Origin of the sequence: Streptomyces sp. NPDC057428, assembly GCF_042803195.1 — a bacterium.
GTDB lineage: Bacteria > Actinomycetota > Actinomycetes > Streptomycetales > Streptomycetaceae > Streptomyces.
This window is the reverse complement of sequence record NZ_JBHVCT010000050.1, coordinates 1-49,722: the sequence shown is the minus strand read 5'-3', so window position 1 is coordinate 49,722 and position 49,722 is coordinate 1. Positions and strand designations below refer to the sequence as shown.

Below are 49,722 nucleotides of genomic sequence, written 5' to 3'. Positions count from 1 at the left end.
TCTCACCCTCGACCACCGCTTGCCGGGGGTGCGAGAGGCGGTACGACGACGCGATATCTTCTTCACTCGGCAGGTGCACTTTCATGGGCGAGTCGATTAGGCGTAGGAACCTCGATCTTCTCACCGGCAAAGTGCACCTGTCGCCATATCAGCTGCCACACACCCCGCACTACCTGCGGATTCGGGACTGACCAGACGGCCCCACTCTGGCCGGGGGCCCGGCGGGTGTCCCGTAGGTCACAGTGACCGCAGGGGCCCGCCCCGGTCACGGTCGGTATGCTCGCCGCCATGTCCGCCTCCCCCCTTACGCCCCGTTCGCCGGGCGACGCATGTGCCCGGAGCAGCGGTGACGCCTGCCCCGGGGCCCTGCGCCTGCACCGGGCGGACGACGGTGCGCTGGCGCGGATCCGGATACCCGGCGGGGTTCTGACGCCTCGTCAGGCAAGGGAGCTGGGGAACGCCGCCGAACGCTTCGGCGACGGCGAGCTGCATCTCACCTCGCGCGGGAACGTCCAACTGCGCGGGCTCGCCCCCGACTGCGGGGCGGACCTGGCCGGGCTCCTGGAGGGGGCCGGGCTGCTGCCTTCGCAGCGCCACGAACGCGTACGCAACGTGGTCGCATCCCCGCTCTCCGGGCTGGACGGCGCCGGTATCACCGACGTCGGACCGTGGCTGGCCGAGCTGGACCGGCTCCTCTGCGCGAGCGACCGCGCCACGGAACTCTCCGGACGCTTCCTGTTCGCCCTCGACGACGGCCGGGGCGACGTGGACGCGCTGGGCGCCGACCTGACCCTCATCGGCCACGACGCCGGCGCCGCGCTGCGCGTCGGATCCACGGACCCGGTGTTCCGGCTCCCCTGTGCCGAAGGCCCCCGTGCCCTGCTCGTCGCCGCCGGGTCCTTCCTGGACGCGGCCGGTGAAACCGGCGCCTGGCGGGTCGAGGACCTGCCGGGCGACGCGGGGACCGCGCTGGCCGACGAGGTCGTACGACGTCTTCGGCAGGCCGGGGTCACCACCTCACCCGCACATCGCCCCCGGCCCCTCGAAGCCCGCACCCCCGTGCCGGGCCCGGTACGGGGCGGGGGGCGTGAAGCGGCACTGTCCGTCGGCGTACCGCTCGGGCGGCTGGACCTCGCACAGTGGCAACTGCTCTCGAGCGCCGGGGAGATGAGACTCACCCCGTGGCGCGGGGTGGTCGTCACCGGGGTCGCGCTCCATGCGGCGGAAGCCCTCACGAGCGCCCTCGCCGAGGCCGGTCTGATCACCGGATCCGGCTCCGCGTGGGCCGGGGTGGGTGCCTGCGTCGGACGGCCCGGCTGCGCGAAGTCGCTGGCCGACGTGCGGGCCCAGGCCGGGGCCGCCGTCGGACCGCGAGGGCGGCTCCCCGTGTACTGGTCCGGTTGCGAACGCCGGTGCGGCCACCCTCACGGGGAGTGGATCGACGTGGTCGCCACCCCGGACGGGCACCGGATCTCCCACGTGCGGGGGGACCGGGCCGGCGGTCCGGTGACGGTCCGGGACGACCCGGCCGCGCTGGCGGCCGCCGTGGCCGCGGCCCGGGGCACCGGCAGCTAAGACGTACCACCCCCTGTCCCCCTGTCCGACGCAGAAGAAGAGAGCGACAGCACTGTGCACCAGTACGAGAAGGACGGACCGGCGATCTACCGCCAGTCCTTCGCCACCATCCGCGCGGAGGCGGATCTGGCAGGGCTGCCGGCCGACGTGAGCCAGGTCGCCGTCCGCATGATCCACGCCTGCGGCATGGTCGACCTCGTACGCGATCTCGCCTTCTCGCCGAACGCCGTGGCCGACGCTCGCGCCGCTCTCAGGTCCGGCGCACCCATCCTGTGCGACGTCGCCATGGTCGCCAGCGGCGTCACCCGCAAGCGGCTCCCCGCGGACAACGAGGTGATCTGCACCCTGTCCGACCCGGCCGTCCCCGCGCTGGCCGCGAAGCTCGGCACCACCCGCAGCGCCGCCGCCCTGGAGCTCTGGCGGGACCGGATGGGAGGGGCGGTCGTCGCCGTCGGCAACGCCCCCACCGCGCTCTTCCGCTTGCTGGAGATGATCGAGGAGGGCGCCCCGCGTCCCGCCGCCGTCATCGGTGTGCCCGTCGGCTTCATCGGCGCGGCGGAGTCGAAGGAGGCCCTGGCCGCCCACCCGTCCGGGCTCGAGCACCTCGTCGTACGGGGCAGGCGCGGCGGCAGCGCCATCGCGGCCGCCGCCGTCAACGCCATCGCCAGCGAGGAGGAGTGAGCGTGCCCGAGCAGCAGCGGACGGGAGGCGCCGGACGGCTGTACGGGGTCGGGCTCGGCCCCGGCGACCCGGCGCTGATGACCGTGCGCGCCGTGCAGATCATCGGTGAGGCCGACGTCGTGGCCTACCACTCGGCCCGGCACGGCCGCTCCATCGCCCGCTCGATCGCGGCGCAGTACATCCGCGCCGACCACATCGAGGAGGCGCTGGTCTACCCCGTCACGACGGAGACCACGGACCACCCGGGCGGCTACCGGGGCGCGCTGGACGAGTTCTACGAGCAGGCCGCCGCCAGGCTCGCGGTGCACCTCGACGCCGGACGCACCGTCGCAGTGCTCGCGGAGGGCGACCCGCTCTTCTACGGCTCCTACCAGCACATGCACAAGCGTCTCGCGGACCGTTACGACACCGAGGTCATCCCCGGCGTCACCTCGGTCAGCGCCGCCGCGGCCCGGCTCGGCACCCCCCTCGTCGAGGCCGAGGAGGTGCTGACGATCCTGCCCGGCACCCTGCCGGAGGAGGAACTGACGGCGCGTCTGGCGGCCACGGACTCGGCCGTCGTGATGAAGCTGGGCCGGACGTTCCCGGCGGTGCGGCGCGCGTTCGAGGCGTCCGGGCGGCTGGCCGAGGCGCGGTACGTCGAGCGCGCCACGATGGCAGGCGAGCGGACCGGCGCCCTGGCGGACACCGACGCTGACTCCGTGCCGTACTTCGCGGTCGCGGTGCTGCCCAGTCGGATCGACGCACCACGCCCCGAACGGGCCCCGGGGTCCGGCGAGGTCCTCGTGGTCGGCACCGGACCGGCCGGCCCGCTGTGGCTGACGCCCGAGACCCGCGGGGCGCTGGCCGCCGCCGACGACGTGGTCGGCTACACCACGTATCTGGACAGGGTGCCGGTCCGGGCCGGCCAGCAGAGGCACGGCTCCGACAACAAGGTGGAGTCCGAGCGCGCGGAGTTCGCCCTCGACCTGGCACGCAGGGGACACCGGGTCGCCGTGGTGTCCGGCGGCGACCCCGGGGTCTTCGCGATGGCCACGGCGGTCCTGGAAGTGGCTTCGCAGGACGCCTACGCGGACATCCCCGTGCGGGTGCTGCCCGGGGTGACCGCGGCCAACGCCGCCGCCGCCCGGGCGGGGGCGCCGCTCGGCCACGACTACGCCACCATCTCGCTCTCGGACCGGCTGAAGCCGTGGGAGGTCGTCGCCGGACGGCTGCGCTCGGCGGCCGCGGCCGACCTCGTCATGGCGCTGTACAACCCCGGTTCCCGCAGCCGCACATGGCAGGTCGGCAAGGCCCGCGACCTGCTCCTCGAACACCGCTCCCCCGACACCCCCGTGGTGCTCGGCCGCGATGTCGGCGGTCCGTCGGAGAGCGTGCGCACGGTGCGGCTGGCCGATCTGGACCCGCTGGAGGTGGACATGCGGACCATCCTGATCGTGGGCTCCTCGCAGACCCGCTGGGTGCACCGCGGTGACGGCCGGCAGATCGTCTGGACGCCGCGGCGCTACCCGGAGGACGCGGCGGGGCAGGGTCCGGCGGACTGACGGGATCCGCGCCCCGGCCGATCGGTGAACGGCGGATCAGGAACCCGCGAGGACGGCCCGCAGCAGGCCCAGTGCCTCCTCCGGGGTGGCGGCCACCGGCACCCCGGCAGGGACCGGCGGGCGCTGGACCACGACCACCGGGATCCCCGCCTCGCGGGCGGCCGTGAGCTTGGGAGCCGTCGCATCGCCGCCACTGTCCTTCGTGACGAGGACGTCGATGCGGTGACGCCGGATCAGCTCGCGCTCGTCCTCCAGGGAGAACGGCCCCCGGTCCAGCAGAATCTCCATCCGTGGGGGACAGGGTGCCTCGGGGGCGTCCACGGAGCGCATCAGGAACCACAGCGAGTCCAGCTCCGCGAACGCGGCGAGCCCCATGCGTCCCGTGGTGAGGAACACGCGCCGTCCCAGCCCCGGCAGCAGCCGGGCGGCTCCCGCGAGTGAGTCGGTGAGGTACCAGCGGTCGCCCCCCACGGGCACCCAGCCGGGCCGGCGCACGGCCAGGAGGGGAACATGGACAGCAGCGGCGGCCGAGGCCGCGTTGAAACTGATCGTTCCGGCGAAGGGATGGGTGGCGTCGATGACCGCATCCACACGGTGTGCGCGGAGCCATGCGGCCATGCCCTCGGCGCCACCGAAGCCCCCGACACGGACCTCGCCGGGCGGCAGGTTCGGCCGGGCCACCCGGCCGGCCAGTGAGCTGGTGATCCTCGTCCCGTCCGTGGCCGACAGGGACTCGGCGATCCGGCGGGCCTCCGTCGTGCCGCCGAGGACGAGTACGTGCAAGGGCATCGGATCGGTCCATCCATGAGCGGTGAGGCGCGGGGCGGGCGCGCCGCCCAACTCAAGCACACCGGTCTGCGGCCGGGATGGACGACCGGTGCCTGCGCGACGGCGGCGACCACGGCCGCGTACACGGCACTGCTGACCAGAGAGTTCCCCGATCCGGTGACCATCACCCTGCCCAGGGGCCAGACCCCCGCCTTCGCCCTCGCGGTCGAGGAGCTCGCGGACGGACAGGCCACGGCGGGTGTGGTCAAGGACGCGGGCGACGACCCGGACGTCACGCACGGTGCCCTGGTGCGGTCGACCGTACGGCTGCTTCCGGCCGGTTCCGGAGTGGTGTTCCGGGCCGGACCCGGCGTGGGGACCGTTACGCTTCCCGGGCTGCCCCTCGACGTCGGGGAGCCGGCGATCAACCCCGTACCCCGCCAGATGATGCGGGACCACGTCGCGCGGGTGGCTCAGGCGCACGGCGGCACAGGCGACGTCGAGATCACCGTCTCGGTGGACGACGGCGAGGAGATCGCACGTTTCACGTGGAACATCCGCCTGGGCATCCTGGGCGGCATCTCCATCCTGGGGACCACGGGCGTGGTGGTGCCCTACTCCTGCTCGGCCTGGATCGACTCGATCAGGCGCGGGGTGGACGTGGCACGGGCCGCCGGACACCGGCACGTCGCGGGGTGCACGGGCTCGACCTCGGAGAAGACGGTGGTGGCGGAGTACGGCCTGCCGGAGATCGCCCTGCTGGACATGGGTGACTTCGCGGGCGCGGTGCTGAAGTACGTGCGCCGGCACCCCGTGGAGCGGCTGACCATCTGCGGCGGGTTCGCCAAGCTGTCCAAGCTCGCCGCCGGTCACCTGGACCTGCACTCGGCCCGCTCCCAGGTCGACAAGCCCTTCCTCGCACGGCTGGCCCGGCAGGGCGGCGCGAGCGAGGCGCTGGCGGCGGAGATCGAGGTGGCCAACACCGGGCTCGCCGCGCTTCAGCTGTGCGCCACGGCCGGGGTGCCGCTCGGTGACCTCGTGGCGGTGGAGGCCCGGGACCAGGCACTTTCGGTGCTGCGCGGGGCCCCGGTGGCGGTGGACGTGATCTGCGTCGACCGGGCGGGAACGGTCGTGGGGCGCAGCGCAGTCCGCTGATCCACCGGCGGAGGCGCCGGCGGACGGGGAGACCCCTGCGCGGCGGCCCTCAGCAGGTGTGGCGGTCCCGGTGCGGGGAGTAGAGGTGGCTGTCCCGGAACTGTTCGGCGCCCAGCGTCCGTCCGACCATGATGACCGCGGTCCGGATCACTCCCGCCGACTTCACCTGTTCCGCGATGGAGTCCAGCGTGCCGCGCAGGACGATCTCGTCCGGACGCGAGGCCATGGCGACGACGGCGGCAGGACAGTCGGCGCCGTAGTGCGGCAGGAGCTCGTCGACGAGCCGGTCCACGTAGCGCGCCGCCAGGTGCAGCACGATCAGTGCCCCGCTGCGGCCCAGGGTGTCCAGGTCCTCGCCCTCGGGCATCGCCGTGGCGCGCTGCGCGATCCGCGTGAGGATCACGGTCTGCCCGACCGTGGGCACCGTCAGCTCACGCTTGAGTGCCGCGGCGGCGGCGGCGAACGCGGGTACGCCGGGCACGACCTCGTACGGCACACCGGCCTCGTCGAGCCGGTGCATCTGCTCGTTCACGGCGCTGAACACCGAGGGGTCCCCGGAGTGCAGCCGCGCCACGTCGTGGCCACCTTCGTGCGCCCGGACCAGCTCGGCGGTGATCTGGTCGATGTCGAGCAGGGCCGTGTCCACGAGCCGGGCGTCCGGCGGGCATTCGGCGAGCAGCTCGCGGGGCACGAGACTGCCGGCGTACAGGCAGACCGGGCTCGCGGCGAGGACGCGGGCGCCGCGCACCGTGATCAGGTCGGCGGCACCAGGGCCCGCACCGATGAAGTACACGGTCATCTGTCGTCTCCTGGAGCGTGCGAGGGGTCTGGGGCGGGCTGGAGATCCTGAGCGGACACGACCGCGGGCTTCCTTACGGACCACTGGGTGACCGGCATGGCCTGACGCCATCCGGTGAAGCCGCCGACGGGCACCGCGTGGGCCACCGCGAGACGGACCAGGTCGCCACCGTGGAGCCGGTACCACTGGGTGAGCAGCGCCTCGGACTCCAGCGTGACGGTGTTGGCGACCAGCCGGCCACCCGGGGGCAGCGCGTCCCAGCAGGCGTCCAGCAGACCGGGCGCGGTGAGCCCGCCACCGACGAACACGGCGTCCGGCGTGGGCAGCCCGGCCAAGGCCTCCGGGGCCCGTCCGGTGACCACGCGCAGCCCGGGCACACCGAGCCGGCCGGCGTTACGGGTGATGCGCCCGGCCCGCACGGGGTCCCGTTCCACGGTGACGGCGCGGCAGGAGGGATGGGTCCGCATCCACTCCGCCGCGATCGACCCCGAGCCGCCGCCGACGTCCCACAGGAGTTCACCGGGCGCCGGCGCGAGCACGCCGAGCGTGGCGGCCCGCACGTGGCGCTTGGTGAGCTGTCCGTCGTGCTCGTACGCCTCGTCGGGCAGCCCGGGTACGGCTCCGAGGCGCAGGGCCCCGGGCGCGCGTACGCAGTCGACCGCGACAACGTTGAGCGGGTCCCCCGGCGGGTGTGCCCAGGTGCCGGCGGTGCCGTCCAGGCAGTCCTCCTCCGTGCCGCCGAGCTGTTCCAGCACCCGCATCCGGCTGGGCCCGAAACCCCGGTCCCGCAGCAGGGAGGCCACGACGGCGGGCGTGGCCGCGTCGGCGGACAGGACGAGCAGCCGGCGCCCGTCGTGCAGCGCGGCGGCCAGCCGGTCGGCCGGTCTGCCGACCAGGGTGACGGTCGCGGTGTCCTCCACCGGCCAGCCGAGCCGGGCGCAGGCATACGACACCGAGGACGGGTGCGGCAGCACGTGCAGTGCCCCGTGGCCCAGTTCCTCGGTGAGCGCTCGGCCGATGCCGTAGAACATGGGGTCGCCGCTGGCGAGGACGGCGGTCCTGCTGCCCGTGTGCTCCGCGAGCAGACCGCGCACCGCGGGGCGCAGCGGTGACGGCCAGGGCACACGCAGGCCCGCGCACTCCGGCGGGAGCAGGCGCAGCTGGCGCTCGCCGCCGATCAGGACGTCGGCGGCCGTGAGCACGGCGCGGGCCGGATCCGTGAGCCCCGTCCAGCCGTCGGCGCCGATGCCCACGACACACACGGCGGAGGCGGGCGCAGGGGCGCGGTGCGGAGGGGATGCGGGGGACACGGCCGGCACCTCGGGGTTCGTCGGACAACGCAGCCGAACTCTACGGGGGCGCCTTCCGGCCGCGCGCGGCGGAGTGATTCCGGAGCAACACCCGCATGGTGCCGGGAACCTCTCACCGGCTCCGACACCTCCGGGACCCGACACCGACTCGCCGATCCCGTCCACTCTCGCGATCATCGAATACATGACCAAGAATGACAGCGGCGGAGCCCGCACCGTGCGTATCGCCCAGCAGCCCGACGCGGACGCGCTGCTGGCCCGCAGTCCGCTGGCGGCCCTCGTCGGCATGCTGCTGGACCAGCAGGTACCGATGGAGTGGGCCTTCACCGGCCCTCTCACCCTGGCCCGGCGCATGGGCTCGGACGACCTGGACGCCGGGGCGATCGCCGGATACGACCCCGAGGCCTTCACCGGGCTGTTCACCGAGAAACCCGCCCTGCACCGCTATCCGGGCTCCATGGCCAAAAGGGTGCAGCAGCTCTGCCAGTACCTCGTGACCGAGTACGACGGGCGCGCCGAAGCGGTCTGGGAGGACGCTGCCACCGGTGCGGAACTGCTGAAACGGCTCAAAGCGCTGCCCGGCTTCGGCACGCAGAAGGCCCAGATCTTCCTGGCCCTGCTGGGCAAGCAGTTCGACGTACGGCCGACGGGCTGGCGGGAGGCCGCAGGAGCCTACGGCGAGCAGGGTTCGCACCGCTCGGTCGCCGACATCACCGGGCCGGACTCCCTCACCGAGGTGCGGGCGTACAAGCAGCAGGCGAAGGCAGCGGCCAAAGCGGCCGGCACATCCGGATGATCACGATCGGGCCGGGCGGACCACCGGGAACCGGCCCCCGGCCGATCGGTAACAGGCCATGCGCGCAACCGGGAACCGTCTCACCTGTTCACAGGAACCGGCCGGCTCGCTAGCTTTCCTGCACATCCGTCTACACCGGAAGGACTCCTGTGCACGCAACTCGTCGCAGAGCCATGGCTGTTGTGGCCGCCACCGCCCTGGCCACACCGCTCCTCCTCGCCGTGTCCCCCCATCACGGACACCCCTCGCACGACCCGGCCAGGGAAGCCGCCAAGCTCTCGCGGAAGCTGGTCGACGGCTCGTCGGCCAAGGACGCGTTCCGCCACCTGGAACGCTTCCAGGCCATAGCCGACTCGGCGGACGGCCATCGCGCGGCCGGCTCGCTCGGCCACGACGCCTCCGCCGCCTACGTCTACCGGCTGCTCCAGAAAGCCGGCTACCGGGTCGGCTACCAGGCCTTCGACTTCGTCTACACCGAGACCCTCGCCGAGAAGCTCTCCGTGGTCTCCCCCACGCCCCGTGACATCGGCATCAAGGCGATGACGTACACCCGCTCCACGCCCGAGGGCGGCATCACCGCCGCGCTCGCCGTCGTCCCCGCCGACGACACCACAGGCTGCGAGGCAGCCGACTACGGCGGTGCCACGTTCACCGGCAAGATCGCCCTCATCAAGCGGGGCGGCTGCTCCTTCGCCCAGAAGCAGGAGGCGGCCTCCGTGGCGGGCGCGGCCGGCGCGGTGATCTACAACAACACCGAAGGAGTCCTCTCCGGCACCCTGGGCGACGTCGCGTCGGGGAAGATACCCACCGGCGGTCTCACCCTGGCCGAGGGCGAGAAGCTCGTCGCCGACCTGGCCAAGGGCGAGGTGAAGGTCTCCTTCGAGATCCGTCAGCTCCAGGAGGAGCGCACGACCCGCAACGTCGTCGCCGAGACCCGCGGCGGGAACGCCGCGAAGACGGTCATGCTCGGCGCCCACCTCGACTCGGTCACCGACGGCCCCGGCATCAACGACAACGGCTCCGGCTCGGCCGGACTCCTCGAAGTCGCCCTGGAACTCGCCAAGACGCACCGCGACCCCGCCAACAAGGTGCGCTTCGCATGGTGGTCGGCCGAGGAGAACGGACTGCTGGGCTCGGAGGCGTACGTCGCGAAGCTCTCCGATGCGCAGCGCGAGAAGATCGCGCTTTACCTCAACTTCGACATGATCGCCTCCCCGAACGGCGCCCAGTTCGTCTTCGACGGTGACGACTCCGACGGTGTGGGCGAAGGCCCGGGCCCCGAGGGCTCCGCCCAACTGGAGCGCGACATCAACGACTTCCTGGACCGGAAGGGCAAGCCGCACACCGGTACGGACTTCACCGGACGCTCCGACTACGGGCCGTTCATCGAGGCCGGCATTCCGTCCGGCGGCACGGACACGGGCGCCGAGGGCATCAAGACGGCCGCCCAGGCCGAGACCTTCGGCGGGACCGCGGGGATCGCGTACGACCCCTGCTACCACGCGGCCTGCGACGACCTCGACAACATCGACATGGGGCACTTCGACACCAACATCGATGTGATCGCCAACGCCGTGGGCACCTACGCCCACGACCTGCGCTCCCTGGCCCGCCCCGTCCCCGCCGCACCCGCCACGGGTGAGCCCGGCGTCGGCGGAGGCCTGCGTGAGGGCCACGCGCAAGGCGTCACCGAGTAGCGGACCCCGGACCCGCGCCCGCGGGCGGCGAGCCACGCTCACCGCCCGCGGGCGTGACACACCGGAGCGGCGCCGGGGACAACGCGGGCCGTTCGCCGTATTGGGCCGAATGATCTCCCTGTGCCCGGCATCGCACTCCCGTCCCGTGGCTGCGCCCGGAGGTCCCGGCCCGGTAGGCTTTCCGTGTGATCTTCAAGCGCATCGGAAATGGGCGGCCATATCCCGACCACGGCCGGGAAAGCACCCGACAGTGGGCGGATGTCGCGCCGCGTCCGGTCCGCCTGGACCAACTGGTGACCACCAAGGGCCAGCTGGACCTCGAAACCCTGCTCGCCGAGGACTCCACGTTCTACGGCGACCTGTTCGCCCACGTCGTGAAGTGGCAGGGCGACCTCTACCTGGAGGACGGGCTGCACCGCGCCGTGCGCGCCGCACTGCAGCAGCGCCAAGTGCTGCACGCCCGCGTCCTCGAACTGGGCTGACCACGCCACTCCCACCCATGGAGCATTTCGGCGCCTTTCGGGTGCTTTTATGCTCGGATGGGTGCCATAGGTTGATCATTTAGTAGGCATCATCACCAGGTCGCACTACGCTGCGCCCATGAGCATGCTGACCCCTCCCGGCATGGGCGGAAAGTACCGCATCACGGGTAACACCTATCCCCGCATGCGCCGCCCCCGTCATCGCCGCAAGCTGGTTCTCTCGGCGGCCGCGGCCGCGGTGGCCCTCGGCCTGGCCGGTTGGGGCACTCTCCAGCTCATCGACGTCTTCACCGGCGGCGACGGGCAGGCGAACGCGGCGGCCCATCCGCGGGCCTGCCCCTCCCCGAAGGCCTCGACACAGGCGAAGGTCCTCCCGAAACCTGCCGCCATCAAGGTCAACATCTACAACGCGACGCCGCGCAGCGGACTGGCCAAGGCCGCGGCCGACGAGCTGAAGAAGCGCGGCTTCGTCATCGGCAAGGTCGACAACGCCCCGGCCGCTTACGACAAGAAGGTGACCGGGACCGGGATGCTGCTCGGCGGCCCGACCGCCATGAACGGCTCGTTCCCTGTACTCGCCACCCAACTGCCGGGTGCCGCGCAGAAGACCGACACCCGCAGCACGGCGGACGTCGACCTGATCATCGGTACGAAGTTCAAGACGTTCAGCACTCCCGCGGCGGCCGCCACGGCGCTCGTGGCCCTGACGAAGCCCGCCCCGGCGCCGTCCTCCTGCTGAGAGCCGCAGGAGGCCCCGGCGCCGGCAGTCACCGCGTCCGGGGTCAGTCGACCGTGCCGTACATCCGGTCACCGGCGTCGCCGAGGCCCGGCACGATGTAGCCGTTCTCGTTGAGCCGCTCGTCGACCGAGGCCGTGACCACGGTGACCGGCGTACCGGCCAGCTCGCGCTCCATCACCTCGACGCCCTCCGGCGCCGCGAGCAGGACGACCGCCGTCACGTCGTCCGCGCCGCGCTTGATCAGCTCCCGGATGGCCGCGACGAGCGTGCCGCCGGTGGCCAGCATCGGGTCGAGGACGTAGACCTGACGGCCGGAGAGGTCCTCGGGCATCCGCGTGGCGTACGTCTCCGCCTGGAGCGTCTCCTCGTTGCGGATCATGCCCAGGAAGCCGACCTCGGCGGTCGGGAGCAGCCGCACCATGCCGTCCAGCATGCCGAGCCCCGCGCGCAGGATCGGCACGACCAGAGGCCGCGGGTGGGACAGCTTCACACCGGTCGTGGGCGTCACCGGGGTCTCGATGTCGACCTGCTCGGTCCGCACATCCCTGGTGGCCTCGTACGCGAGGAGGGTGACCAGCTCGTCGGCGAGCCGCCGGAAGGTCGGGGAGTCGGTGCGCTTGTCGCGCAGTGTGGTGAGTTTGTGTGCCACCAGCGGGTGGTCGACGACGTGGATCCGCATGCCGTCAACAGTAGCCGGGCGCCGGACCCGCTCTCCGCCAGTCCGCGCTGGCATCAACCACCTGTTCGAGGGGAAGGTGGGGGCATACGGACCCAGGCTTGGGGTGGTGTGTCGATTGCCCGACGGGAAGCAGCGGAAGCAGTGGCGGACCGGACGCGACGCGCGCGACCTGCCCGACGCGCAGGAGAACGTGGCGGACGCGCAGGAGAGTGACGCTGCCCGTCGCAGGCGCAGGGCCCAGTTCCTGCGGGAGCTCCACGAGGCGAAGCAACTGCGCGACCGCGTCCAGCCCCGCAGGGCTCGTGCGGCCCGTATGCGCCAACAGATGCGGATGCGTACGTTCCGCTGGTGAGACCCTCCTCCACCGACCGCCCGGCAGGCCCGGGAGACCGCGCGGGCGACCCTCCGCCGGTCCCTCCCCGAGGAACTGATGGCCGACGCAACGGTCGAAGAGGTCTCGCATCGCGCTCGTTTCTGCCACGATGCCGATTGGGCGGGGCCCAGAGCAGCCGGACGACCGGCTGCCCTCCCGTCGGACCGATTCGCCTATGACCAGTGGGAGAGTCCCGGTGTACTTCGCCGCACTGCTCGCGCGCACCGAAGACGGGTGGGAAGCGAGCGATACAGAGCTCGACGATGTGGAAACCCTGTCCGACCTGACGGATCTGGCCCGTGAGGCCTCGGTGGACGAGGACACGGTCCTCGTCTACATCGAGCAGGAGGACGCCTGGTTCGGCATCCTCCGGGTGGACGGTGAGGAGGATCCCCGTATCTACGTCTCGGACGCGTCCGCCGCCGCCCGCTCCTCGTACGGGGAGATCCTGCTCACCGACGAACTGCTCGGCCGTGAACCAGGGGCCGAGGACGAGATCGCCGCACTCGAGGAGCTCGTCGACCTCGACGGCACGGAGGACGGCGAGCCCGACGAGGCCGACGACGGCGACGCCGTCACGGCATCCGACCTGGACCACGACCCCGACGCCGTACCAGCGGGGCCGCTCGGGGATCTCGGGGTGCTCGCCGACCTCGGGCTGTCCGAGAAGGGACTGCTGACCCTGCGCACCGAGGCGCTGGCGGAGATCGCGGACGCGCTAGGAGCGGCCGAGGTCCTGGAGGCGGTCCGTTAGGGTCCGCGGGTGAACGCGCCACCACCCGATCCCCTCTCACCGCCTCCGCCCGATCCCGTACGGGACCCGTGGAAGGCACCCATGCGCCATGCCCTGGACGAGGCCGCGCAGGCGGCGTCGGCCGGCGATGTGCCGGTCGGCGCCGTCGTCCTCGGCCCGGACGGCGCCCTGCTCGCCAGCGGCCACAACGAGCGCGAGGCGACCGGCGACCCGACGGCCCACGCCGAGGTGCTCGCGCTGCGCCGTGCCGCCGCCGTGCTCGGCGCGTGGCGGCTGACCGGCTGCTCCCTGGTGGTCACCCTGGAGCCCTGCACCATGTGCGCGGGCGCGCTCGTCCAGTCCCGGATCGCCCGGGTGGTCTACGGTGCGCGCGACGAGAAGGCAGGCGCCGCCGGTTCGCTCTGGGACGTCGTACGCGACCGCAGGCTCAACCACCGTCCCGAGGTGATCCACGGCGTCCTGGAGGCCGCCTGCGCCGAGCAGTTGACGGCCTTCTTCCGGGACCGCTGACCGGTTCGCACCACTGCTCGGCCATGCCTCCGGGAAACGGATTTCGGACAGGGGCCCAGGATGGTCTAAGCTCTCTCTCGGTAGCGTGTCCGAGCGGCCGAAGGAGCTCGCCTCGAAAGCGAGTGTGGGGAAACTCACCGAGGGTTCAAATCCCTCCGCTACCGCAGATGGATGAAGGGACCGACCCGTTTGGGTCGGTCCCTTCTCTGCGTCCCGTCTCAGTTCCCGTCTCAGTTGCACCCGTGGACCGGTCACACCAGAAATGTAGCCTCACCGTCGACGGTAGGTAACTCTCTCACCGCCCGAAGTGCCCGTTAACCTTCGATTCAAAGGTCAACCTTGCGCGCGACATCGTGCGTACGCAATGTGTCGAGGGGTTTACCTTTGCATCGAAGGGGCTAGTCCTTGACGTCGTTGGCCCCGCTACGCAAGGATGCTGAAGCGGCAGTCCCATGTCGCCCCAGAAACAGGGGCGGCCACTCGCGCGCCGGAAAACGATGCGAGTGGCCTCTACGCCCCTGCGCTAGCTAGGAGCTCCAGCCAGTATGGAAGAAGTAGGGCCGCATGGCCAGCCCCCTGATATACCCCGATGGGCGTCAGGTCTCATCTGCATCATCGTCCCGTTGACGGGCGTGGCGTTCGTCGTGAGCGGCAACGCGTCGGTGGCGGAAGCCTCGGGGTACGTCGCGCCCTTCATGGTCATGTACGACCGCATCACTCGGCGTGGACCGAACTGACCGCAGCCTGGTCTTGGACCAGAACCGCGTTCCTGAGTGAGCAGGTCGGGGGAAACGGCATCGGGGGGACAAGCCGCTTCCCCCGGTGAGAACGGGGACCAGGGCCCTCACCGCGGTCGGGGGAGTCACGCGGTGCGGACCTCGGGGAGGTCCCGTTCCTCGGCCCGCACCTTCCTGCTCAACCGGCGGGCCTGTTGTCCATCCTCCTCCTCGCCGTACACCACATCCGAGGGCAAAGGACCCTAATCGGCTAGTCCTTGGTCCTTAAATGGCGCATCAGTGATCAGGAACGACCAGCGGATACGCCCATACGTGCGGCTACAATCTCCCGACTGCACAGGTGATCGAAGGGGAGGGGCGGGGCTGTGGTGCAAGCGAAGAAGATCGCGCTCTACTTGATTGTGGTCTTCGTGCTGTACACGATCATCACGTCCCCGAAACGCGCCGCCGACCTCGTGGAGGTGGGGTTCGAGGGCATTTCCAGTGCCGCTGAGGGCGTCGGAGAATTCATGTCCGAGCTCGTTAAGTAGGAGACCCCCCACCATGATCCGCCACCTGGTCCTGTTCAAGCTGAACGAGGGTGTCGAGCGGGACGATCCCAGGGTCGTCGCCGCAGCCGAGGCGTTCCGGGCACTCGACGGGCAGATCCCGGAGCTGGAGTTCTGGGAGTGCGCCTGGAACATCACCGACCGGCCGATCGCCTACGACTTCGCCATCAACTCGGCCGTCGCGGACGAGGACGCGCTGGGGCGGTACGTCGGGCATCCGGCGCACCAGGCTGCCGCCGGCCAGTGGGCCGCGTTCGCCACTTGGGTGATCGCCGACTATCCCTTCTGACCCGTTCCGGCATCCGGCGCACGAGGCCCCTCCCTTTCAGGAGAGGGGCTTTTCGCCATGTTTAAACCAAAACACCCCCAACACGACACTATGCGGTGCTTGCACACAGTGGACATGTCTTGTGATGCTATGACCGCTTTTGACGGATGAGTTGACCGTAGTTGACCGCAAAGGGGTGGCGACACCGTGCCGGCCAGTACAGCGCCTCAAGTCCCGCCCCAGAACGTCCAGACGGACGACATCCAGACCGAGACCCCCGACCCCACCACGCCCGCCAGGACCCGGGGCGCGGACACCCGGGCGCTCACCCAGGTGCTCTTCGGGCGGCTCAAGGACCTCCAACCGGGCACACCGGAGCACCACACGGTGCGCACCGCGCTGATCGAGGCGAACCTGCCGCTCGTGCGCTACGCGGCGGCCCGCTTCCGCAGCAGGAACGAGCCGATGGAGGACGTCGTCCAGGTCGGCACCATCGGCCTGATCAACGCCATCGACCGCTTCGACCCGGAACGGGGCGTCCAGTTCCCGACGTTCGCCATGCCCACGGTCGTCGGCGAGATCAAGCGCTACTTCCGGGACAACGTACGGACCGTGCACGTGCCGCGCCGGCTCCACGAGCTCTGGGTCCAGGTAACGGGCGCCACCGAGGACCTGACGACCGCTCACGGGCGCTCACCGACCACGGCCGAGATCGCCGAGCGGCTGAAGATCTCCGAGGAGGAGGTCCTCGCCTGCATCGAGGCCGGCCGGTCGTACCACGCGACCTCCCTGGAGGCGGCCCAGGAGGGCGACGGGCTGCCCGGCCTCCTGGACCGGCTCGGCTACGAGGACCCGGCGCTGGCCGGGGTCGAACACCGCGACCTGGTACGCCACCTGCTGGTCCAGCTGCCCGAGCGCGAGCAGCGGATCCTTCTCCTGCGCTACTACAACAACCTGACGCAGTCGCAGATCAGCGCCGAACTCGGCGTCTCCCAGATGCACGTGTCAAGGCTTCTGGCCCGAAGTTTCGCCCGCCTGCGATCCGCAAACAGGATCGAGGCGTAGCTGGATCGGGTAGACCCGAGAAAGATCGCTTCTCGGAGCGTAAAAGCCCCACACCCCCTGTTTCCTGCGCGCTTTCACCGCTGACTTGTCGACATGTCACTACAGCGTGTTGCCGACATGTGACATTCTGCTCGAACCGCGTTTGCCGCAGCCCTACCTCCGGTATTCAGGTGGAGGCTGCGTTCCTCCGATGGTCGTGGCCACCGCGACCGTCCGCGACCTCAAGGGGGTGGCATGTCCGCAGAACAGGGCAGCTCGAAGGTGCTCACGCTCACGAAGAGCGTGCCGGCACCTCCCGTGCTCACCAGCTCGTCGGAAGCCATCGACACCCGCACCCTGTCCCGCTCCCTGTTCCTGCGGCTCGCCGCGCTGGGTCCCGCCTCGGGACCCGACGGAACGGACAGCCCGGAGCGGGCCTATGTGCGGGACACACTCATCGAGCTCAACCTCCCGCTCGTGCGGTACGCGGCGGCACGGTTCCGGAGCCGTAACGAACCCATGGAGGACATCGTCCAGGTCGGCACCATCGGCCTGATCAAGGCGATCGACCGCTTCGACTGTGAACGCGGCGTGGAGTTCCCGACGTTCGCGATGCCGACCGTCGTGGGGGAGATCAAACGCTTCTTCCGCGACACATCCTGGTCGGTGCGGGTGCCCCGCAGGCTCCAGGAGCTGCGCCTCGCCCTCACCAAGACCAGCGACGAGCTCGCGCAGAAGCTCGACCGCTCACCGACCGTGCCGGAGCTCGCCAAGGCACTCGGGGTGTCCGAGGAGGACGTGGTCGACGGCTTGGCCGTGGGCAACGCCTACACGGCGTCCTCGCTGGACTCACCGTCCCCCGAGGACGACGGCGGCGAGGGCTCGCTCGCCGACCGCCTGGGCTACGAGGACGCGGCGCTCGAGGGCGTCGAGTACCGCGAGTCCCTGAAGCCGCTGCTGGCCAAACTCGCCCCGCGCGAACGGCAGATCATCATGCTGCGGTTCTTCGCCAACATGACCCAGTCGCAGATCGGCGAGGAGGTCGGTATCTCCCAGATGCACGTCTCCCGGCTGCTGACACGCACACTCGCCCAGCTCAGGGAGGGGCTCGTCGCCGACTGACCCCGGCGGGCCGGCCGGAACGGTTCACGGCCGCCGGGGCGCCACGATCCGCGTCCCGGTGGCCTCACCGCGTCCAAGGCCGCCTGTGCGCCCCGCAGGGCCAGGAGTTCGCCGCGCGTGCGCCCCGTGCGCCAGGCGCCGTGCGCGCCCCGTCAAGACGACACAGCCGCTCCCGCACCGGCGATGCGGTGCGGGAGCGGCTGCGTGGGAAGAAGTCGCGCACGGCGGGTCCTCCGGCTCCCCGGAACCGGGCAGTGCGGAGGACCGGCGGTGTCGGGGGCGGAGTCCGGTCAGCCCAGCGCTAGCCAGGCGACGGCACCGAGAACGACGATGACCGCCACGACGGCCGCGATCACCCCGGTCTTCGGGCCGGACGAGGTGGCGGCGGGCTGCTGCCTGCCCTGCGGCTCGCCGTCGTCGACGAACGCGCGAAACATCTGCGTGCTGCCCGCCGGGTCGTGAGTGCCCTCGGGGCCCGGCTGCGGGGCGTGGGGGTTATGTGCCATGGCCCAGGACCCTAGCGAACGCAGGCCTTGCGCCCAACCCCCGGGGCCGCAGCGGGTGATACCCCTCCTTCGCGCCCATGACCTCTTCACCCCTTGACCAGGGGGCGCTCCGCGTCCCCACCCGGGCCGGGGCAGGCGGTCGGCTGTGACGAGGAACACACCGATCGCAGACCACCCCCGCGTGCGCTGGGAGCTTGACCCGCCCCCGGCGCGGGCTTTTGCCTTCCTTTACTTATGCAAGCCCTATTTCGTTTGTCTGCAGCAACCATCCGCTTATATCGTTGCCCTAAGCAACAAGATGTCCCCGCGAGATGTATGGAGGGCCGGGTGGCAGCACGGAGCCAGTACGAGGAACTGGCCCGGCAGCTCAGCGCCGTCGGAGCCGTCAAACGGGGCCTCGCCCGCATCCTGCCCTCGGAGTGTCCCGGTGGCTCGGCCACCGTGCTGACGCTGCTGGCCAGATACGGCGAGATGCGGATCACCCGGCTGGCCGAGCTCTTGGCCGTGAACATGTCCGTGACCAGCAGACATGTGACTCACGCGGTGGAGAACGGCTGGATCGAAAGGTCCTTGGACCCGGCGGACAGGCGGTCCCGCATCCTGCGGCTGACCCCCGCCGGGGACGAGCTGCTCGACGAGCTGACACAGCGGACGACCGAGATGTTCGCCCACCACCTCATCGACTGGTCCGACGAAGAGGTCGGCCAGCTGAACACGTTGCTCTCCCGGCTGCGCGACAGCTTCTCCTGCCGCGGCTCCGGGGGATGCGCCCCCGGCAGGCACAGCGGCGACTGCCGCGCCGGGCACCCGGACGAGTCCCACACCCGTACACCCGTGTAACAGAAGCAAAGAGAAGGAAACAAATGGCTACGACCACACCATCCGGTGTGCGGGGCGGCCACGCCGAGCACGGGGCCGTAGAGGCCCCCGCAGGCACGCCGATGACACACCGGCAGATCATGGAAGCGCTGACCGGGCTGCTGCTCGGCATGTTCGTCGCGATCCTGTCGTCGACGGTCGTCTCCAACGCCCTGCCCGAGATCATCTCCGACCTCGGTGGCGGCCAGAGCGCCTACACCTGGGTCGTGACGGCCGCGCTGCTGTCCATGACCGCCACCACCCCGCTGTGGGGCAAGCTCTCCGACCTGTTCAGCAAGAAGCTGCTGGTCCAGATAGCACTGCTCATCTACGTCGGCGGTTCGGTGGTGGCCGGTCTGTCGACGAGCAGCGGCATGCTCATCGCCTGCCGTGTCGTACAGGGCATCGGCGTCGGCGGTCTCTCCGCCCTCGCCCAGATCGTGATGGCCGCGATGATCTCCCCGCGCGAGCGCGGGCGTTACAGCGGCTACCTCGGCGCGGTCTTCGCCGTCGCCACCGTGGGCGGCCCGCTGCTCGGCGGTGTCATCACCGACACCAGCTGGCTGGGCTGGCGCTGGTGCTTCTACGTGGGTGTGCCGTTCGCGATCATCGCCCTCTTCGTGCTCCAGAAGACCCTGAAGCTCCCCGTGGTCAAGCGCGAGGTCAAGGTCGACTGGTCGGGTGCGTTCTTCATCAGCGCCGCGGTCTCACTGCTCCTGCTCTGGGTGACCTTCGCGGGCGACAAGTACGACTGGGTCTCATGGCAGACCTGGACGATGCTGGGCGGCACCGTCGCCCTCATCGGGATCTTCCTGCTCATCGAGTCGAAGGCCAGCGAGCCGATCATCCCGCTGCGCCTCTTCCGCAACCGCACGATCACGCTGGCCTCCGTCGCCTCGCTGTTCGTCGGTACCGCGATGTTCGCGGGCACCGTCTTCTTCAGCCAGTACTTCCAGCTGGCGCGCGGCAAGTCGCCGACGATGTCGGGCGTCATGACCATCCCGATGATCGCCGGCCTCTTCCTGTCCTCGACCATCTCGGGTCAGGTCATCACCAAGACGGGCCGCTGGAAGGCCTGGCTGGTCAGCGGCGGCTTCCTCGTCACCGCCGGCCTCGGGCTGCTCGGCACGATCCGGTACGACACCGAGTACTGGCACATCGCGATCTTCATGTTCGTCATGGGCCTCGGCATCGGCATGATGATGCAGAACCTCGTGCTCGCCACGCAGAACCAGGTGGCCCCGGCCGACCTGGGCGCGGCCAGCTCCGTCGTCACCTTCTTCCGTTCCCTCGGTGGTGCGATCGGTGTCTCGGCGCTCGGTGCCGTCCTCGCCAACCGCGTCACCAGGTACGTCAAGGACGGTCTCGCCGACCTCGGCCCCGACGGCGCCGCGATGGGCCACGGCGGAACCGGCGGCGGGGGCATCCCCGACCTGGACAAGCTCCCCGCGCCGTTCCGTACGGTCGTGGAGGCCGCCTACGGTCACGGTGTCGGCGACGTCTTCCTGTACGCCGCACCGGCCGCGCTCGTCGCCTTCGTGCTGACCCTCTTCATCAAGGAGGTCGCGCTGAAGACGAGGGCCGGCAACGACAAGCAGGACGAGACGGCGGACGCGCCGGAGACCGTCGAGGCCACCACCGTGCCGGCCGCCCAGGCACCGGCCGTGCTCTCCCCCGCCGACGCTCCGGCAGTGGGGACCACCACCACCGAACCCACGGCCCAGGGCACCCCCGTACGCGGTGTGGTGCGCGGCGCGGAGGGCGCACCGGTCGCACAGGCAGCCGTCACGCTGATCTCGCTGGGCGGCCGTCAACTGGGGCGCTCCGTCGCCCAGGCCGACGGCGGCTACGTCCTGGACGCACCGGGCTCCGGTTCGTACGTCCTGATCGCGTCAGCCGACGGCTTCCAGCCCCAGGCGTCCACCGTGGTCGTCGGCGACGAGACGGTCGCCTACGACATCCTCCTCGCCGGTACGAGCGGTCTCTCCGGGACCGTGCGGACCGCGGAGGGCGGCACGCCCGTCCAGGGCGCCATGGTCGTCGTGACCGACGTGCGCGGCGACGTGCTGGCCACGGGCACCTCGGGCGACGCGGGTGACTTCACCTTCGGTGAGCTCATCCCCGGCTCGGTGACCGTCGCCGTCACGGCCGCGGGCTTCCGTCCGCTGGCCCTGCCGGTGGACATCGGCGGCCAGGGCGTCACCCGCCTCGACGCCGTCCTGCGGTCCGGCGCGCTGGTGCGCGGTGTCGTGAGGGCCGGCTCCGGCCGGGCTCCCCTGAACGACGCCCGCGTCACGCTCATCGACGCGGCGGGCAACGTCGTCGCCACCTCGACGACCGGGGAGGACGGCGTGTACGCCTTCACCGACCTGGACGCCGGCGAGTACTCCGTGATCGCGACCGGCTACCCGCCGGTGGCCGGTGCGCTGACCGTGACCGGCAGCGGCGTCGACGGCCACGACGTCGAGCTCGCCCACCCGGGCGCGTAACACACGGAAGATCCACAAAGACCCCTGGCGGAACAGCACTTCGAGCGGAGAGGCTGAGCCGCCGGCGGAAAAGGGCCCCGTGGCGGGACCGGCAGGCAGGGGACGGCCTGCCGGTCCCGCCCGGGGCCCGACTCATCTGAGTCGCTGCGTCACGAGTGATTTGAGCAAGGAGAGAAAACGGGATGGGACTTCGCGCACAGGTACGGACCCGGGACGGCTGGGCGGTCCAGCACGCCGTCGTCACGGTGACCGACATGACGGGCACCCAGGTGCTCCGGGCCGCAGCCGACGAGAACGGGGCCGTCCGCACCGAAGACCTCCTGTCCGCCGGCGCGTACACAGTGATCGTCACAGCGGTCGGTTACGCACCCGTCGCGTCCACCGCACTCGTCACGGCCAGCGGCCGTGTCGAGGCCGGCACCGTGGTGCTGGCCCGGCAGGGCGGCGTGGAACTGCCGCCGCCGGGCACCTGGTCGCTGGACCCGGTGCACTCCTCGGTGGCCGCGGTCGCGCAGCACCTGGGGATCTCCAGCGTGCACGGCCGGTTCACCGAGTTCGGCGGCCGCATCGAGATCGCCGAGGACGTCCAGCGCTCCCGGGTGGACGCCTACATCGCCGCGCCCAGCATCGACACGGGCAACGCCATGCGGGACAAGCACCTGCGCTCGGCGGACTTCCTGGACGCGGAGGTCTACCCGGAGATCACCTACCGCTCCCGCGCGCTGACCCCCGCGGGCCCCGACCGCTGGACCGTGAACGGCGTGCTGACGATGCACGGCGTCGCTCGGGACGTCGATCTGGACCTCAGCTACCTGGGCACCGGTCCCGACCCGTGGGGCGGCGTACGGGCCGCCTTCCACGCGACGGCCCAACTGCGCCGCGACGACTTCGCCATGAACTACAACCAGGTGCTGCAGGCGGGGATCTCCGCGATCGGCACGACCCTGCGCGTGGAACTCGACATCCAGGCGGTCCAGGGCGAGTCCGTCCCGGCGTAGGACCTGCCGGACGGCCGAGGCTCCTTCCGCCGGTCCCGCCCCCGATACGGCACCGGGCGCACGGCGGGACCGCGCTGGAACGGCCTAGGGTTGGCCGTATGGCATCCAATATCGCGACCAACACCGCCGTGGAACTCGCGGACCTGCTGGACTTCGTGCGGCCCCGGCACCGGGCGATCCTGCTGACCACCCGGTCCGACGGGCGCCCCCAGGGGTCCCCGCTCACCTGTGGCGTCGACGACGAGGGCCGGATCGTCGTCTCGACCTACCCCGAACGGGCCAAGACCCGCAACGCCAAGCGCGACGAACGCGTGAGCGTCATCGTCCTGTCGGACGACTGGGACGGCCCGTGGGTCCAGATCGACGGCTCGGCCGAGGTGATCGACTCACCGGACTCGGTCGAGCCCCTCGTCGAGTACTTCCGGAACATCTCCGGGGAGCACCCGGACTGGGACGAGTACCGCGCGGCGATGGTCAAGCAGGGGAAGTCCATCATCCGGATCACCCCTGAGCGCTGGAGCCCGGTCGCCACCGGCGGTTTCCCCGCCCGCCTGGCCGGCGGCAGCTGACCCGTACGCATGAACGCGCCCACTGGGGGTCCGCTGTCCCGGGCCCGTCTGCTCACCTCACCGTCGGTCGGCCCGTCCGTGGTCCGCGAACTGGAGCGGATCACCGGCCGGCCCGCCGGATCCACGGACCGCGTCGGGCCCGGCGAGCCCTTCGTGTACGTGGGGGACGTGCTTCCCGAGGCTCTCCGGACCCCGCGGCTGCTCTGGTTCCACAGCGTCAACGCGGGTACGGACGCCCTCCTGTCCGCCGGGACCTGGCCCGAAGGCGCCCTGCTGACCAGGACGGTGGGCCGGATGGGAGAGCGGATCGCACAGTACGCACTCGGATGGGTCCTCGCCGAGTGCCAGTCGGTCGCCGAGCACACCGCCCAGCACGCACGGGCCGAGTGGCGCCGCCTCCCGTCCGAACTCGCCGCCGGGCGGACGGCCGTCGTCCACGGCACCGGACGCATCGGATCCACCGTCGCCGGGCTGCTGCGCGCGTGCGGGGTGCGCACGATCGGCGTCGGGCGCACGCCACGGGCCGCACCGGCGGGCTTCGACCGGATGGTCCTGGCCGGAACGGCCGAAGAGACCACCGCACTCGCGGAGGCCCGGTGGGTGGTGTCCACGCTTCCCCTGACCGGCTCCACGCAGCGCTACTTCGGCGCCGCACGGTTCACCGCGATGCGGGGCGCCACGTTCATCAACGTGGGCCGGGGCGCGACGGTCGACATGGCGGCGCTCCGGGACGCCCTGCACGGCGGGACGGTGCGGCGGGCCGTGCTCGACGTGCTGCCGGACGAACCCGCCGGTCCCGACGACCCGGCCTGGCGGCTGCCGCACACCGTGATCACGTCGCACTCCTCGGGCATCACGGCGGACGAGGACGTCGTCACGGACTTCGCTGCCTGCTGGGAGGCCCTCACCGAAGGGCACGCACCCGCACTCGCCGTGGACACCCGTCGGGGCTACTGAGTCGCGCCCCGTAACCCGGTCGGCGGCCACGGTGCCCGGGGGGCGGTCCTAGCTAGGAGGGCCGTACGGACCGCTCGCACATCGTCTCGATGCCCGCGATCAGGAGGTCGAGCGCGAACTCGAAGTCCCGCTCGCGCTTCTCCTCCACGGTGTCCCCGGCGCCGGCCCGCATCACGCTCTCCGAGTACGCCATCGCGCGGCTCAGTTCCGGGTCCGCGCGGATCGAGCCCATCGCGCGCTCGACGTACTCGTCCTGACTGAGGCCGGCCTCCACGGTGCGCTGCACGAAATGCCCCTCGACGGCGCCGAATCCGTAGACGAACTGGAAGACGGCCGCCATCCCGCCCGTCCGGCGTTCGAGGGGGAGCCCGGTGGCCCTGATGACGTCCTGGACGGCGTACGAGAACAGCATCGAGTGCGGGCCGATGTTCAGGAAACTCCCGGCGAGAGCCGAGGCCCAGGGGTGGCGGACCAGCATCCCGCGGTAGCTGGTGGCCAGCTCCCGCAGCCGGTCGCGCCAGTCCGCGTCCTCGCGCGCGGGCGGGATCTCGCCGAAGACGGAGTCCAGGGCGAGTTCCAGCAGGTCGTCCTTGGTGTCGACGTACCAGTAGAGGGACATCGCCGTCACGTCGAGTTCGGCGGCGAGGCGGCGCATGGAGAACTTCGCGAGACCGTCCGCGTCGAGCAGCCGCACACTCGCCGTGGTGATCCTGTCCCGGTCCAGGCCGGCCGGCTGGTCCGCCCTGCGGGCGCGCGACGGTGTACGCCGGTCCAGCCACACACTGACCCGCGAAGGGTTCTTCACACGGTCTGCCGCGGACCCCATGGCGCACACTCCTCTTCGTCCGGTGGCACGGACTGCGTACCGGCACCCCGTCCGATGCTATGCCCGCCACCTGGGGCGTTCAGTCCGTCGGCACGCGCTCCGCCCTGCGCAGCAGGGCGGCCGCGAGCAGTCCACCGGCCAGGACGGCCGCGGCGCCGACCAGTTGGCTGGTCTCCAGCCCCGAGGCGAAGGCGTCCGTGATGCCCGCACGTTCCCCCGGGCCGTCCGCGGCCGCCAGAGCTGCGGGGAGCGAAGCCGCCCCGACGGCGCCCGGCACGAGCGCGGCGAACCGCGAGTTGAGCACGGCGCCGAGCACCGCGACGCCGAGACCGTTGCCGAACTCGGCGAGCGTGCCGTTCACCCCGGCACCCACCCCGGCCCTCTCCTGCGGGATGGCGCTCATGATCGCGTTGGCCATCGCGGGCATGGCGAGCGCGATGCCCGCGCCCATGACGACCAGTCCGAGCAGCATGCCGCCGTATCCGTGGCCTCCCAGCACGGCGATCGCCGCGAGCCCCGCGGAGAGCAGGCCCATCCCCGTGGCGATGGTCGCGGGCGTGCCCATCCTCGGGACCAGCCGGGCGCCGAGGCCGGTGAGGTTGAGCAGCACGACGGTCAGGGCGAGCGGGGCCGTGCGCAGCCCCGCCTCCAGCGGCTCGTAGCCGAGCACGAACTGGAGGTGCTGCGTCAGCAGGAACAGCGATCCGGTCATCCCGAAGGCGACAAGGACGGCGCCGGCCACCGCGCCGGTGAACCTCTGGTCGCGGAAGAAGCGCATGTCCAGCATCGGGTGGGGGACGTGGAGCTCCCAGAGGACGAACCCGGTGAGGACGGCGACCCCGGCGAAGGCGGTCAGCAGGACCCGCCCGGAGTCCCAGCCGTGCTCCGGGCCGGAGATGATCGCGTACACGACGGCCGTCATGCCGAGGGTGGAGAGCAGCGCGCCGACGAGGTCGGGGCGGTCACCGCTCGGGTTCTTCGAATCCGGGACCAGGCGGACGACGGCGATCAGTCCGGCCACCGCCACCGGGATGTTGACCAGGAAGATCGCGCCCCACCAGAAGTGGTCGAGCATCACCCCGCCGATCAGCGGACCGGCCGCGAATCCCAGGGAGCTGACGGTGGACCAGATACCGATGGCCTTGACGCGTTCGGTGTCGTCGAAGATCTGCACCACGACCGCGAGGGTGGTCGTGATCAGCAGCGCGCCTCCGACCCCCATGCCCGCGCGGGCCGCGATCAGCTGGCCGGAGGACTCCGCGAGCCCCGCGACGAGCGAACCGGCACCGAACAGCGCCAGGCCCGCGACCAGCATCTTCTTGCGCCCGTAACGGTCTGAGGCGCTCCCCGCGCTCAGCAGCAGACCGGACTGCACGAGCGAGTAGGCGTTGATCATCCACTGCACATCCGCGGTGGAGGCGTGGAGTTCGCCGGTGAGCGAGGGGATCGCGACGTTCAGGACGGTGTTGTCGAGCAGCACGGTGAGCTGGGCGAGGCAGATGACGCCGAGGATCAGCCAGCGCTGCGCATGGGCGCCCCGGGGTGCGAGTTCGTTCTGCTCGGCGGCGGTCGCCGTCATGCGGACTCCTGGTTCCGGTGCACACGGTGGTGCACGTTCCGGTGGGCCTGCGGGTTCCCTGTACGGTGTACAGGGAACATGCTGTACACCGTAGAACAGTCCTTGTACGCCGTACAACTCCTTTGTGTGTCCCCCCGGCCGCACTCACCGCGGGCAGTGGGAAAGGGCGGTGGCCCGGGGCGTTTCACCCCGGGCCACCGCCCTTTCCGTCCTGCCGCCTGCCTCTTGGCCTCCTCGAAGTTCTCGCCTGCACCGCCCGCCAGGGCCTCTTCCTCCCGCTCACGGGGCTATGCACCCGGCTTGATCAGATACCCCGCCCCACGTCGGGTGTGGATCATCGGGGGCCTCCCGGCGTCGATCTTCTTGCGCAGGTAGGAGATGTAGAGCTCGACGACGTTCGCCTGGCCGCCGAAGTCGTAGTTCCAGACCCGGTCGAGGATCTGGGCCTTGCTCAGCACGCGGCGCGGATTGCGCATCAAAAAGCGCAGCAGTTCGAACTCGGTCGCCGTCAGGTGGATGAAATCGTCGCCCCGGCTCACCTCGTGGCTGTCCTCGTCCAGCATCAGGTCACCGACGACGAGGGTCGACTCACTGCGGGCGGAAGCGGTACCGGAGCGGCGGATCAGCCCCCGCAGCCGCGCGACGACCTCCTCCAGGCTGAACGGTTTGGTGACGTAGTCGTCCCCGCCCGCCGTGAGCCCCGCGATCCGGTCCTCCACCGCGTCCCGCGCGGTCAGGAACAGCACAGGCACGTCCGAGAGTTCGCGCCGCAGCCGGCCGAGCACGGCGAGCCCGTCCATGTCGGGGAGCATCACGTCGAGGACCACCGCGTCCGGCCGGAAGTCGCGCGCGGTCCGGACGGCACCCGCAGCGTCCCCCGCGCTGCGCACCTCCCACCCTTCGTAGCGCAGCGCCATGGAGAGCAGCTCGGTCAGCGGAGCCTCGTCGTCCACGACCAGCACGCGGACGGGGCTGCGGTCCGGTCCGAGCAGTTCGGTACGCCCCTGGGGCGAGGTCGTCGTCATCGCTCAAGCCTGTGAGACGGCGGTGAGAGAGACCTTTCGCCTGCCTGTGAATTTCCTGAGAACCGCGCCGGAGCGCGCGGGCCCGGTCCCGCCTGCTCACCGGAACAATGCGTCCGCGTTCCCGTGGCAGACCGCCCGCAGCCAGTCGTCGCCCAGCCCCAGGCGCTCCAGCGCGTGCAACTGGTGGACGTAGGGATACGGGATGTTCGGGAAGTCCGTACCGAGCAGGATCCGGTCCCCCAGGTCCGCGAGCCGCCCGAGTTCTCCCGCCGGGAAGGGGGTGAAGCCCTCGGTGAAGTCCGTGAACGCCATCGTCGTGTCGAGCCGCACCTCGGGATACGCCGCCGCCAGGTCCAGGAAGTCCGCGTACTCCGGCATTCCCATGTGCGCCACGATCAGCCGCAGCCGGGGGTGGCGGGCGAGCAGCCGGGAGACGGGCCCGGGCCCGGTGTACGCACCCGGCGCCGGCCCGGAGCCGCAGTGCGTCACCACCGGCACGCCCGCTTCCGCCAGCAGGCCCCAGACCGGCTCCAGCAGCGCGTCGTTCGGGTCGTACGCACCCACCTGGAGATGCGACTTGAAGACGCGCGCCCCCGCCTCGACCGCTTCCCGTACGTAGGTCTCCACGCCCTCCTCGGGGAAGAAGGTCGCGGTGTGCAGGCAGTCGGGCACCTCGGCGGCGAAACCGGCCGCCCAGCCGTTCAGCCAGGCCGCCATCCCCGGCTTGTGCGGGTAGAGCATCGAGGTGAACCTGAGCACCCCGAACGAGCGCAGCAGGGCCAGCCGTTCGTCCTCGTCGTGCCGGTAGGTGATCGGCCACTCCAGGCCGGTCAGCGGTCCCGCCGAGTCGAAGTACGCCCAGACCTTGCGGAGCACCCGCTCCGGCATGAAGTGCGTGTGGACGTCGATGAGCCCGGGCAGCCCGAGCCGCTGCCGGAAGCGCCGCACGTCATCGCGTTCACGGTCGTCGCCACTCATCCGCCCCACCCGCCTCGTACGTCTCCGGGAACGATCCCCGGCGACCCTCTCAGAACAGGCCGTCCTGCACTCCACCGCCCCCTACGGACACGGCCGGCGCGCTCACTCCCGCCCGGGCGTCGGCGGCCACCAGGTCCCAGCCCGTGATGAGCCGGGTGTCCAGCACGACGATGCCCTCGCCCACGGTCTCCAGGTGCAGATCGGGGCCGGCCGCCGCGACCAGCCGCCCGGCCACCACGCACCCGTCCACCAGCCCGGTCACCACTCGCGCCGCCGGCCCGGCACCGGCCAGACCGAACACCCCGGCGTGGTCGACGGCCTCGAAGGGCAGCCGCTCCAGGGCCTCCGGCCAGCCCGCCCCCTCCAGCGCGGCGGCCCGGGCGTACAGGCCCTCGATCTCCGCAGCGCGCTCGGCCACACCCGGCAGACCGGCCCGGACCGCGCGTTTGCGCGCGTACGGGATCCGGTCGGGCACACCGAGCGCGGAGCGCAGCAGCTCCTCCGTCCGCCGGGCGGCCATCAGCGGCCCGCGCCCCAGCCAGCTGAAGACCACGGCCCCCTGCTCGCGCAGCCTGGCCGCCTCCCGCGCCTCCCCGGTGATCCCGACCTTGACCATGCCCGGCCCGAACCAGGCCAGATAGACGCGGTACGTCCGGGGGTCGTCGGCGATCGTGTCGGCCGCCACCGAGTGCGCCCGGTCAAGCCGCGCGCACTCGGCACACCTCGCACCCGTGCTCCGTGCCGGCACGACGGCAACCGACGGGCAGGCGTTCCCGCGCGCTCCCACACAGTGCCGCTCGCCCCCGGCCCGGAAGCCCAGCTCCGTCCCGTAGGCCAGGGCGCTCGTCCGCGCCCGCCCCGCCCCGTCGCTCCGCGACCAGCCGAGCACCGGCACGCCTGCGGGCCAGCTCAGCCCGGTGCACCGCCAACCACTCATGGCACCCCCGGCCGGCTCGTACGGTGAGCGTGCGGGTCTCCCGGACCGCGCGCGCGTCGGAGCACCATTGTCCCTCCCGCCCCGCCACGACCGCCGACTGCCGGACCACCCGTCACAGCTCCCTGACGCGGCGCGCGGGCTACTATCCGGGCCATGGCGCTGACCGCGAACGACATGGACCGGTTCGAGGCATCCATGCCCCGCCTGAAGGCCATCGCCTACCGCCTCCTCGGCTCCGCGAGCGACGCGGAGGACGCCGTACAGGACACGTTCCTGCGCTGGCAGGCCGCCGACACCGGCCGCATCGAGACCCCCGAAGCCTGGCTGACGAAGGTCCTCACCAACCTGTGCCTCAACCAGCTCACCTCCGCGCGCGCCCGTCGCGAGACCTACGTGGGCCAGTGGCTGCCGGAGCCGCTGCTCGCCGGGGACCCGATGCTCGGCCCTGCCGACACCGCCGAGCAGCGCGAATCCGTCTCGTACGCGGTCCTCACCCTCATGGAACGCCTCACGCCGAACGAGCGGGTGGTCTACGTCCTGCGGGAGGCCTTCGACTACCCGCACCGGAAGATCGCGGAGATCCTCGACATCACCGAGCCGGCCTGCCAGCAGATCTTCCACCGTGCCAAGAAGCACGTCGCCGAAGGAAGGACCCGCACCGAGATCGACGAGGCCGCCGCCCGGCGGATCGTCGAGGAGTTCCTCACGGCCGCCACCAGCGGCCGGACCGAACCACTCGTGCGGCTGCTCACCGACGACGCCGTCGCGATCGGCGACGGCGGCGGGAAGGTCCCTGCCCGCGCGAAGGCGTTCGAGGGCGCTCTCGCGGTCGCGAAGTTCATGCGGGGCCTGTTCAAGCCCGGCAAGGCCAAGCGCGCGATCGTCGGCGGCTCCCCCGAGGTCCACATCTCGGACGCCAACAACTCCCCCGCCGTCGTCGTGGTGCTCGAAGGCCGGGTCATCGGTGTCATGTGCCTGGAGATCACCGCGGACGGTATCGCCGCGTTCCGCAGCCAGGTCAACCCCGACAAGCTCGAACGCGCCACCCTCCGATGGGCCGCGTCCGAGCACGGGGAGCCCCTGCTCATCGCCTTCTGACCCCCGTCCTGACCGCTCCATGACCCCGGTGTGAGGTGCCTCACACCGGGGTCATGTCAGGAATCGGCGGGCTGCCCGGTTCAAGGGGCGAACCCGCGCGAGACAGGAGCAGGGAAATGAAGCACCGGATCATCGTCCTCGGAGCCGGATACACCGGAGCCATCGCAGCCGGCCGCCTCGCCAGGCGGCTGCACGGCGACGACGTCGCCATCACCCTCGTCAACGCCGAGCCCGACTTCGTCGAGCGGGTACGGATGCACCAACTGGCGGTCGGCCAGGACCTCCGGCCCCGGCCCTTCAGCGAGATGTTCGCGGACACGGGCGTCGAGCTGAGGCTCGCCAAGGTCACCGGTGTCGACGTCGACCGCAGGACCGTCGCCGTCATCGACACGAACGGCGCAGGAGAACTCGCCTACGACACCCTCGTGTACGCCCTCGGCAGCAGCTGGAACACCCAGGGCGTCCCCGGCACCGCCGACCACGCCCACGAGATCGCCGGCCGCCCCGGGGCACTCCGGCTGCGCGAGCGCCTGGCCGGCCTCGACGCCGGACAGACCGTGGTCGTTGTGGGCGGTGGACTCACCGGCCTGGAGGCCGCGACAGAGATCGCCGAGGCCCGGCCGGACCTCGGCACCGCCCTCGCCACCCGCGGGGAGCTCGGCGACTGGCTGTCCCCCAAGGGCAGGAGGCACGTACGGAAGGTCTGCGACAAGCTCGGCATCACCGTGCACGAACACACGGCCGTCACCGCCGTCGGGGCCGACCGCGTCACCACCGCCGACGGCAAGGACATCCCCGCCGCGGTCACCCTGTGGACGACCGGATTCGCGGTCCACCCCATCGCGCAGGACAGCGCACTGGAGGTCACCGGCACCGGCCAGGTCGTCGTCGACGGAACCATGCGCTCGGTCTCCCACCCGGACGTCTACGCCATCGGCGACGCGGCGATGGCGATGGGCCCCGCCGACAAGCCGCTGCGGATGTCGTGCGCGACGGGCACACCCACCGCGTGGCAGGCAGCCGACGCCCTCGCGGCCCGCCTGACCGGCACGAAGCTCCCGAACATCCCGCTGCGCTACTTCAACCAGTGCATCTCCCTGGGGCGCAGGGAAGGCCTGATCCAGTACGTCACCGCCGACGACCGATCCGTCCGGGCGGCCCTGACCGGCCGGCCCGCCGCGGTCTACAAGGAGCTGATCTGCAAGGCCGCGGCCTGGGGCGTGGCCAACCCGATGATGGGACTCCCGGCCCGGCGGCGCCGCGTCACGCGTGAGGGGACGGCCGTCCAGGGCCGGGTGGTGGAGAGCTCGGTGGTGGAGAGCTCGGTGGTGGAGGGCCAGGCAGTGAAGGGATCGGCCGCCGAGGCTTCGTCCTGAACCGGCCGGGCAGGTACGACGGGGCGTCGGCCGGTGCTGGCCGGCACCTGCCGGCACCGGTGGGCACCAGTCGGTTCCCGCTCGCGGTGGACTCGGCCTGAGCCGGGGCGCCGGTCCTGAGCCGGGGCGCTGGTCCTGAGGCATAGAACCTTTGGCCACGGATATTCTCTGGCGGTGTCGAACCAGTCAGTGGCAGCGGGAGTCGGTCTCGCCCGTGTGATGGCGCACTGCGGCGGAAGCCCGGTCGGTGCCGTGAAGTTCCTTGTGGGGGCGGTAGCCTCCGCGCCGGCAGCCCCAGAACCCTACGCCGCACTCGCCGAGTTGTGGCGGGACCGTCGCTCCGAGCTCAAGGAGGGCCTCGAAGGGAACGGATCCCTGCCGGCTGTGCTGGCGCAGGCGTACTTCCTGTTCCTCGACGGGGACATGGACGCCGCGGTGATGACCCTGGGCTCGGTGACGGGCGCACGGCCCGAGGTGGCATGGGGCGCGGCGCCGTGGTTCGGTGATGCGCGCTTCCTCGACGCGGTGAGCGCCGAGGCGTTGGCGGAGGCCTGTCTGCGGACGTTGGACTACGGCCACGACCTGGACAACGACGAGATGCGCGAGCGGTTCAAGCCCTGGTTCCATGCCATCGACCTGGTGTCCGAGCGGAATCCCGTGCCGGAGTCGCTGGCAGCCATGTCCCGGTTGCCCCGCGCCTGCGGCCGCTACGAGCCGGCTCTCGCCCTGTGCGACCGCGCCGATGCCGTCGATCGGATCATGTGGACTGCGGTCGCGCGGGCGAACACCTGGCAGGCGATGGGTGACCTGGACCAGGCCGCGGCGTCCTTCGAGGCCGCGCTCGCCCTGGATCCCGCCAACTGGTCGCTCTACCTGGACCTTGCCGACGTGCGCGCCGCGCAGGGTGACTTCGCCGCCTCGGTGGGTCTCGTCGAACAGGGCCTGCGACACGAACCACGCGAAGTCTCCCTGCGCGCTGCGGGTGCCGCATACCGCACGCGCCTGTCAGGCTCGTCCGACGACCTGCGGGCTCTGATCGTCCTGGCTCCGGAGCTCGCGAACGCCTCCTACCGGAAACTGCTGATCGACCACGCGTGCGCCGGGCCGGGACTGCCCCCGGCACTCGTGGCCGAGGCCATCGGTATCGGCAAGGGCTGAACGCGCCCCCGGTTGCCGTGGTTGCGGTACTTCACTGCCGCACCGCCGTGGATGTGGTCAATCGGAGTGCTGGGCCGGGGAGGGCCACTGCCCCTCCGCGAACTGCATCGCCCAGTAATAGGGGTTCACCTCAGCGAGGGTGCGCGCGTCCCAGCGGGTTGGATCGTCTTCTCTTGGAACCGCGACTTCGACGGACGGCCCCCAGAGCGCGAGCCGTTCCTGGCAGACGCCGCAGGGCGGCAGGATCAAGATCCTGCCGCGCTCCAAGTCACGGCAGACGCAGACGGATGCGGTGACGGCTCGGTCCTGGGTGTAGGCCTGAATGAATGCCCCGGTCTCCTGGCAGAGTGCGACCGAGCCGTTCATGTTGTCGAGGCCGACGCTTGTCAGGACGCCACCGTCGGCGAGTCGCACAGCGGATGCCCCACCAGGCTCGCCCGCGGGCTAGCGTCGGTTCATCAGTTCCACGGCCGCGTCTATGAGCGCCTGGTCGAGTTTCATACACCGGAGTCTGGCACGCACGTTCCTGCTACGCCGCGCGCCCAGGGAACGGCAGCGGAGCGAGCACCAGGCGAACCCCTGGTGATACTGCCGCAGCGCACCTTGGACCGGTGGCGAGGTACGCGCCGCGATCGGCCGGCTGTCCGACTCGATGGGCGGTACCGGCTGACACGGTTGCTGTACTTCGCCGCTGTACGGGCAACGCGAGAGGCCCCCAGGATTTCTCCCGGGGGCCTCTGGCCTGCTGTGCACTCGGCAGGATTCGAACCTGCAACCTTCTGATCCGTAGTTGTATGACGGCCGTCCATGGTGTCCACACAGTCCATGAATGAGGCTCTGAGGCCAGGCAAGGACCCTCGATTCCCAGTGCTCGCGTGCAGTCTGTGAGATGTGTGTGAGAAATCGCAGGAGGCCGCGCCAACAGGGGCGGCCTCTCACGAAGGGGCCGGCAGCAGTCACGGAAGCGGGCTATCCCTGTCGAGGACGCCGGCTATTCGGGCGGCTGCGATCTCCGCCCGCAGCGACTCGATCTGGCGCCGCAGGCCCCGGACGAGCAGGAGAACCAAGACGATTCCCACGACGATGAGGACTCCGAGTGCCACCGTGATCATTGCTACTGCCTTTCCCCGTTTTTGTCTGTGCTGCGGCCTGGCAGGCGGTGACGCCTGCCAGGCCTGGTCGCTGCAGCCTCTGCGACCGGTGGATCCTTGCCCGCGGGCAACGACCTGCGTGCTATCCCCAGCCGAGGTCGGTCTTCGCGGCAGGAGCAGTAGGAGCCGGAGAAGGGCTCGGGCCGGCAGCACCCTGCTCGAGCTCCTCGGTGACGGTGGTGGATTCCAGGTGAGTGCCGCCTTCGTCTGCGACGGCCGGGACGGCAGGAGCGGCAAGCGCAGCGGCCAGTACTGCACTGGCGGCCAGGATGCGGATTCTCATGTGTGCCCTCCATGCGGATATGCCTCGAACAAATATCCGAGTCACTTGCAGTGAGGACATCGTTACATGTGCTTGACCAGTGAACCAAGGTGCGACCCGTGCCAGAATCGGCAGCTGCGTGAAGTGGCATCACCGACACTTAGGGGTTGTAGGGATGTTGGGAAAATCTTTGGCGTCGAGTGAGATCGCCGCCTACCAATCCATCGCCGCCGGGGAACACCCCGAGCCATCCCTGGCGACCGACAGACTTGCCGCTCTGGGCCTGGTGGAGCACCGGCCGCACGACGGATCGTGGGTCGCGCACGATCCCCGCGCTGCCGCCCACAGCCTCATGGGGGACGCCCTGGCGGAGCTGCGTGAACTGGTCACCCGCATGCAGACGATCCCCACTCTGGCGGAACTGTCGGTCGACTACGATCCGCACCGGATGTACGGGGGTCCCGCATCGGAGTTCCTGCCGACCCGAGATGCGATGAACACGCGCATCGGGGACGTGTCGGTCGCAGCCTCCTCGTCCGTGATCACCGCACAGCCAGGAGCGCCGGCGGACCGAGATCCGCGCGTCGTCGCCCTGGGCGTGCAGCGCACCCTCGAAACCCTGGACGCCGGGGCGGAGGTACGGAGCCTCTACACCAGCACGGCCGTGAGCCACAACCAGACCGCCGCATACGTCGAGCAGATCGCCTCGGCAGGGGCGGAAGTGCGGACACTGGCAGGCACCTTCCCCCGCATGCTGATCGTGGACAGCCGCGATCTGTTCGTCGAGAACCACGTCGTACCGGGAGCCGACAACGACGCGGGCTGGCACGTCACCGATCGAGGGTGCGTGGCCTGGGCGGAGCTCGTGTTCGGCACCCTGTGGGATCGAGCCAGCCGCTGGGCCGACACCGGACCGAACGTGGTCTCCGCAACCTCCGGCCGGCAGCGACAGATCCTCGTCGAACTGGAGGCCGGATACACCAAGCGGCAGGCGGCGAGACGTCTGGACCTCAGCGAGCGCACGGTGACTGGGGAACTGTCCGCGCTCCGTAAGGCGCTCGGCATGCGGACGCTGTATCAGGTGATGGCGTGGTGGGCGACCAGCCCGGACCGAGGACTGCCGTAGCACCCGCCCCCCCTTTTCTGATCTTGCTCAGGGCACGGTGCGCGGCACAAGATCACAACATGCAGCTACCTAGCTGCTGACTTGAGACTACGGCGGCCGCAGCGTTTGTCGAGTGCCGCACCATGATCATCCGTCCTGGCTCTTCGACGAGCGTCGTCGCTTCGGCGACCAGGTACGGGCGCGTCGGATGCAGCGGGACCTCACCCAGGAGGCGCTCGCGGAACGCGCTGGTATTAGCCGGGACACCGTCCAGCGCATCGAACGCGCAACCAACAACCCTCGCCTCACCGACCTGCTTCGGGTGGCCCGTGCACTAGAGACACGGCTATCAGACCTCCTCGGAGAATGACCGACCGAGACCGGGCACCGGAAGCCCAGCGCCCGTTGCTGCAAGATCAGGCAGCCACAGAGCGGTGCTGGGCCCACGCGCGGGCGGCCTCGGTCAGCGCGCTCCGGTGAGGCATCGGGCTGGTGCGTTCCCTGTTCTCCCACACCGCGTACAGAGACTGTGCGAACGCGCTGATGGCCCGGTCTGGGGCCAGGTCGTAGGCGGGCACCAGACGGGCGACAGCCTCGGCCTGCTCTGCCGTATGCCCGGCGTGGATGAGGCGTGGCACGGTGAACGCAGTGTCAGCCCACGCAGGCGCTGGGCAGGCCAGCGCCCAGTCGACGAGGAAGACGCCGTCGGCGGTCCGCAGCATGTTGAGCGGCGACATGTCCGTGTGAGTCAGGGTGGCCCCGGTCAGGGCATCGGCCTGCCCGGCCGGGACGAGAGTGCCCCACCTGGCGGGCAGGGGCTTCTTCTTCACGGCCGCCGGCCACGGCGTCCCGGACATCGTGCGCAGCCCGGCGACCAGGGCGGGCAGGTCCTCGGACTGCGGGGACAGGTCGGGGTGCGGGCCGTCGAGGAACTCGTACCCGCAGAGCAGCCACCCGCCTGCCTCGATCTGCCACAGCGACGTCGGAGCGGGCCGGGCCTGCGCTGTCACCTGGGCCTCGGTCCGGTACATCCACGCGGTGGGGGCGTCCACCGGTGTGCCCTTGACGAAGACGCGCCGCCCACCGGAGGTGCGCAGGACGCAGGCGAGCGGGGACATCACTCCCTCGGCGGCCGTCTCGGCTCCCTCGACGGGGCCGGTGCGGGCGGCGACGGCGCGCCGCGTGACGGGCGGAAGATCTGTCCAGGCTGTGCGCTGCACGAAGGCTGCTCCTCGTAGGACACGGGCCGACCCCCGACCCAGCCACAGAGTGGCACAAGATCGGGGGCCGACGGGTGTGATGCTCAGGTGGTCTGAGCGGTGTTGTGCTTCGGGCTGTTGTGGCAGTTCGCGTGGCACTGCGAGCAGTCCGCGATGTCGAGCTCGGGCCAGAACTCGAGGTCGACCACGTACCCAGCGGCGGTGATCGCCTCGACGGTGCGGGCGCGCAGCGCCTTCCCGCCGCCGTGCTCGTCCTTGTCCAGGAACCCGGGCTGGTGGTCGACGAACTTGCCGAGCTGGTCGGTGCAGAACTCGCGGTACGCCTTCGTGTGGAGGAGGAAGGCGTGCCAGAAGTCATCCACCATCGGGGACGGGCTCACCGGCTCCGGGCTGTCCACGCCGACGGCGAGGAAGGCGAGCATCTGGCCGACGCCTCGGTGGGCGAACTCGGCCTTCATCTCGGGGAACTTGTCGAGCATGTTTGCCACGAGGATGCCGCGCATCTCCGGGTTGAGCAGGGTTGCCGCGTCGATCGCGGGCTGTGTCTGTACCGTGTTCATTGCTGTGTTCCCTCCTGGTTGGAGTGGTGCACTGGGGTTTCCGTCGGCGTCGCAGGGCGGGCAGGCCCAGACCTCGACGTCCTGGACGTGGGCGCAGACCTGTTCGAGGATCCGGCCGGCGGACACGGCGCCCGTCGTGAGCGGTTGCTTGCACCAGACGCAGGCCCGGCCCGCCCGCTGGTCCCACGACAAGGTGATCAGCGCGGGCAGCTGGCGCACGGAGGTCACGGCCGCGGCTCCGTGCACTTCGGGCACTGGCACGCCGGGAACCGGTCGGTCGCCGCGGGCCGTTCGAGCGGCGCGACTTCCGCTTCCTCGCGCACCACCCGGATCCCCCCGTCACGGTTCACCTCGTACACCTTGATCGTCATCGTCACGATGACGCCCCTTCCGCTACCGTGCGTTGCCCGGCCATCACTGCACCTACGACGGTAGGGAGCGGGGGCCGCCGCTTGAACTGACCGCGGGTACGGGTGCCCGGCCGCGATCAACAGGCAAGGGGGACACCATGAACACCAGCTCACGCACCACCCTGACCGCCGGTCAGGGAACCCAGCCACGGGCCCGCGGCGGCGTCGTGTCCGGGTACGTTTTCCGGCTGATCCGCGAGCAGCTGGGCCACACCCAGGACACCCTCGCGGAACGGTTCCGGGTCTCGGCCGACACCGTGGCCGGGTGGGAATCCGGGCGGCGCCCCCTGACCGCCGTACCGGTCGGGCAGATGCTCGTCTACCGGCACCAGCTCCTGCAGCTGGGCAGTGCGCCCGCCCTCCTCTTAGCTCTCGAGCGGGCCATGGAAGCGGACGTGCTCCTGGCCGGCGCTCTCGACGAGGACGTCCCTGCCGACGACAGCCCGATGGGCGCGTGGGTCATGCAACGCGACCTGGTCGAGGTCCTGTCCTGGCCGCTCAACGGCGTGACCCCCACCCCGCTGCGCAAGCTGCCCGACCCCCCGCGCCCGCGCCGCGGCCCCGTGCCGCGCGGCCCGGAGCTCCCGGCCGGCGACCGCCGCCGCTTCTTCTCCCGCATGCGCCAGACCGCCGAGCAGGCGCGCGGCGAGGAACGCTTCCTCCTCCGCCGCCAGGCCCTCTACCTGGCCGGGTACGACAACGCGTCCGACACTTCCGCCTGGCTGGCCCAGCAGCAGCGCACCGAGCGCCCCGACGGCTGGCTCACAGGCTGGCTCAACTCCCGCTCCGTCGCAGCCGTCGCCGCCAGACAGGGCGACCGGGACCGGATGGGGCACTTCATCCAGACGACGCTCGCCGACGACGACGCGGGCGAGGCCGCGAACCTGAACTACTGGGCGTACTGGATCGGCGAGGCCCCGCACCTCCAGCTGTCCGACGACTTCATCGCCGACCCGAACCCCGGCCCGTGGCCCGGCGACAAGCTGATGCGCCACCTCGTGCAAGGCCTCACCCCGCACCACGGCTTCTTCGACCTGAACGTCCACACCCTGTGGGCGCTCCTCGCCGCTCGCCCGAACCTGCTCCGTCCAGGAACCGTGATCGGGAACGAGCTACGCGCCGCGCTCCCCGTGATGTTGGATGACCGGGAGCTGTCGGCGCAGGCGCGCCGCGAGCTGGAAGGCATCCGGTACGCAATCCGCCTTGCTGAGGCGTGAGAGGAGACGGGCGTGGCTGACGACCTGGCCGCAGTGGGGCGCTTCCTGTACGAGGCGGGCACGCTCAAGAGCGCGCGCCGAACCGGCTGGTGGATGGCAGGAGTCAACGACCCGGAGAGCGTCGCAGAGCACTCGTGGCGCACCTCGCTGATCGCGTCGATCATCGCGAAGCTGGAAGGCGCCGACCCGGCGCAGGCAGCGTTCCTCGCCGTGTGGCACGACACCCAGGAAACCCGCACCGGGGACGTCAACCACCTCGGGAAGAAGTACGCGCCGACTGGCGACCCGCAGGACGTCACCGCCGACCAGACGGCGGGTATGCCCGAGGTCCTGGCTTCGGCCGTGCGGGACCTGGTCGCGGAGTACGAGGCGAAGGAGTCACCCGAGGCGATCTGCGCCCGCGACGCCGACAAGCTGGAGTGCATGCTGCAGGGCATCGAGTACAAGGCCCAGGGCTACGAGAACGCGCAGCGCTGGATCGACAACAGCAGGGGCCGTCTCGTCACGGAGACGGGAAAGCGGCTGGCTGATGAGCTCCTCGGGCAGGGCACGCTCGACTGGCTGCGCACTGCCCTCGGCGAGAATCCCTGACGTGGACGCGCGAAAGCCGCCCCTTGTCGACCCCCGTAGGGGGCCGGACAAGGAGCGGCTTTCGTGTTCAGCGGAGCAGGGCAAGGACCCCGGTTGCTGTGCCGGCCACGCCGGCAAGGACACCGATTGTGGGCAGCGGCCAGCGTGCACGTTCCAGTGCACGCAGGCGGGTCTCATGGTCGGCGACGTCTTTACCGAGATCGGTGAGACCCTGCCCGATCCCGTCCAGCTTCGTCTCCACCCGAGTCAAGCTATCGCTCAGGGATCTCAGCTCCTGATACATCTGCGCCGGAGGGATGTACACCCCCGGGTCCTGCGGCGTCACCACCTACACCCCACGGGCGAGGGAGGCAGGGTCGGCGTCGGCGGGCAGAGTCGATGCGGTGCCCTTCCGGCCGAGACGGCCGGCCACCCAACTCTTCGCCGAGGACAGAGCCAGGGCTACGGGCGCGGCCCACCACGCGGGTATGTCCGCGAGCTCGGTCACGACCAGGCCGAGCGAGGCCTGTGCCCCGGTCCACGCCGCACGCTCGCCGAGGTCGAGCAGAAGCTGCTTGTTCATGGGGTCACTTCTTCCTGAGGCCGTTAGCGACCTCGAACGCGTACTGCCAGGTCTTTGGTCCGGTCAGCCCGTCGGCGGGGCCGAGGGCGGACACGTAGTGGCGCTGCAGCGCGGCGACCTTGTCGAGGTCCATCTGCGTCATGAGGGTGGAGGGGCCGACCTTGTACCGCGGCCCCCAGTCCCCCTTGTGTAGCCACCCCTGCAGCTGCAGCGCGTACTTGTTCCGGGCGCCGCGCTTGAAGTAGCCGCGGCCGGGAAACTTCGGGAGCTTGGGCTTGGACGGGGTGGCGGGGGCCGGGGCGTCGGGCTTGTCGCCCAGGCGGCCGTCGACCCGGTCGCGCATCGCGGGCATGCCGGGGAATCCGGGGCCCCTCGGGTCGATCTTGCCGGGCTGCCACTCAAGGTGGCCGATCACCGACTCGCCGCCCCAGTCGTGGTAGCGGCAGACGGCGGCCGCCGCCTTCTCGATCGCGTCGACCTGCACTGCGGGCCAGGGGTCCTTGCCGTCGCCGAGGTTCTCGCACTCGAACCCGTAGAAGTGCCTGTTGCCGTCGGTGTTCGCCTCGTTGTCCGCGGGCAGACCGCGCTCGGCGATGACCGCCTGGAGGACGTCGTCGTCGCCGAGCCCGGCGTGGTTCGCCCGGCCGTAGCCGACGAGGTGAACACGGCCGTCCTTCGCGATGACGCCGTGGCAGAGCGGGCCGGGCAGGGCCGCGTACCCGTGCCGGCAGATGTCGACCGTGCGGGCGGTCCCCTTGGTCACGGTGTGATGGAGCAGCACTCCGTGCACCGGCCCCCAGGGGCCCTTGTGGTTGCGGTTGTGGGTACGCCAGTCGCCGACCTGGACGACGACCAGGCCCTCGTCCTGCAAGGCCTTGATGAATTTTGCTGCGGTCATGGGTGTGGCCATACGAGTCTCCAGACATGACGATGCCCCGGGCCGACGGCGCGGGGCTCAGGGTGGGATATCGCTACGGTGTGACGTTCAGGTTGTCGAACTCTGCGTAGGCGGACGTCCCTGTGTCGCGGACCGCCTCGAGGGAGAGGACCAGCGTCGTGGCGGTCGCTGCCCACGCCGGCGTGGTGAGGCTGCGGCGTTGGGTCCACGTCACCCCGTCGGGGCTGGTGTCCCAGTACACGGTGGACCCGGTCTCGCGGACCCGCCACCACCGGTGGTCGACTGCGGAGTACGTGAGTGACACCGCGGCGTCGTCCCAGTAGTCGACGTTGGAGACGGCCCGGAGCATGCCGCTGATCAGGTTGTAGGTCCAGCCGATCGAGGTGCCCTCGGTGCTCCCCGCGATGACGAGCGAGACGTAGGCCTCCTCCGTGCCGCCGACGGCCGGCAGCGTCGGCACCTCCACGAAGACGCCGGAGTCCTGCAGTTGCCACGCGGCCGCCGACTTGTACCCGGCGTACGTCGCATTGACGGGGACCCTGGCGCGGCCGCCTGTCTCGGTGACGCCCCCGTAGGCGCCTGGCCATAGAACGGCGCTGACCGAGTTGTCGTCGAAGTCGTCAACGAGGTTCTCGAGGAGCGGAGGCAGCGGCTCGGTGTCGTCCTGGACGGTGACGACGAGGGTGTCCGTTCCGGTGCCGCCGGCGGACGTTGCCGCGTACCGCAGGGTGTAGGTGCCGACCCGTGCGTCGCTGGGCGGGGCGGGCCGGTTGATGGCGTACGGGGTGCCGTAGATCGAGAAGGGGACCGGGCCGAGGAGGTCGAAGTACCCGTTGTCGATCATCCCTCGAAACATGCTGCTGCGGCCGTCCTCCTGGTAGTCGCCCCACCCGATCAGCACCTCGTCCCGCAGGTCGCAGATCTTCGTCAGGTAGGCGGCCTCGTCCCCGCCCTGCGACGGCGGTTTCGTCGACGATGCCCGGGCGGCGGCGATGATCCCGCCGTACGACTGTGCGTTGTTGCCGATGCCGTGGTTGACGAGGACGTCGTAGTGCAGGGCCAGGCCGAGCGGGCCGACACCGTCGGCGATCGCCTGGACCAGGCAGTCATCCCAGTAGATCCGCTGCCGGAAGGCGCGCTGCACCGCCCGGAATACCGGGTCGGTGTTCGCGGCCGTCGCCCAGTCAGCGAGGTACGCGGTCCCAAGGTGGGTGGCCGCGGCCGCCGATGCGTTCGGCCCGAAGCCAACGTCGGCGCAGGTCTGCAGGCCGGACAGGTATCCGGAGAGGATGTTGCCAGGGGCTGCGTCCGCGTACTCCTGGACCAGGAGCAGCATGTCGCCGGTGCCGGAGCAGAACCCGACGAGGCCGGCGGTGTAGCCGCGCTGGTCGCCGATGTCCTCGATGTAGTCGTACGCCGACGTCCAGTCCAGCGTCCCGTTCTCCGCAGTCGAGTTGATCTCGAATGCCATCTCCATGCAGACGGGCTGCCGGATGTCGACGGTGCCGGCCGGTGAGGAGCCGGGGATCCAGGACAGGGCGGCCGCGGTGCCGATGGTGGTGCCGGTTCCCATGGGGCCGGACATGATGGTCCACGCCCGGGTGGAGACTGCGCCCCCGCCGCCGGTGGTGTCCTCGGTCGCGGTGCGTGCGAACGCGGCGAGCGGGTCCGTGTGCACCGCGTCAGCACCGGCATTGACGATGGGAGGGTTGCCGGTCGCGGGCAGCATCTCCATCCACGTGGTGCCGGTCCACCGCTGGACGCTGCCCACCGTCACCCACTCGGTGCCGGTCCACCGCTGAGGGACCATGTCCGCCCACACGGTCCCGGTCCATCGCTGCATCACCACATCCACACATCCCCGGTCGTCGGTGCTGTCGGCTCGGTCTCTTGCACGTAGATCCCGAGATCGGCCGGGGTCAGCTGCACGTTGCCCATCCCATCCGGAGCGACGTTGTTGACCGTCTCCACCGCCTGCTCCCCGGGGACCAGACCGGTGATGGAGTGCGCATCCATCCACGCCCGCTTGGTGCCCCCGGCGTCAGCCCACATCCCGGTGATGTTGTCGGGCCCGAAGAACCTGGGCACGGCCCCGTACTCGTCGGACACGATCGAGTCGATGCCCTGCCCCTGCCGGTCCAAGAGGTCGGTGTACTGGGTGCCGTCCGTAGCCGCAGACCAGAACGTCAGCTGCGTCACCGCGCCGACGGCCCACAGTCCGTCCGACGGGGCGACGACGAAGTCCGCCGTTCCTGCCCCGAATTCGAAGCGTGCCATGTCACACCACCCAGCTTGAGCCGGACGTCAGGATCGACCGGCCGGTAGGAATGTCGGGTTTCTGTGTCAGCCAGATCTGCCCTGGGGTATCGCTGGCCGCGGACCCGATGGTCATACGGCCGATCTGTAGCCCGGCGATGTAGGCGATCACGTACTGGTCCCGGGTTGCATGCCGGTAGGCGGGAGGGATCAGCACGGGCAGTCGGCTCTGCACATCCCCGGACAGGGGCCCGGCCGCGCGCACGAATGAGCCCAGGCGCAGATGCGCGTTGCCGTTGCGGACCTGCAGCACGGACTGGGTCTGGATGGTCCATGCCGACAACGGGCTGTCCACGTTGATGGGCCCGCTGTCCGCGTAGGTGGTGCGCCACGCGCCGCCGTCCCAGAGGCGGAGCTGCTGGGTGTCGGTCTCCCATGCCATCTCGCCCAGCTCGGGGTACGGGTTGAGGTGGGAGGACAGAGCGGGCCGGACGCGTGAGCCGACGTACAGCTCGCCGCGGGTGACGGACACGGCGGTGGCCCCTGCAGGCACAGTCACCCCGGCAAGGAGGACTTCCCATACTCCGGTCTCGCCGGTGGTGCGGACGAGGGCCGGGGCTGCCGCCCCGGGGGTGCCCTGCCGGATGGCTGCGCGGACTGTCCAGTTGGATCGGTCCAGCCGCAGGACGACCCGGTCGATGCGTGTGGATCCGGCGGCGTTCGGCGCGATGGTCAGGGTGTCGCCGGTGGTGCCGGATGTCCAGGCGTGGCCTCGCACCGAGGCGGACACGTTGGCGCGGATGTTGACGGTGAGCCCGGTGCCGGCGGTCACGACGGACGGATCGGTCGGGCTGCCGTATACCCCGTCGTCGGAGAACCGCCTGGCGACGAGCTCGTACTCCGAGTCGGTGACGGCCCTGCTGTTGTGCCCCGGGCTGGGCCATGAATCCTGTGCCACTATCTGGCCTCCAATCGTCCGAGCCTGCGGGCCAGGTCGCGCACCAGGCGGACCGTGGCGGTGGTCGTGGATTTGTCTGCGGACCCGATGACCGAGGTCACCAGCTCCCCCTCGGTCGGTGTCGCCTCGAGGCGGATCGTCTGCACCAGGTCGGTGAGCTCCAGCCCTGTCGGCAGTTCGACGGTGACCCGGTCACCGAGCCAGAAGTCGCGGCCGGCGGCGAGGTCCTCGGTGTCGACGGTGACGGTGGACAGCGACGCCTGCGGGTTGTCGTTGCCGAGCTCGAGCGTCCCGGCCTGGGTGAGCTCGCCGTCGGCGTCGCTGTCGGTGCCCGTCTTGTCGACGAGCTTCTCCACCCGGTACCAGTCGGCGGCCGCGCCGGATGACACTTCGACGTACGCCCGGGTGTTGGCGGGGGTGGCTTCCTGGGCGGGGTCGTTGCCGCCCTGAACCAGCTCCTGTGTAGCGGTCGGCGCCGCCATGGTGAAGGACACCGAGCGGAGGTTGCCGAGCCCTGCGGAGAACCGGGCCGTCCTCGTGAGGTCGGCCGGGGCGTACACCCCGAACAGGATCTGATCGCCGACCTGGCGCGTACGGAACCCGATCCCGTCTCCGGCGGCTGCGGTCCGGCAGGCATCGAGAAGCGGCTCGAAGCGGGTGGACACGGTGCGGCTGGTGCCGACGCCGGCCATGGCGTCGAGGGCCAGGCGCTCGATGCGCCGCACGGCCAGGGCGCCCGGCCCGCAGTTCTCATTGACGAGCGTACGGATGATCGTCTCAGCGCCCGCGGTGAGCTTCCGCACCATGTCCGACGTCGTGGTCTGCGTGGCGAACGTCTTCGTCGGTTCCGGGTAGGTGAGGTATCCGGCGACCCGGGCCAGGTCATCGGAGAACGCCACCTTGACCGTGCCCGGGGACGCGTTGCCAGCGAGGTCCCAGGCGTACTCCTGCGGTTCCTCGAGCGGCCCGGCACACCAGATCGCCTTGTCGCGGATGACGACGATTCGGTGCCCGGGCTGCAGGAGCTCCATGTATTTCGGGCGCGCCGGCAGTGACACGCTGCCGGACCCGGGCTGGTTGAAGTTGAGCTCGCAGGACAGGCTCGTCCACCCGTCGAGCGGGTCCCCCAGGACGTTCAGATTCCGGTCGGTGACCAGCAGTTGGATACTCATGCCGTCTCGTACCTCGGGTGGAATGTGAGGTCGACGGCTGACCCGGCCTCGGCCCCGTCCAGCTGGAACGTCACGGGCGTTGCGCCCGGCGGCAGGGGCCAGAGCACGGCGCCCGGCCAGTCCAGTCCGCCGACGAGATTCTCGCCGTTGTCGGAGCGGACCCGGAGCGGGTCGGTGGAGATGGTGACGGTCTCCCCGGCGAGGAGCGCACCGTGGACGGTGTCCGCCATCGTCAGGGTGAAGGCGTCGCCGGTGTCCTCGCGGGTGAACGTGATTGCGGACGCAGGGCCGGTGATGACCCACGTCGGCCATACATCCACGTCGCCCGGGTTGGTGACCGTCGTCTCGCCCAGGACTTGAGATGAGGACACCGACGGGTACGGCACCAGGTAGTCGACCTGGGCCCCGGGCTCCCGGTGCACCGTGACCGGGGTGGTGCCGACCCAGTACGGGTCCTCGCACCACAGCGTCACGACCGCGCTGTCCCACGTGATGCCCGTCGCGGCCTGCCCTCGCCCGTCCCAGCCCTCGGAGTAGATCACCTCGATCTGCCGGACCCTGCCGTCAGGGAGCGCGACCTCGAGGAGGCCGGGGCCCTCCCGCAGGGTGCGGGTGAACGCCCGGGCCAGGGCCCGCCACCGCTCCTGGAACGCCGTGTGGTCGCGGCCCTTCACGAGAAGTGGCCACACGATGGACCGCGGCTGCGCCTGGACGTGACGCAGCCGTGCACCACCGCGCGGGTGCGGATCCGACGTCAGGGTGTACGGGGCTGCGCCGAGCCCGGACACCCCGTCGGCCAGGGCGTACCAGTCGAGGGACGTGTCAGTCATCGGCCACCGCGTCCCCGCCGGGTCGATGTACGTGATCGACGCGTACCCGACGCCGGGTACCTCCATCGGCGGGACGACCGGAGGGACTTCCGGCGCGATGACTGGTGCTGTGATCAGGGGCATTTACCTGGGCCTCCCCACACGCTGCCTTGCCTCTTCCTGCCGCTGCACCAGCCGCAGGTCCTCCACGCTGATCACGCTCGCCCGCGGGTACAGGTTGTACGTGACCTGCGGCCGGTCGGGCATGGTCGGGCCGGCCGACGAGGTCGCGGCCGGGCGCCCTGGTGGTGGGGCCGCATGGCCCACTGGCAGGGTTCCTGCGTTCACCTGGTCCATGAACTTCTCGCCGTACTTCTCGACCGACGAGGCCTTCACCATGTACTCACCGGTGGACCCCCACAGGAGGATGGAGTCCGACGTGCTGGTGCCTGGTCCTCGCAGCCGGCCGCCGCCGGGAAATCCGGGAATCGGTCCGCCCTCTGCGCGGCGGATCGGGCCGCCCTCGGCAAAGACGTACTGGCCCGCGTACGGGCCCGGCGTTGGATTGATGTACCTCGAGATGACGTCGATGTACGCCGTGGCCCGTGACCCGTCGAAGGATCGGAGCCGGCCCTCCGCCTGTGCGATCTTCCGCTGCAGGTCACTGATCTCGCCCTTGAGTTTCGCGGTCTTCGACGACGGCGATTTCCGCAACCGTTCCTTCGCGTCTGCGAGCTTGGCCCGCAGGTCCGCCAGGTCGCCCTTGAGGTAGGCGGTCTTGTCAGGGGTCCGCAGGATCTGATCTGCAAGCGCCTTGGCCTGCTGCTCGTTCTTGCCCATCTGCATCGCGCTGCGGATGAACGCCTGCCGGCCCCGGTCCTGGATCCCCGAGACCGTGTCCCAGGATTCGCCGTTGGCGCGCGCCGCCTCGGCTGCCTTCATCGTTGCCGCGGCGAGGTCGTCCAGCGACTGGTTGTTGGCGCGCCCCTTCTCGGTGTTCTCGTCGAGGGTGCGCCCGTTCCTCTTGAACGATTCGGACGCTGCGTCGATCGCAGCCTCCATCCCGCGCACCCCGCCACGCGCCTCCAAGTAGGCGTTGTTCAGGGCGTGGATGGACTGGGACAGCCCGTCGGCGGACTGCTTCTGTGCATCGAGCTGGGCCTGCACCTGCTGGGCCTGCGCCCCGAAGAGACCCGCCGACTCGGCCGCTAGTTGCTGCTCGAAAGCGCTGGCGCTCAGTGCCTCTGTGTAGTCGCCGAGTTGGCCACGGAGCTCGGCCACTTCGGCGCTGCTCATCCCGGCGCGCTTGGTGTACTCATCGAGCGCCGCCGCAGCAAGGTCGGCCTTGCCCCCGGACACGAGGTTGGCCAGCGCCTTGTCGACGGCGTCGACGTCCTCGGCCGCCTTCTTGAGTCCGGGTCCGCCCTCGCCGTAGCCGAGGAGGTCGGAGAAGAACTTCTCGATCTGCTGCGTGGTGCTGGGGTCGGCCAGGGTGCGGATGGACTCGGTCAGTCCGTCCAGGTTGGGGCCGAACGCCTTGAGCGCCTCGCCGCTGACCTTGCCGGACTGGCCGAGCCGCCCGAGGGACGTGGTCAGCTTGTCGACGTCCGGCGGGGTGTCCTTCCCGCGCTGCGACAGCTGGCTGAGTCCGATCAGCAGCAGCCCGATTCCGGTACCGGCGATCGCCAGTTTCGCAGTGCGGGAAAGGGTAGTGATTGCCGCACCGACACCGGCGAGCCTGCCCGGCGTACCGGCGGCCGCCGTCCGCATCAGGACGATCTGCCCCGCGAGCGCACCGAGCGCGGCCGACGCCGCAGCCCCGCCGGCAGCCGCCAGGCGGACGGCCTTGATCGCGATGGCCATCTGCAGCAGCGCCGAGATAGCGCCCGGAGGCACGGCGGCCACGATGCCCGACAGGGCGTTGATCAGGTCGAGCATGCCGACGCCGACACCGGACCCGGCCTCGATGATGTTGAGTGCCGCCTCGCCGACGTTGTGGAGCGTGTCCTTGACAACGGGCCCGTTCTCCTGGCAGTACTCGAAGAACTCCTGCAGTCCGCTGTCGCTGATCTCGCCGCTGTCGAGTTGGTCGAAGAACCGAACGACACCGTCGACCGCGTCCCGCATGGTGTCGTTCGCGAAGGTGGTGAAGCGGTCGTTGAGCCGGTCGAATCCTGGTGAGGAGACACCGGCCCCGGCGAGGGTGATGAGCCGGTCGAACTGCGCGGAGGTCCCCCTGACCAGGCCCGTGGTCCTCGGCAGCAGGGCGTTCGTGACCGCAACGCCCTTGGTGAACGGGCCCATCACATCGCCGGACAGGGAGTCGGACCAGTCCGAGAAGTTGTCGGAGAGGAGACCGACGGCGACCGCGGCTTTCCGGGTCTCCGGCGGCAGGGCCGAAAGCTTGCGCTGGTAGGCGGCCTGCGCCTCGGCCGCTTCCGTTGAGGTACGGCCGGACTCCTCCACCGCGGTCTCGTACTTCTTGTGCGCTTCCCGCGCCTCGGTGATCGCACCGATCTGCGGCCCCAGCGCCAGGGCGTACGCGCCGGCTGCCACCCCGGCCGCACCCAGCTGGGCGCCGACAGCTGCGGCTGCGCCGGCCAGCCCGGCGACCGCAGGGATCGCCGCGGGCGCGAGGCTGATGAGGCTGCTCTTGAGCTGGTCACCGAACTTGCGGGCCGACTCGGTGACGTTGGCGAACGACGTGTCGGTGGCTCCCTGGCGCAGGCGCCGTACCGCGTCGTCGGTGCTGATGAGGTTGCCCTGCAGGTCGCGTAGCGCACCGTCGGCATCGCGAGTGAATCCGGCGATCGCACGGGCCGAGTTGGCGGCTGCGTCGTCCAGGCGGCGGCGCATCCGGTCTGCCGCGTCGCCCGCACCGTTGAGCGTGCGGGACAGGGCGTCGCGCCCCTGCAGGACGAAGTTCAGCGTGGTCACCGGTCATCCCCCTTGCTGTGCTGCCACGTGCCGGGAGACCCAGTCGACGGCCGACTCGAGGTCGTCGGCCGTCATGTGTTGGATCTCCCAGGGGCGGATGTGGAGGTAGTGGGCGAGGAGCCACCGGTACTCGAGGATCAGTCCTCGGAGACCTGCGGGCCCTTGGCCAGGTGGCCTTTTCCCAGGGAGTCGAGGGCGGCGTCGACGTCGGCCCGGTCCTCGGCCAGCTTCCGCAGGTGCGGCAGCATCGCGTCGATCGCCGCGTCCTCCGAGGTGGCGAGCGCCTCGGCCAGGATGTTGTCCAGGACGTCGTCGATCTCCGCCCGCTCGATGCGGGCCTTGAGGCGTCGCCGCCACCCGGGCACGTCGAACGTAGCGAAGGGGAGGTCGGGCTGGTCGCGCTTGCGTACGGCCCACAGGACGGCCCGCATCGCGGTGGGATCCTGCGACCGCAGCCGCTCCTCCACCTCGCGCCAGCTGATGCCCATGGCTTCCTCGATGCCGGCGGACTCGATCGCCGACAGGTCATGGGTCGAGACCCGCTCGGCTGCACCGTCGGTCGGCTCGTACGTGACGATCATGGTGTCCTACCTTTCTTGATGTGGGTCTGAGCTGGTCATTCGTAAGATCGGCGGGGCCCAGGGGTTCCGGGTATGGCTGTCATGGAGTCGCCGCTGGA

General features: G+C 70.7%; 52 protein-coding genes, 1 tRNA gene and 1 pseudogene. 28 read left to right on the top strand and 26 right to left on the bottom strand.

Going from position 1 to position 49,722, the window contains the following annotated elements:
* Positions 1 to 276: 276 nt before the first annotated feature.
* The 3 genes from ACFU5K_RS20045 to ACFU5K_RS20035 are packed head-to-tail and all read left to right on the top strand — an operon-like array spanning position 277 to position 3,800.
* The gene (locus ACFU5K_RS20045) at positions 277 to 1,575 is read left to right on the top strand and encodes a cobalamin biosynthesis protein CobG (RefSeq protein WP_384063346.1); all 1,299 of its coding nucleotides are present in this window, start codon (positions 277 to 279) and stop codon (positions 1,573 to 1,575) included.
* A 54-nt stretch (positions 1,576 to 1,629) separates the two neighbouring features.
* The gene (locus ACFU5K_RS20040; RefSeq protein ID WP_384063343.1) at positions 1,630 to 2,256 is read left to right on the top strand and encodes a precorrin-8X methylmutase; all 627 of its coding nucleotides are present in this window, start codon (positions 1,630 to 1,632) and stop codon (positions 2,254 to 2,256) included.
* A 2-nt stretch (positions 2,257 to 2,258) separates the two neighbouring features.
* A complete protein-coding gene (locus ACFU5K_RS20035) occupies positions 2,259 to 3,800 on the top strand; it encodes a precorrin-2 C(20)-methyltransferase (protein WP_384063340.1) in 1,542 nt (513 codons plus the stop codon).
* Positions 3,801 to 3,836: 36 nt separating this feature from the next.
* Here the strand turns inward: ACFU5K_RS20035 and ACFU5K_RS20030 are convergent, their stop codons facing one another.
* Positions 3,837 to 4,589 carry a cobalt-precorrin-6A reductase gene (locus ACFU5K_RS20030; RefSeq protein WP_384063338.1) on the bottom strand — a complete coding sequence of 251 codons (753 nt, stop codon included), beginning with the start codon at positions 4,587 to 4,589 and terminating at the stop codon, positions 3,837 to 3,839.
* A gap of 15 nt (positions 4,590 to 4,604) precedes the next feature.
* Here ACFU5K_RS20030 and ACFU5K_RS20025 point away from each other — a divergent pair, with 15 nt between their 5' ends.
* Positions 4,605 to 5,723 carry a cobalt-precorrin-5B (C(1))-methyltransferase gene (locus tag ACFU5K_RS20025; protein WP_384063336.1) on the top strand — a complete coding sequence of 373 codons (1,119 nt, stop codon included), beginning with the start codon at positions 4,605 to 4,607 and terminating at the stop codon, positions 5,721 to 5,723.
* A gap of 49 nt (positions 5,724 to 5,772) precedes the next feature.
* On the opposite strand, the gene cobM is transcribed toward ACFU5K_RS20025, so the two are convergent.
* Both cobM and cbiE read right to left on the bottom strand, forming a co-directional pair.
* Positions 5,773 to 6,522, bottom strand: a complete 750-nt coding sequence (gene cobM, locus ACFU5K_RS20020; RefSeq protein ID WP_384063333.1) for a precorrin-4 C(11)-methyltransferase — start codon at positions 6,520 to 6,522, stop codon at positions 5,773 to 5,775.
* Positions 6,519 to 7,832 carry a precorrin-6y C5,15-methyltransferase (decarboxylating) subunit CbiE gene (gene cbiE / locus ACFU5K_RS20015; RefSeq protein WP_384063331.1) on the bottom strand — a complete coding sequence of 438 codons (1,314 nt, stop codon included), beginning with the start codon at positions 7,830 to 7,832 and terminating at the stop codon, positions 6,519 to 6,521. Before cbiE ends, cobM begins: the two co-directional genes overlap by 4 nt.
* Before the next feature lie 184 nt (positions 7,833 to 8,016).
* On the opposite strand from cbiE, the gene ACFU5K_RS20010 reads away from it, so the two are divergent.
* The 4 genes from ACFU5K_RS20010 (at position 8,017) to ACFU5K_RS19995 (ending at position 11,546) form a co-directional block, all read left to right on the top strand.
* Entirely contained in the window at positions 8,017 to 8,628 is a 612-nt protein-coding gene (locus ACFU5K_RS20010; RefSeq protein ID WP_384063328.1) for an HhH-GPD-type base excision DNA repair protein, read from the top strand.
* Between the two features lie 173 nt (positions 8,629 to 8,801).
* On the top strand, positions 8,802 to 10,325 hold the full coding sequence (locus tag ACFU5K_RS20005; protein ID WP_384063356.1) for a M28 family metallopeptidase: 1,524 nt from the start codon (positions 8,802 to 8,804) through the stop codon (positions 10,323 to 10,325).
* Positions 10,326 to 10,510: 185 nt separating this feature from the next.
* Positions 10,511 to 10,807 (top strand): type II toxin-antitoxin system VapB family antitoxin, encoded by a 297-nt coding sequence (locus ACFU5K_RS20000; protein WP_003955420.1) that lies wholly within the window; start codon positions 10,511 to 10,513, stop codon positions 10,805 to 10,807.
* A 142-nt stretch (positions 10,808 to 10,949) separates the two neighbouring features.
* Complete coding sequence (locus ACFU5K_RS19995) at positions 10,950 to 11,546, top strand: LytR C-terminal domain-containing protein (RefSeq protein WP_384063355.1); 597 nt, start codon at positions 10,950 to 10,952, stop codon at positions 11,544 to 11,546.
* A 43-nt stretch (positions 11,547 to 11,589) separates the two neighbouring features.
* On the opposite strand, the gene upp is transcribed toward ACFU5K_RS19995, so the two are convergent.
* Positions 11,590 to 12,225, bottom strand: coding sequence for a uracil phosphoribosyltransferase (gene upp, locus ACFU5K_RS19990; protein WP_073750868.1), 636 nt, complete (start codon positions 12,223 to 12,225; stop codon positions 11,590 to 11,592).
* Between the two features lie 115 nt (positions 12,226 to 12,340).
* Between upp and ACFU5K_RS19985 the strand changes: the two genes are divergently transcribed.
* From ACFU5K_RS19985 to ACFU5K_RS19950, 8 genes are all read left to right on the top strand, one after another.
* A complete protein-coding gene (locus tag ACFU5K_RS19985) occupies positions 12,341 to 12,577 on the top strand; it encodes a hypothetical protein (protein WP_384063326.1) in 237 nt (78 codons plus the stop codon).
* Between the two features lie 217 nt (positions 12,578 to 12,794).
* Complete coding sequence (locus tag ACFU5K_RS19980) at positions 12,795 to 13,352, top strand: hypothetical protein (RefSeq protein ID WP_384063352.1); 558 nt, start codon at positions 12,795 to 12,797, stop codon at positions 13,350 to 13,352.
* Positions 13,353 to 13,433: 81 nt separating this feature from the next.
* Entirely contained in the window at positions 13,434 to 13,862 is a 429-nt protein-coding gene (tadA, locus tag ACFU5K_RS19975) for a tRNA adenosine(34) deaminase TadA (RefSeq protein ID WP_384063324.1), read from the top strand.
* Positions 13,863 to 13,941: 79 nt separating this feature from the next.
* Positions 13,942 to 14,026, top strand: a tRNA-Ser gene (locus ACFU5K_RS19970).
* A gap of 941 nt (positions 14,027 to 14,967) precedes the next feature.
* On the top strand, positions 14,968 to 15,129 hold the full coding sequence (locus ACFU5K_RS19965) for a hypothetical protein (RefSeq protein WP_384063362.1): 162 nt from the start codon (positions 14,968 to 14,970) through the stop codon (positions 15,127 to 15,129).
* Between the two features lie 13 nt (positions 15,130 to 15,142).
* The gene (locus tag ACFU5K_RS19960) at positions 15,143 to 15,436 is read left to right on the top strand and encodes a Dabb family protein (RefSeq protein ID WP_384063321.1); all 294 of its coding nucleotides are present in this window, start codon (positions 15,143 to 15,145) and stop codon (positions 15,434 to 15,436) included.
* Between the two features lie 186 nt (positions 15,437 to 15,622).
* Positions 15,623 to 16,480 carry an RNA polymerase sigma factor SigF gene (locus ACFU5K_RS19955; protein ID WP_384063320.1) on the top strand — a complete coding sequence of 286 codons (858 nt, stop codon included), beginning with the start codon at positions 15,623 to 15,625 and terminating at the stop codon, positions 16,478 to 16,480.
* Between the two features lie 234 nt (positions 16,481 to 16,714).
* The gene (locus tag ACFU5K_RS19950; protein ID WP_384063318.1) at positions 16,715 to 17,581 is read left to right on the top strand and encodes an RNA polymerase sigma factor SigF; all 867 of its coding nucleotides are present in this window, start codon (positions 16,715 to 16,717) and stop codon (positions 17,579 to 17,581) included.
* 290 nt (positions 17,582 to 17,871) lie between these two features.
* Here the strand turns inward: ACFU5K_RS19950 and ACFU5K_RS19945 are convergent, their stop codons facing one another.
* On the bottom strand, positions 17,872 to 18,087 hold the full coding sequence (locus ACFU5K_RS19945) for a hypothetical protein (protein ID WP_384063315.1): 216 nt from the start codon (positions 18,085 to 18,087) through the stop codon (positions 17,872 to 17,874).
* Between the two features lie 327 nt (positions 18,088 to 18,414).
* On the opposite strand from ACFU5K_RS19945, the gene ACFU5K_RS19940 reads away from it, so the two are divergent.
* From ACFU5K_RS19940 to ACFU5K_RS19920, 5 genes are all read left to right on the top strand, one after another.
* Positions 18,415 to 18,927 carry a MarR family winged helix-turn-helix transcriptional regulator gene (locus ACFU5K_RS19940; protein ID WP_384063313.1) on the top strand — a complete coding sequence of 171 codons (513 nt, stop codon included), beginning with the start codon at positions 18,415 to 18,417 and terminating at the stop codon, positions 18,925 to 18,927.
* 23 nt (positions 18,928 to 18,950) lie between these two features.
* Positions 18,951 to 21,434, top strand: coding sequence for an MFS transporter (locus ACFU5K_RS19935; RefSeq protein ID WP_384063310.1), 2,484 nt, complete (start codon positions 18,951 to 18,953; stop codon positions 21,432 to 21,434).
* Positions 21,435 to 21,616: 182 nt separating this feature from the next.
* Entirely contained in the window at positions 21,617 to 22,432 is an 816-nt protein-coding gene (locus ACFU5K_RS19930) for a YceI family protein (RefSeq protein WP_384063307.1), read from the top strand.
* A 98-nt stretch (positions 22,433 to 22,530) separates the two neighbouring features.
* Positions 22,531 to 23,001, top strand: a complete 471-nt coding sequence (locus ACFU5K_RS19925) for a PPOX class F420-dependent oxidoreductase (protein ID WP_384063304.1) — start codon at positions 22,531 to 22,533, stop codon at positions 22,999 to 23,001.
* Positions 23,002 to 23,010: 9 nt separating this feature from the next.
* On the top strand, positions 23,011 to 23,958 hold the full coding sequence (locus tag ACFU5K_RS19920; protein ID WP_384063302.1) for a D-2-hydroxyacid dehydrogenase: 948 nt from the start codon (positions 23,011 to 23,013) through the stop codon (positions 23,956 to 23,958).
* A gap of 52 nt (positions 23,959 to 24,010) precedes the next feature.
* On the opposite strand, the gene ACFU5K_RS19915 is transcribed toward ACFU5K_RS19920, so the two are convergent.
* The 5 genes from ACFU5K_RS19915 to ACFU5K_RS19895 form a co-directional block, all read right to left on the bottom strand.
* Positions 24,011 to 24,784 carry a TetR/AcrR family transcriptional regulator gene (locus tag ACFU5K_RS19915; protein ID WP_384063299.1) on the bottom strand — a complete coding sequence of 258 codons (774 nt, stop codon included), beginning with the start codon at positions 24,782 to 24,784 and terminating at the stop codon, positions 24,011 to 24,013.
* 79 nt (positions 24,785 to 24,863) lie between these two features.
* A complete protein-coding gene (locus tag ACFU5K_RS19910; RefSeq protein WP_384063297.1) occupies positions 24,864 to 26,363 on the bottom strand; it encodes an MFS transporter in 1,500 nt (499 codons plus the stop codon).
* Between the two features lie 287 nt (positions 26,364 to 26,650).
* Positions 26,651 to 27,388, bottom strand: coding sequence for a response regulator transcription factor (locus ACFU5K_RS19905; protein WP_384063294.1), 738 nt, complete (start codon positions 27,386 to 27,388; stop codon positions 26,651 to 26,653).
* Positions 27,389 to 27,484: 96 nt separating this feature from the next.
* On the bottom strand, positions 27,485 to 28,366 hold the full coding sequence (locus ACFU5K_RS19900) for an amidohydrolase family protein (protein WP_384063291.1): 882 nt from the start codon (positions 28,364 to 28,366) through the stop codon (positions 27,485 to 27,487).
* 49 nt (positions 28,367 to 28,415) lie between these two features.
* Positions 28,416 to 29,303: a DUF2797 domain-containing protein gene (locus tag ACFU5K_RS19895; RefSeq protein ID WP_384063289.1), complete on the bottom strand. Its 888-nt coding sequence runs from the start codon at positions 29,301 to 29,303 to the stop codon at positions 28,416 to 28,418.
* A gap of 153 nt (positions 29,304 to 29,456) precedes the next feature.
* Between ACFU5K_RS19895 and ACFU5K_RS19890 the strand changes: the two genes are divergently transcribed.
* The 3 genes from ACFU5K_RS19890 (at position 29,457) to ACFU5K_RS19880 (ending at position 32,935) form a co-directional block, all read left to right on the top strand.
* Positions 29,457 to 30,401, top strand: coding sequence for an RNA polymerase sigma-70 factor (locus tag ACFU5K_RS19890; protein WP_384063286.1), 945 nt, complete (start codon positions 29,457 to 29,459; stop codon positions 30,399 to 30,401).
* A gap of 116 nt (positions 30,402 to 30,517) precedes the next feature.
* Positions 30,518 to 31,777 (top strand): NAD(P)/FAD-dependent oxidoreductase, encoded by a 1,260-nt coding sequence (locus tag ACFU5K_RS19885; protein WP_384063284.1) that lies wholly within the window; start codon positions 30,518 to 30,520, stop codon positions 31,775 to 31,777.
* Positions 31,778 to 31,996: 219 nt separating this feature from the next.
* Complete coding sequence (locus ACFU5K_RS19880) at positions 31,997 to 32,935, top strand: tetratricopeptide repeat protein (RefSeq protein WP_384063349.1); 939 nt, start codon at positions 31,997 to 31,999, stop codon at positions 32,933 to 32,935.
* Positions 32,936 to 32,992: 57 nt separating this feature from the next.
* Here the strand turns inward: ACFU5K_RS19880 and ACFU5K_RS19875 are convergent.
* The 3 genes and pseudogenes from ACFU5K_RS19875 to ACFU5K_RS19865 form a co-directional block, all read right to left on the bottom strand.
* Positions 32,993 to 33,355: pseudogene (locus ACFU5K_RS19875) on the bottom strand (cytidine deaminase); the annotation flags it as partial.
* Between the two features lie 536 nt (positions 33,356 to 33,891).
* Complete coding sequence (locus ACFU5K_RS19870) at positions 33,892 to 34,047, bottom strand: hypothetical protein (RefSeq protein WP_384063281.1); 156 nt, start codon at positions 34,045 to 34,047, stop codon at positions 33,892 to 33,894.
* Positions 34,048 to 34,168: 121 nt separating this feature from the next.
* Positions 34,169 to 34,369, bottom strand: coding sequence for a hypothetical protein (locus ACFU5K_RS19865; protein ID WP_384063278.1), 201 nt, complete (start codon positions 34,367 to 34,369; stop codon positions 34,169 to 34,171).
* 169 nt (positions 34,370 to 34,538) lie between these two features.
* Here ACFU5K_RS19865 and ACFU5K_RS19860 point away from each other — a divergent pair, with 169 nt between their 5' ends.
* On the top strand, positions 34,539 to 35,474 hold the full coding sequence (locus tag ACFU5K_RS19860) for a LuxR C-terminal-related transcriptional regulator (RefSeq protein ID WP_384063275.1): 936 nt from the start codon (positions 34,539 to 34,541) through the stop codon (positions 35,472 to 35,474).
* 112 nt (positions 35,475 to 35,586) lie between these two features.
* A complete protein-coding gene (locus ACFU5K_RS19855) occupies positions 35,587 to 35,823 on the top strand; it encodes a helix-turn-helix transcriptional regulator (RefSeq protein ID WP_384063272.1) in 237 nt (78 codons plus the stop codon).
* Positions 35,824 to 35,869: 46 nt separating this feature from the next.
* Here the strand turns inward: ACFU5K_RS19855 and ACFU5K_RS19850 are convergent, their stop codons facing one another.
* From ACFU5K_RS19850 to ACFU5K_RS19840, 3 genes are all read right to left on the bottom strand, one after another.
* Positions 35,870 to 36,673, bottom strand: a complete 804-nt coding sequence (locus tag ACFU5K_RS19850) for a hypothetical protein (RefSeq protein ID WP_384063270.1) — start codon at positions 36,671 to 36,673, stop codon at positions 35,870 to 35,872.
* A gap of 83 nt (positions 36,674 to 36,756) precedes the next feature.
* A complete protein-coding gene (locus ACFU5K_RS19845; protein ID WP_384063267.1) occupies positions 36,757 to 37,461 on the bottom strand; it encodes a glycine-rich domain-containing protein in 705 nt (234 codons plus the stop codon).
* Positions 37,458 to 37,610, bottom strand: coding sequence for a hypothetical protein (locus tag ACFU5K_RS19840; protein ID WP_384063359.1), 153 nt, complete (start codon positions 37,608 to 37,610; stop codon positions 37,458 to 37,460). Before ACFU5K_RS19840 ends, ACFU5K_RS19845 begins: the two co-directional genes overlap by 4 nt.
* Positions 37,611 to 37,741: 131 nt before the next feature.
* Between ACFU5K_RS19840 and ACFU5K_RS19835 the strand changes: the two genes are divergently transcribed.
* Together ACFU5K_RS19835 and ACFU5K_RS19830 are read left to right on the top strand one after the other, a co-directional pair.
* A complete protein-coding gene (locus ACFU5K_RS19835; RefSeq protein WP_384063264.1) occupies positions 37,742 to 38,860 on the top strand; it encodes a helix-turn-helix domain-containing protein in 1,119 nt (372 codons plus the stop codon).
* A 12-nt stretch (positions 38,861 to 38,872) separates the two neighbouring features.
* A complete protein-coding gene (locus tag ACFU5K_RS19830) occupies positions 38,873 to 39,451 on the top strand; it encodes an HD family hydrolase (protein WP_384063262.1) in 579 nt (192 codons plus the stop codon).
* Between the two features lie 67 nt (positions 39,452 to 39,518).
* On the opposite strand, the gene ACFU5K_RS19825 is transcribed toward ACFU5K_RS19830, so the two are convergent.
* The 10 genes from ACFU5K_RS19825 to ACFU5K_RS19780 form a co-directional block, all read right to left on the bottom strand.
* The gene (locus ACFU5K_RS19825; RefSeq protein WP_384063259.1) at positions 39,519 to 39,692 is read right to left on the bottom strand and encodes a hypothetical protein; all 174 of its coding nucleotides are present in this window, start codon (positions 39,690 to 39,692) and stop codon (positions 39,519 to 39,521) included.
* A gap of 87 nt (positions 39,693 to 39,779) precedes the next feature.
* Entirely contained in the window at positions 39,780 to 40,013 is a 234-nt protein-coding gene (locus ACFU5K_RS19820) for a hypothetical protein (protein ID WP_384063256.1), read from the bottom strand.
* 4 nt (positions 40,014 to 40,017) lie between these two features.
* Entirely contained in the window at positions 40,018 to 40,923 is a 906-nt protein-coding gene (locus ACFU5K_RS19815) for an N-acetylmuramoyl-L-alanine amidase (protein ID WP_384063254.1), read from the bottom strand.
* 61 nt (positions 40,924 to 40,984) lie between these two features.
* Positions 40,985 to 42,754, bottom strand: coding sequence for a chitosanase (locus tag ACFU5K_RS19810; protein WP_384063251.1), 1,770 nt, complete (start codon positions 42,752 to 42,754; stop codon positions 40,985 to 40,987).
* Entirely contained in the window at positions 42,754 to 43,188 is a 435-nt protein-coding gene (locus ACFU5K_RS19805; protein ID WP_384063248.1) for a hypothetical protein, read from the bottom strand. The genes ACFU5K_RS19810 and ACFU5K_RS19805 overlap by 1 nt, the downstream gene beginning before the upstream one ends.
* A gap of 1 nt (position 43,189) precedes the next feature.
* The gene (locus ACFU5K_RS19800) at positions 43,190 to 44,125 is read right to left on the bottom strand and encodes a hypothetical protein (protein ID WP_384063245.1); all 936 of its coding nucleotides are present in this window, start codon (positions 44,123 to 44,125) and stop codon (positions 43,190 to 43,192) included.
* Positions 44,125 to 45,297 carry a siphovirus ReqiPepy6 Gp37-like family protein gene (locus tag ACFU5K_RS19795; RefSeq protein WP_384063243.1) on the bottom strand — a complete coding sequence of 391 codons (1,173 nt, stop codon included), beginning with the start codon at positions 45,295 to 45,297 and terminating at the stop codon, positions 44,125 to 44,127. The genes ACFU5K_RS19800 and ACFU5K_RS19795 overlap by 1 nt, the downstream gene beginning before the upstream one ends.
* On the bottom strand, positions 45,294 to 46,127 hold the full coding sequence (locus ACFU5K_RS19790) for a phage tail protein (RefSeq protein WP_384063241.1): 834 nt from the start codon (positions 46,125 to 46,127) through the stop codon (positions 45,294 to 45,296). The genes ACFU5K_RS19795 and ACFU5K_RS19790 overlap by 4 nt, the downstream gene beginning before the upstream one ends.
* 123 nt (positions 46,128 to 46,250) lie before the next feature.
* On the bottom strand, positions 46,251 to 49,043 hold the full coding sequence (locus ACFU5K_RS19785; protein WP_384063238.1) for a hypothetical protein: 2,793 nt from the start codon (positions 49,041 to 49,043) through the stop codon (positions 46,251 to 46,253).
* 137 nt (positions 49,044 to 49,180) lie between these two features.
* A complete protein-coding gene (locus ACFU5K_RS19780) occupies positions 49,181 to 49,624 on the bottom strand; it encodes a hypothetical protein (RefSeq protein WP_384063235.1) in 444 nt (147 codons plus the stop codon).
* Positions 49,625 to 49,722 lie beyond the last annotated feature (98 nt).

What these genes read in the sequence shown, in the direction of transcription:
- ACFU5K_RS19915 (WP_384063299.1), bottom strand. Translation starts at nt 24,784, where the DNA reads ATGGGGTCCGCGGCAGACCGTGTGAAGAACCCTTCGCGGGTCAGTGTG.
- ACFU5K_RS19950 (WP_384063318.1), top strand. Translation starts at nt 16,715, where the DNA reads ATGTCCGCAGAACAGGGCAGCTCGAAGGTGCTCACGCTCACGAAGAGC.
- ACFU5K_RS19895 (WP_384063289.1), bottom strand. Translation starts at nt 29,303, where the DNA reads ATGAGTGGTTGGCGGTGCACCGGGCTGAGCTGGCCCGCAGGCGTGCCG.
- ACFU5K_RS19905 (WP_384063294.1), bottom strand. Translation starts at nt 27,388, where the DNA reads ATGACGACGACCTCGCCCCAGGGGCGTACCGAACTGCTCGGACCGGAC.
- ACFU5K_RS19960 (WP_384063321.1), top strand. Translation starts at nt 15,143, where the DNA reads ATGATCCGCCACCTGGTCCTGTTCAAGCTGAACGAGGGTGTCGAGCGG.
- ACFU5K_RS19925 (WP_384063304.1), top strand. Translation starts at nt 22,531, where the DNA reads ATGGCATCCAATATCGCGACCAACACCGCCGTGGAACTCGCGGACCTG.
- ACFU5K_RS20045 (WP_384063346.1), top strand. Translation starts at nt 277, where the DNA reads ATGCTCGCCGCCATGTCCGCCTCCCCCCTTACGCCCCGTTCGCCGGGC.
- ACFU5K_RS20030 (WP_384063338.1), bottom strand. Translation starts at nt 4,589, where the DNA reads ATGCCCTTGCACGTACTCGTCCTCGGCGGCACGACGGAGGCCCGCCGG.
- ACFU5K_RS19900 (WP_384063291.1), bottom strand. Translation starts at nt 28,366, where the DNA reads ATGAGTGGCGACGACCGTGAACGCGATGACGTGCGGCGCTTCCGGCAG.
- ACFU5K_RS19880 (WP_384063349.1), top strand. Translation starts at nt 31,997, where the DNA reads ATGGCGCACTGCGGCGGAAGCCCGGTCGGTGCCGTGAAGTTCCTTGTG.
- ACFU5K_RS19885 (WP_384063284.1), top strand. Translation starts at nt 30,518, where the DNA reads ATGAAGCACCGGATCATCGTCCTCGGAGCCGGATACACCGGAGCCATC.
- ACFU5K_RS19790 (WP_384063241.1), bottom strand. Translation starts at nt 46,127, where the DNA reads ATGACTGACACGTCCCTCGACTGGTACGCCCTGGCCGACGGGGTGTCC.
- ACFU5K_RS19815 (WP_384063254.1), bottom strand. Translation starts at nt 40,923, where the DNA reads ATGGCCACACCCATGACCGCAGCAAAATTCATCAAGGCCTTGCAGGAC.
- ACFU5K_RS19890 (WP_384063286.1), top strand. Translation starts at nt 29,457, where the DNA reads ATGGCGCTGACCGCGAACGACATGGACCGGTTCGAGGCATCCATGCCC.
- ACFU5K_RS20010 (WP_384063328.1), top strand. Translation starts at nt 8,017, where the DNA reads ATGACCAAGAATGACAGCGGCGGAGCCCGCACCGTGCGTATCGCCCAG.
- upp (WP_073750868.1), bottom strand. Translation starts at nt 12,225, where the DNA reads ATGCGGATCCACGTCGTCGACCACCCGCTGGTGGCACACAAACTCACC.
- ACFU5K_RS19910 (WP_384063297.1), bottom strand. Translation starts at nt 26,363, where the DNA reads ATGACGGCGACCGCCGCCGAGCAGAACGAACTCGCACCCCGGGGCGCC.
- ACFU5K_RS19795 (WP_384063243.1), bottom strand. Translation starts at nt 45,297, where the DNA reads ATGAGTATCCAACTGCTGGTCACCGACCGGAATCTGAACGTCCTGGGG.
- ACFU5K_RS19995 (WP_384063355.1), top strand. Translation starts at nt 10,950, where the DNA reads ATGGGCGGAAAGTACCGCATCACGGGTAACACCTATCCCCGCATGCGC.
- ACFU5K_RS19865 (WP_384063278.1), bottom strand. Translation starts at nt 34,369, where the DNA reads ATGAGAATCCGCATCCTGGCCGCCAGTGCAGTACTGGCCGCTGCGCTT.
- ACFU5K_RS19780 (WP_384063235.1), bottom strand. Translation starts at nt 49,624, where the DNA reads ATGATCGTCACGTACGAGCCGACCGACGGTGCAGCCGAGCGGGTCTCG.
- ACFU5K_RS19945 (WP_384063315.1), bottom strand. Translation starts at nt 18,087, where the DNA reads ATGGCACATAACCCCCACGCCCCGCAGCCGGGCCCCGAGGGCACTCAC.
- ACFU5K_RS20005 (WP_384063356.1), top strand. Translation starts at nt 8,802, where the DNA reads ATGGCTGTTGTGGCCGCCACCGCCCTGGCCACACCGCTCCTCCTCGCC.
- tadA (WP_384063324.1), top strand. Translation starts at nt 13,434, where the DNA reads ATGCGCCATGCCCTGGACGAGGCCGCGCAGGCGGCGTCGGCCGGCGAT.
- ACFU5K_RS20025 (WP_384063336.1), top strand. Translation starts at nt 4,605, where the DNA reads ATGAGCGGTGAGGCGCGGGGCGGGCGCGCCGCCCAACTCAAGCACACC.
- ACFU5K_RS19820 (WP_384063256.1), bottom strand. Translation starts at nt 40,013, where the DNA reads ATGAACAAGCAGCTTCTGCTCGACCTCGGCGAGCGTGCGGCGTGGACC.
- cobM (WP_384063333.1), bottom strand. Translation starts at nt 6,522, where the DNA reads ATGACCGTGTACTTCATCGGTGCGGGCCCTGGTGCCGCCGACCTGATC.
- ACFU5K_RS19870 (WP_384063281.1), bottom strand. Translation starts at nt 34,047, where the DNA reads ATGATCACGGTGGCACTCGGAGTCCTCATCGTCGTGGGAATCGTCTTG.
- ACFU5K_RS19930 (WP_384063307.1), top strand. Translation starts at nt 21,617, where the DNA reads ATGGGACTTCGCGCACAGGTACGGACCCGGGACGGCTGGGCGGTCCAG.
- ACFU5K_RS19835 (WP_384063264.1), top strand. Translation starts at nt 37,742, where the DNA reads ATGAACACCAGCTCACGCACCACCCTGACCGCCGGTCAGGGAACCCAG.
- ACFU5K_RS19805 (WP_384063248.1), bottom strand. Translation starts at nt 43,188, where the DNA reads ATGGCACGCTTCGAATTCGGGGCAGGAACGGCGGACTTCGTCGTCGCC.
- ACFU5K_RS19935 (WP_384063310.1), top strand. Translation starts at nt 18,951, where the DNA reads ATGGCTACGACCACACCATCCGGTGTGCGGGGCGGCCACGCCGAGCAC.
- ACFU5K_RS19920 (WP_384063302.1), top strand. Translation starts at nt 23,011, where the DNA reads ATGAACGCGCCCACTGGGGGTCCGCTGTCCCGGGCCCGTCTGCTCACC.
- ACFU5K_RS19810 (WP_384063251.1), bottom strand. Translation starts at nt 42,754, where the DNA reads ATGCAGCGATGGACCGGGACCGTGTGGGCGGACATGGTCCCTCAGCGG.